This window comes from Pseudomonas sp. NFACC02 (genome assembly GCF_900110765.1).
GTDB lineage: Bacteria > Pseudomonadota > Gammaproteobacteria > Pseudomonadales > Pseudomonadaceae > Aquipseudomonas.
This window is the reverse complement of sequence record NZ_FOEO01000038.1, coordinates 1-52795: the sequence shown is the minus strand read 5'-3', so window position 1 is coordinate 52795 and position 52795 is coordinate 1. Positions and strand designations below refer to the sequence as shown.

Here is a 52795-nt window from a genome sequence, read left to right as displayed (position 1 = left end):
TTTCAAAGTTTCCTTTGCAACTTCAACCACTTGCGCTTCGTTCGACTTGGCGTCTCACGTCAGCGGGAGGCGAATTCTACAGCGTTACAACCTGCTGTCAACTGCCTTTTTCACCGCTGTCGATTCAGGCATCTGAACCGAAGCCCTTCCTCGCTGCTTACTTCGTCCAACTCGTTGATTATCAAGGAGTTTTCCGTTTCGTCTGCGCCGGAAGTGGGGCGAATTATAGAGAGATTCAGAGGAGCGTCAACCCCTATTTTGATGAAATTGTCATATCGGCCAGAAACAGCCTCAAAAGCAAAGGGGCGGGCCTCGCGGCCCGTCCCTTTCACACACGACTACAAGCTTGGGAAAGCAAACTGCGAAGCTTCATGGCTCGCGCGCTGAGGCCAGCGTTGCGTAATCGCCTTGCGGCGGGTGTAAAAGCGCACACCATCCGGGCCGTACGCATGGAGATCGCCGAACAAGGAGCGCTTCCAGCCACCAAAGCTGTGATAAGCCACAGGGACCGGCAGCGGAACGTTGACGCCGACCATGCCGACTTCGATCTCATCACAGAACAAGCGCGCTGCTTCGCCGTCACGGGTGAAGATACACGTGCCATTGCCGTACTCGTGATCGTTGATCAGTTGCATGGCTTGCTCAAGGCTGTTGACCCGGACGATGCACAGCACCGGGCCGAAGATTTCTTCTTTATAGATACGCATCTCGGGGGTGACCTGGTCGAACAGGCAGCCACCCAGGAAGAAGCCGTCTTCGTGTCCAGAAACGCTAAGGCCACGACCGTCCACCACCAGCTTCGCACCGGCACTGACGCCGTCTTCTATATAGCCGCTGACTTTGTCGCGATGCTGACCGGTGACCAATGGCCCCATATCCAGACCGCATGTCGTACCGGCACCAATTTTCAGCGCCTTGATCTGTGGTACGAGTTTGGCAACCAGTGCGTCTGCAACCTGATCGCCGACGCAAACCGCCACAGAAATCGCCATGCAGCGCTCACCGCACGAACCGTAGGCAGCTCCCATCAATGCACTCACGGCGTTGTCCAGATCCGCATCCGGCATCAGCACGGCATGGTTCTTCGCGCCGCCCAGCGCCTGAACGCGTTTGCCGCGCGCCGTCGCTTCTTTATAGATGTATTCGGCAATCGGGGTTGAACCCACGAAACTCAGCGCTTTGACTTCCGGCGCTTCGATCAGCGCATCGACCGCCGCTTTGTCGCCGTGGACCACGTTCAATACACCCTTGGGCAAGCCCGCTTCGTGCAGCAATTGAGCGATCAACAACGTAGAGCTCGGATCACGCTCGGAAGGTTTGAGGATGAAGCAGTTGCCACAAGCGATAGCCAGTGGGTACATCCACAGTGGAACCATGGCCGGGAAGTTGAACGGCGTGATGCCGGCGACAACGCCCAAAGGCTGAAAATCGGACCATGCATCAATGTTAGGACCGACATTGCGGCTGTACTCGCCTTTCAGAATTTCCGGGGCGGCACTGGCGTATTCCACGTTCTCGATCCCGCGCTTGAGCTCACCTGCAGCATCTTCCAGTGTCTTGCCATGTTCTTCACTGATTAGCTGAGCAATCCGCGCTTCGTTCTGCTCCAGCAGTTGCTTGAAACGGAACATCACCTGAGCGCGTTTGGCAGGCGGCGTATTGCGCCACACCGGGAAGGCGGCTTTGGCCGAGTCGATGGCCTGCTGCACGGTTTCACGACTGGCCAATGGAACCTTGTGAATCGCCTGACCGGTGGACGGGTTGAAGACATCGGCTGTACGACCGTTGTCGCTGACCAACTCGCCATGAATCAGGTGTTGAATGGTGCTCATGCGTTAACTCCGAAAAAGTGGCCCGCAGGCGCAGCCCAGGCTGCACCTGTTGATGAAAGAGAGGGAATCAGTCGATCTGATTGAGCGCTTCGCCCACCGCATCGAACATGCGATCCAGATCCTGTGGCTTGCTGTTGAAGGTTGGCCCGAACTGCAAGGTGTCACCGCCGAAGCGCACATAGAAGCCGGCCTTCCACAATTTCATTGCGGCTTCGAATGGACGCACGATAGCGTCACCATCTCTTGCAGCAATCTGAATCGCGCCCGCCAGCCCGTAATTGCGAATATCAATGACATTCTTGCTGCCTTTGAGACCGTGCAGCGAATTTTCGAAGTGCGGCGCGGTTTCCGCGACTTGTTGCACCAGGTTTTCGCGCTGGAGGATATCCAGTGCGGCAAGGCCGGCTGCGCACGCTACCGGATGCGCCGAGTAGGTGTAGCCGTGAGGGAATTCGACCGCGTACTCGGGCGTCGGCTGATTCATGAACGTCTGGTAGATCTCGCTGCTCGCAATCACCGCACCCATCGGGATCGCGCCGTTGGTGACTTGTTTGGCGATGCACATCAGGTCCGGGGTCACGCCGAAGCTGTCCGCGCCGAACATCGACCCTGTGCGGCCAAACCCGGTGATGACTTCGTCGAAGATCAGCAGAATGTTGTGCTGATCGCAGATTTCGCGCAGACGCTTGAGGTACCCCTGAGGCGGAACAATCACGCCCGCCGACCCCGCCATCGGCTCGACGATCACGGCTGCAATGTTCGAGGCGTCGTGCAGCTCGATCAACTTGAGCATTTCATCGGCCAAGGCAATGCCGCCCTGCTCGGGCATGCCGCGAGAGTAGGCATTGCTGGCAAGCAAAGTGTGAGGCAGGTGGTCGACGTCCATCAACTGGCCGAACATTTTACGGTTGCCGTTGACGCCCCCCAGACTGGTGCCCGCGATGTTGACGCCGTGATAACCACGGGCGCGGCCGATCATCTTGGTCTTGGTCGCCTGACCTTTGAGTCGCCAGTAAGCACGGACCATTTTGACAGCAGTGTCAGCGCATTCAGAGCCCGAGTCGGTATAGAAGACGTGATTCAGATTACCTGGCGTCAGATCGGTAATCTTTTCCGCCAACTGGAAAGACAGCGGATGACCGAACTGGAAACCCGGCGAGTAATCGAGCGTGCCCAGCTGCTTGGCGACGGCCTCCTGAATCTCCTTGCGGGTATGACCGGCACCGCACGTCCATAGACCGGACAAGCCGTCATAAATCTTGCGGCCTTTATCGTCTGTCAGGTAACTGCCTTGCGCTGCAACGATCAGTCGAGGATCGCGCTGGAAATTGCGGTTGGCGGTGTACGGCATCCAGTGCGCGTCAAGCTTGAGCTGACTGGCCAGAGACATATCGGACGATTCGGGCATGTTCATCGGAATTAACCTCACAAGGTGTGGGTGGCCGTCTTCGCACGTCTGGAACAGCGCAGGAAGCAGGACCGGGTTGCAGCTAACTTGCCATGAGCATAAAGTCTAAAAAATCCTGCTTTTACGATCTTTAGTTGGCCGATGACTAAACTATGAGCAATCGCCGCTCCGACCCGCTGGCGCAAGTCAGCGACTTTGACATCCGACTGCTGCGCATCTTTCGAAGCGTGGTCGAGTCAGGCGGGTTCTCCGCCGCTGAAAGCACACTGGGCATTGGCCGCTCGGCCATCAGCCAACAGATGAGCGATCTGGAGCAGCGTCTGGGCTTGCGCCTGTGTCAGCGTGGCCGAGCGGGGTTTTCTCTGACAGAAGAAGGCCGTGAGGTCTATCAGTCCTCGCTGCAGCTATTAAGTGCGCTGGAAAGTTTTCGCACAGAAGTGAACGGCCTTCACCGACACCTGCGTGGCGAGCTCAACATTGGCCTGACGGATAACCTGGTCACCCTCCCCCACATGCGAATCACCCACGCGCTGTCACAACTGAAGGAGCGTGGGCCGGAGGTGCACATCAACATCCGCATGATCGCGCCCAATGAAGTGGAGCAAGGCGTGCTCGATGGCAGCTTGCACGTTGGCGTTGTGCCGCAAGCCAGCGCGTTGTCTGGTCTGGAATACCAGCCGCTCTACAGTGAGCGGTCGCTGCTGTACTGCGCCGTGGGGCATCCGTTGTTTTACGTGGATGACGCGCAACTGGGTGATGACCGTCTCGCGGACCAGGAGGCGATCGCACCGACCTTCCGACTGCCGACGGACATTCAGGCGCATTATCAGGCGCTCAAATGCACCGCCAGCGCCTCGGATCGAGAAGGCATGGCATTTCTGATTCTTACCGGACGCTACATAGGCTATCTGCCTGACCATTACGCGAACTTCTGGGTACAGCAAGGCAGATTACGTGCCCTGAAGGCGCAAACCCGATTTTATGATCTGAGCCTGGTGACAGTGACCCGCAAGGGGCGTCGCCCCCATTTGGTGCTGGAGAGTTTTCTGGAAAGTCTGGCTGCCACACGATGAGGCCAAAATCGAAGGGCGCGATGGATTGCCGCCGGACCTCAACTGCACCTATAAATTTTTTAGCTCTTTTATTTCAGATAGATAGATAACAAACGCCGCCAAACTCTTGATCAACTGGACAGGTTTTTGCAGTGCAAGTCAGTGTCGGTAAACGCGACGACGACCTCACGCGTAACGCCGGCATGGCCAAACACAAAAACCGAGAGTCCAGCATGCAGCCTGAAGCGCCCGATAATAACGACCTGATTTACGGCCTCAACGACAGACCCAGCCCCGCACCCGCGACCCTGGCGGCCATTCAGCACGTGCTCGCGGCATTCGTCGGCATCATCACGCCTCCGTTGATTATCGGATCGGCGCTCGGGCTGGGCGCTTACCTGCCTTACCTGATCAGCATGGCCTTGATGGTTTCAGGTGTCGGCACGTTCATTCAGGCGCGCCGCCCGTTCGGCATCGGGGCGGGGATGATTTGTCTGCAAGGGACCAGCTTCGCGTTTCTCGGCGCGGTCCTGTCCGCTGGCTTCATGGTCAAGCAGCGTGGCGGCAGCCCCGAAGACGTCATGGCGATGGTGTTCGGCGTGTGTTTCTTCGGCGCCATCGTGCAGATTGTCCTCAGTCGTTTCATCGGCCAGTTACGCCGCATCATCACGCCCTTGGTTACCGGGATCGTGATCACGCTAATCGGCGTCAGCCTGATCAAGGTCGGCGTGACCGACCTGGGCGGCGGCTTCAACGCCCCCGACTTTGGCGAACCGCTCAATCTCGCGCTCGGCGGTTTCGTATTGCTGGTCATCATTCTGCTTAACCGTTCGAACGCGCCGTGGGTGCGCCTCTCGGCCATCATCATCGGGCTTGCGGTCGGCAGCATCGCGGCATGGTTCTGCGGAAAACTGACGCCTCAGGCCATCGGCGGCGTTGCGTTGATCAGCCTGCCGCTGCCTTTCCGGTTCGGCTTCAACTTTGACTGGGCGGCGTTCCTGCCCGTCGCGCTGATTTATCTGATCAGCAGCATCGAAACCGTCGGTGACCTGACGGCCAACTGCATGTTCTCACGTGAGCCGATCAAGGGGCCCACTTACATTGCTCGTCTCAAAGGCGGCGTATTGGGTGATGGCGTGAGTTGCATGATCGCCGCAACCTTCAGCGCTTTCCCCAACACCACATTCGCCCAGAACAACGGGGTGATCCAGCTCACGGGTGTTGCAAGTCGCTATGTCGGGCTCTACATCGGCGCAATCCTGTTCTTGCTCGGGCTTTTCCCGGTCATCGGCGCGGTTCTTCAACAGATTCCAAAACCGGTACTGGGCGGCGCAACCCTGGTGATGTTCGGCAGCGTGGCCGCCGCTGGCGTTCGGATCCTGGCGCACTCCACGCTGGATCGCCGGAGCATGCTGATCATCGCAACCTCGTTTGGCGTCGGCCTGGGAATCGCAGCGCAACCGGCCTTGCTGCACCACCTGCCTCAGTGGGTACAAAACGTGTTTGATTCGGCGATCACCAGTGGCGGCCTGACGGCGATTGCCATGTGCCTGTTGTTGCCAGAGAGCAAAGAGACCGTCTCCGTAAAAAAGGAGGAAATGGAGGCATTTGAGCATTAATTTCCACTGCCAACGCTTGTCGGATCGTCGCGGGTGCGTTATCTGTTCACCCCGTCGCACCCAATGATCCGTCTGGAACCGCACATGACCCTTGAAGTCCCTGCTCACAGCGTCAGCGCCACCAAACCGGCGAGCCGTATTCGTCAGAAGAATGAAGAAGCGATCATGAAGGCTGCCGAGGACGAGTTCGCCCGTCACGGATACAAAGGCACGAGCATGAACACGATCGCGCTGAATGCCGGGCTGCCCAAAGCCAACCTTCATTATTACTTCACCAACAAGCTCGGCCTGTACATCGCGGTCTTGAGCAACATCATTCAACTGTGGGACAGCACGTTCAACCATTTGAAGGTGGAAGACGATCCGGCACAGGCGTTGACCCACTACATCCGCGCAAAAATGGAGTTCTCCCGTCGGCAGCCCCAGGCGTCGCGCATTTTCGCCATGGAGATCATCAGCGGCGGTGAATGCTTGAATGAATACTTCAGTCAGGATTACCGGCAGTGGTTTCAGGGACGTGCCGCAGTCTTTCAGGCCTGGATTGATGCTGGCAAAATGGACCCGGTCGACCCGGTCCATCTCATCTTCCTGCTGTGGGGCAGTACCCAGCATTACGCCGACTTCGCCACGCAGATCTGTCAGGTCACTGGCCGCACACGCCTGACCAAGCAAGACATGGAGGAAGCGGGCGACAACCTGATCCGCATCATCCTCAAGGGTTGCGGGCTCACGCCACCGATCTGATCTTCGAACACGCTTAGCGTCTGGCTGGAACCGTCAATGCCTTCTACCCTCGTCGGCCCTTGCGAATTTCGCGAGGAGATACGCAAGAGCCGCTTCATTACCCTTGCGGCGCCCATCAACAGCCCGGCCGACGCTCACGCGTTCATTGAGCAGAACAGCGACCTCAACGCCACGCATAACTGCTGGGCCTGGAAATTGGGCGGGCAGTACCGCAGCACGGACGATGGCGAGCCAGGCGGCACGGCAGGCCGACCGATTCTCGCGGCCATCGAAGCACAGGATTTCGATCGGGTCGTGGTGCTGGTGATTCGCTGGTACGGCGGAATCCAGTTGGGCACCGGGGGATTGGCGCGGGCCTATGGTGGCGGGGCGAACAAATGCCTGCAACAGGCAGCACGCCTGCCCCTGATCAATCGTGTCCCCCTGACGTTCGACTGTACCTTCAGCGAACTGGCACTGGTGAAGTTGCGGCTTGCAGAACTCAATGGCGTGGTGGACAACGAAGACTTCACCGCCAGTGGCGTGGAGCTTTCGATCGCTCTGGGGCCTGAGCAAATCGAAACCTTCCAGCGTCAACTGGCCGACCTCAGTCGCGGACGCATCATGCTGCACCGAACGCCCGACGTCTGACTGCCCTCCAGGTGACCTTGGCGGTTGCCCACATCTACTGTGCACCCGCCTGTGGACAAGCTGAGCACACACCCTCGCAGGCCTTATTCTATAAGGGCTTGCGGCTTCTGATCAGTTTTTAGCCAAAGCCCTTGTCCACTGCATAAAATGGCCGGAAAACAGGAAGTTAGCAGGCCTTATTGCCAGTTGCTCCTACCCTGCGTGCGCTTATGCCAAGGAATTTCGCTTGCTCACATTAACTGTGGAGCAACCTGTGGATAACAGGTGCAACGCTTGCCGCAGCGCCGGGGATATCTTGCTCGCCCTCAACTGGTCATTTTTCATACAAATTAATTGAACCAAATTGACTCGTCAGTGAAACGAGGCGCCCAGTGATGGTGCTGATACGTGCCAAAGCGTTCATTTATCCACAGCGCAGCGCGAGCTCAGGGTAATAAGTTTACGGCAGCAATCGCCTGAAACCCGGTAACTACTGGGTCTAGCGTGGAGCGCGACGTTGACTCGACAGTAGCGCGGAGAAAAACCTGACCAGCTGGCCAAGAAATTGCTAAGTGCAGTAGCGATCCTTTGTCATCGAGCCCGACATGTCTCATTCAACGCCCCACCCGCGCCTGCAATTGCGCCACATCACCAAGCAATACCCAGGGTGTCTTGCCAACGATGCTATCGACCTGACTATTCAACCCGGCGAAATCCACGCACTGCTGGGCGAAAACGGCGCGGGCAAAAGCACCTTGATGAAAATCATCTACGGGGTGGTCCAGCCCGACGCCGGGCAGATTATCTGGCAAGGTCAGCCACTTTCCATGCGCAACCCCGCCCAAGCCCGGACACTCGGTATCGGAATGGTGTTCCAGCATTTTTCGCTGTTCGAAACGCTGAGTGTCGCGCAAAACATCGCCCTGGCGATGGGGGCTGGGGCCGGTACGCCGAGACAGCTGGAACCGAAGATTCGTGAGGTTTCGCAACGTTATGGCATGGCCGTCGAGCCTCAACGGCTGGTGCATGGCCTGTCTATCGGAGAGCGACAAAAAGTCGAAATCATCCGTTGCCTGATGCAAGACATTCGCCTGCTGATTCTCGATGAACCGACATCGGTGCTGACGCCGCAAGAAGCCGAGGATCTGTTTGTCACGCTGCGTAGACTGGCCGAGGAAGGTTGCAGCATTCTTTTCATCAGCCACAAGCTGGGTGAGGTACGCGCGTTGTGCCACAGCGCGACGGTGTTGCGCGGCGGCAAGGTGTCGGGGCATTGCATACCCGCCGAATGCAGCGATCTGGAACTGGCGCGCTTGATGGTCGGTGATGCGGAAGGCCTGGTCGCGCAATACCCGAAAGTCGCAGGCGACGCGCCTTTTCTGCACGTGGAAAAGCTGTCCTGGCATAACCCGGATCCGTTCGGCTGCTCGTTGACCGAGGTTGACCTGGAGGTACGCAGCGCAGAGATCGTCGGCATCGCGGGGGTCGCCGGCAATGGCCAGGATGAATTGCTCGCCCTGCTTAGCGGGGAGCAGCCATTGAATCGGGCCGAAGCGCGCCGCATCCGCTTTGGCGATCAAGGCGTCGCTCATCTGCGCCCGGACGCCCGACGTCAACGGGGTCTGGCCTTCGTGCCCGCAGAGCGCCTGGGGCACGGGGCCGTGCCGGAAATGAGCCTGTCGGATAACGCGTTGCTGACCGCTTTTCAGCAGGGTCTTGTCAGCAAGGGCCTCATTCAGCGCGGCAAGGTTGAGGCCTTAGCTCAGACCATCATCCAGCGCTTCGCGGTGAAGACGCCAGACGCGCGAACAGCGGCGCGCAGTCTGTCGGGTGGCAATCTGCAGAAATTCATTCTGGGACGCGAGATTCTGCAAAACCCGAAACTGCTGGTCGCCGCGCATCCGACCTGGGGCGTGGATGTGGGCGCAGCGGCCGCGATCCACCGCGCGCTGATTGCATTGCGCGACGCCGGCGCGGCGATAGTGGTGATCTCCGAAGACCTCGACGAGCTGTTTCAGATCAGTGATCGGGTGGGAGCGTTGTCAGGTGGCCGGCTGTCGAGGCTGGTGGCTACCGCGCAAACCACGCAGGTGCAGATCGGCGGATGGATGGCCGGGCAGTTCGACACCGATGACCGACCTCATAACGACTCCGCGTCGCACATTTAAAGGGGACTCCAATGTTGCTTTCACTGGAACCACGCGGCCAGGCTTCGCGTGCCATGCTGTGGTTTTCGCCCTTGCTGGCAGCCTTGCTGACGCTGCTCGCGGGGTCGTTGCTGTTCATCGCGCTCGGGCTCGACCCGTTGCTGACGCTTCACACCCTGCTGATTGCACCCGTCAGTGACCTCTACGGCGTGTCTGAATTGATGGTCAAGACCCTGCCGATTCTGCTTTGCGCGCTGGGGCTGGCCGTTGCGTATCAGGCGCGTATCTGGAACATCGGTGCAGAAGGCCAGTTATTGATTGGCGCCTTGGCGGGCAGCGCCGTGGCGATCAACGTGATCGATATCGACAGCCGCTGGGTGCTGGTGCCGATCCTGTTGACCGGTATCGTCGCCGGTGCCGCATGGGCCGGCCTCACCGCCTGGTTGCGCACACAGTTCAACGCCAACGAAATCCTCACCAGCATCATGCTCAATTACATAGCGCTGAACCTGCTGTTGTATTTCGTGCACGGCCCGCTGAAAGATCCGGCGGGCATGAATTTTCCCGAGTCGGCCATGTTCGGCGACGGCAGTCGTCTGCCGCTGCTGACAGAAGACGGCCGGGTACACGCCGGTGTGTATTTCGCCCTGCTCGCGCTGGTTGCGGTCTGGGTGTTGCTGCAACGCAGCTTCGTCGGCTTCCAGATCAAGGTCCTCGGCCTGGACAAGCGCGCCGCCGGCTTTGTCGGCTTCCGTGAGAAGCGGCTGGTCTGGCTGGCGTTGTTGATCAGTGGCGGACTTGCCGGGTTGGCGGGTGTCTGTGAGGTGACCGGGCCGATCGGTCAATTGGTGCCGCAGGTTTCGCCAGGGTACGGCTATGCCGCGATCACCGTGGCCTTTCTTGGGCGACTCAATCCCATCGGAATTCTGTTCTCGAGCCTGTTGATGGCGTTGCTGTATCTGGGCGGCGAAAGCGCTCAGATGACCCTTAATTTGCCGCAGGCCATCACGCAGTTGTTCCAGGGCATGATGCTGTTCTTCCTGCTGGCCTGCGATGTGCTGATTCTCTACCGCCCGCGCCTGAAGCTGCGCTGGGCCCGCCGCCAGATGGCCGCTGTGCCGGGAGCCGTGTGATGGATATCGATCTGCTGAGTAACATCTTTTTTGCCACGGTACGTTGCGGCACGCCGCTGTTGCTCGTGGCGCTGGGTGAGCTGGTTTGCGAAAAGAGCGGCGTCCTCAATCTGGGCCAGGAGGGCATGATGCTGTTCGGTGCGGTGATCGGTTTCATCATTGCGCTGAGCACGGGCAGTCTCTGGCTGGGGGTATTGCTGGCAATCCTGGCCGGCATGCTGCTGTCGTCCCTTTTTGCCTTGGTCGCTCTGGTATTCAACGCCAATCAGGTCGCGACCGGGCTGGCGCTGACGATCTTTGGCGTCGGGCTGTCCAGTTTCGTCGGCGCCACCTGGGTCGGCAAACCGCTGGCGGGATTCGAGCCTCTGGCGGTGCCTTACCTGAGCGATATTCCACTGATCGGGCGAATGCTTTTCGCGCAGGACATCCTGGTTTACCTGTCCTTCGCCCTGTTCGCGCTGGTGGCCTGGACGCTGCTGAAAAGCCGTGCGGGTCTGATTATTCAAGCGGTAGGCGAGAACCCTGACGCAGCGAGTGCGATGGGCCTTCCCGTGCTGCTCGTTCGTACCCTGGCGGTGCTGTTTGGCGGTGCCATGGCAGGGCTCGCCGGTGCTTATCTGTCGCTGGCGTATACGCCGATGTGGGCGGAAAACATGAGCGCCGGCCGTGGCTGGATTGCCCTGGCGCTGGTGGTGTTCTCCAGTTGGCGCGTGGCTCGGGTGCTTTTGGGCGCGTACCTGTTCGGCTTCGCCAGCATCCTGTACCTGGTCGCTCAAGGCATCGGCCTGGCGATCCCTTCGAACCTGCTGGCGATGCTGCCGTATGTCGCGACGATCGTGGTGCTGGTGTTACTGTCGCGCAACGCACTGCGCACCCGACTGTACGCACCGGTGTCCCTGGGACAGCCTTGGCAGTCGGGGCACTGATTCAGGTGAGAGGACGACCGTTGCGCCGGAAAACCAAATTCCTGGGGGCCGCTGCGGTCAACTCTGCTGATGCCGCCTCGTTTCGTTTTCCAAGGAGTTGAATTCATGCCTGCCAACAAAACTGCATTGATCATCGGCGCTTCCCGAGGTTTGGGGCTCGGCCTGGTCAAACGCCTGACCGAGCAAGGCTGGGAGGTCACCGCGACCGTTCGCGATCCCCATCATGCCGACGAGTTGAAAGCCGTACCCGGCGTACACATGCAGACGCTCGACATGGACGAACAATCGTCGCTGGAAGTGCTCACGCATAACCTCAAGGGTCAGGTGTACGACGTGCTGTTCGTCAACGCCGGCGTCATGGGGCCCAAACACGATAACCCGACCGACGCCACCGCCGGTGAGCTGGGTCAGTTATTCCTGACTAATGCGGTCGCCCCCATTCGCCTGGCCAAGCGCTTCGTCAATCAGATCCGCCCGAACACGGGCATCATTGCGTTCATGAGTTCGGTGCTGGGCAGCGTTACGATGCCCGATGCGCCAGAAATGGCGTTGTACAAGGCCAGCAAAGCGGCGTTGAACTCAATGACCAACACCTTCGTCACTCAAATGGGCGATAACAAGCCTACGGTGCTGTCGATGCATCCAGGTTGGGTCCGCACGGCCATGGGCGGCGAGGGTGCGGACATCGATGTGGACACCAGCGTGCGTGGGCTGGTCGAGCAGCTTGAGCGATTTGCCGGAAAGGGTGGTCATCACTTTGTGAATTACAAGGGTGAGACGATTCCTTGGTGATGAGTTGAATCGCAGGCGTCGCTTGCGGGGCGAATGCGCTGGGTCAGCGGTATCCACGTCGACCGACCTGCCGTATTCGCTGCCGTTGTAACCTCCGAGGTCTCCCACAGGTTTGTGCCGGTCAAATCATCGCATCCTGCCGCTAATCAAAGGTGAATGCCGATACTTGATCGCAAGGTCAACTCCCCACTACACTCCGCAGCCTCGCCTCGCGGCTCATTGAAGCCGCGGCGACCCTGGATCAGCAGACAGGGCAACACTGAGCTGGCGACCTGAACCCATTTTTCAGAGGAGCCGGCCAATGCCCGCGATCCGTATCTGGTTGAAAAATCCCCTTGCCGTGTTTACCGCCAACGATCTCGATGCCCGAGGCGGGCTGGTGGTGGAAAACGGTGTGATCGTCGAAATGCTCGCGGCCGGTCAGTCTCCCTCCCTGCCCTGCGACCAGACGTACGATGCCCGTGAACATGTGCTGCTACCGGGCCTGATCAATACCCATCACCATTTCTATCAAACCCTGACCCGCGCCTGGGCCCCCGTCGTCAATCAGCCGCTGTTTCCGTGGCTGAAGACGTTATACCCGGTGTGGGCGCGCCTCACGCCGGAAAAGCTGGCGCTGGCCAGCAAGGTCGCCCTCACCGAACTGCTGTTGTCAGGCTGCACCACCGCCGCCGATCACCACTATCTGTTCCCGGACGGGCTGGAAAACGCCATCGACATCCAGGTGCAGAGCGTCCGTGAGCTGGGCATGCGCGCGATGCTGACACGCGGCTCGATGAGCCTGGGCGAAGCCGATGGTGGTCTGCCGCCGCAACAGACCGTGCAGCAAGGACAGGTGATTCTGGATGACAGTCAACGCCTGATCGACACCTACCACGAGCGCGGCGACGGGGCGTACATCCAGATTGCCCTGGCGCCTTGCTCGCCATTTTCGGTGACCACGGAAATCATGTCCGAAAGTGCGGTGCTGGCCGAAAAGCTCGACGTTCGTCTGCATACGCATCTGGCCGAAACGCTGGATGAAGAGGACTTCTGCCTGCAACGCTTCGGCCTGCGTACCGTGGATTATCTGGACAGCGTGGGGTGGCTCGGCCCACGCACCTGGCTGGCCCACGGCATTCATTTCAACGAGCAGGAGATCGCACGGCTCGGTGCGGCCGGGACCGGCATCTGTCACTGCCCAAGCTCGAACATGCGCCTGGCGTCCGGCATCTGCCCGACAATGGACCTGATGGCGGCCGGTTCGCCGATCGGATTGGGTGTGGACGGCTCGGCTTCAAACGACGCGTCGAACATGATGCTGGAAACCAGGCAGGCGCTGTACCTGCAGCGGTTGCGTTACGGCGCGCAAAATATCACCCCGGAACTGGCATTGGGTTGGGCAAGCAAAGGTTCGGCGAAATTGCTGGGCCGCAGCGACATCGGTGAACTGGCAGTGGGGAAACAGGCTGACCTTGCGATGTTCAAACTGGACGAACTGCGTTTCTCGGGCAGTCATGATCCACTCTCGGCGCTGTTGTTGTGCGGAGCGGATCGGGCAGATCGCGTGATGATCGGCGGCCAATGGCGCGTGATTGACGGGCAGGTCGAAGGGTTGGACCTCAACGGATTGATCGCCGACCACCGACAGGCAGCGGCCAGGTTGATCAACGGTTGACGATGCAGACTGCCCATGGTCAGCAGTCAGCATAAAAGCCGTCACAATCCCAGCAGCGAAAGCATGATGAAGGTCGCGAACAGTACGAAGTGCGTCATGCCTTCGATGGCATTGGTTTCGCCATCATTCAGATTGATGGCGCAGACCAGCAGCGTGACGAAAATCATCACGGTCTGCACCGGCGTCATCGCCATCTGAAACGGTTGCCCGCTGTACAGCGCCATCGCCTCCATCACCGGCACCGTCAGAATCACCGTCGACAAAGACGCACCCAACGCGACGTTGACCACCGACTGCATCCGGTTTGCCAGCGCGGCTCGCAGGGCGGTGAGAATCTCAGGTGCAGCGGAAATCGCCGCGACCAGAATTGCGGTCATCACCGGTGGCGCGCCACTGCCTTCCAGGCCCAGGTCCACCGTCTTCGACATCACCTCCGCCAACGCACCGATGATCACCACGCCAAAGACCAGCGTGCCGATGGACCAGGTCAGGTTCACCGGCGCGCTCGACTGTTCAGGCTGATCCTTGCGGCGTTTCTTTTCGGGATAGCTGTAACTGAAGAAATAACTGTGCGGTCCGACCTGCATGCGCAAAAACAAGCCGTAGAGCAGGATCATCGCGCCGATGGTGAACGCCGAATACATCTTCCATTTCGACTCTGGAATGAACTCGGGGACCACCATGGACACAGCCATCGCCGTCAGGATCATCACGCTGTACGAACGCGCTGAATCGTCGTTGTACGGCTGCTCGCCGTGCTTGAGCCCACCCATCAACGCCGCCAGCCCGAGAATGCCGTTGATATCGAGCATGACCGCCGAGTAAATCGTGTCGCGGACCAGCGTCGGTGAGGGTTCGTTGCTCATCATGATCGCCAGGATGACCACCTCGACCAATACCGCAGACAGGGTCAGGATCATCGTGCCAAAGGGATCTCCGACTTTTTCCGCGAGCAATTCGGCATGATGCGCGACGCGCATGGAGGCGCAGATGATGAACCCCACCAGCGCGATACCTGCGATCAGGGCAACGGTGTGGCCGTGTCCCAGTAATTGATGCTCGAACGGGTACGCCAGGCAGGTCGCAATCACCGCCAATAGAAGAAACTTTTCTTGCTTGAGTATCGTGCCCATTGCTGCCTTTTCGCCTCTGCGACCCAGGCCGCACATCCATGAAGGTTTAACTGTTCAAGGGGTTCAGAGTGCTGATTGTAAGTAAAGGTTTCACGCACCGGTTCGCGGCGTGAATGAACGACCGCGCACCGTCGGTGAACACGTCGGCGCTCGGCAGCCATCAACAACGTCAGAAGAAGCCCGCCCCGCCACCAGACCTGTCTTATTGGTCAGCTTTTTGCATTGAGTCCAGCGCCCCGCCCAGACGGCCCGGCCCACAAGACCAAAGGAGCTCGACCTGCATGCTTTCCACCCTTCACTCACGCCGTTCGCTGAAAAAACTGTTGTGCGCCATGGCCGCTGTCGTAGGCCTCGGTTCCAGCGTGCTGGCGGTAGCGGCCGACCCGCTGAAAGTCGGCTTCGTTTATATCGGACCGATCGGTGACCACGGCTGGACTTATCAGCATGAGCAGGGCCGCCAGGCCATGGCCAAGGCACTGGGCGATAAGGTCACCACCAGTTTTGTCGAAAACGTACCGGAAGGCGCTGACGCGGAGCGTGTCATCCGCAACATGGCCAAGAGCGGCTACGACCTGGTGTTCACGACTTCCTTCGGCTACATGAACCCGACGCTGAAAGTCGCCAAGCAGTTTCCCAAAGTGACCTTCGAACACGCGACCGGCTACAAGCAGGACAAAAACATGGGCACTTATCTGGCCCGTACCTACGAAGGCCGTTATGTCGGCGGTTTCCTCGCGGCAAAAATGACCAAAACCAAAAAAATCGGTTATGTCGCTTCGTTCCCGATCCCGGAGGTCTTGCGCGATATCAACGCAATTCAACTGGCGCTGAACAAATACAACCCAGGCACCGAAATCAAAGTGGTGTGGGTCAACTCCTGGTTCGATCCGGGCAAGGAAGCGGACGCGGCCAACGCCTTGATCGATCAGGGTGTCGACGTGATCTTCCAGCACACCGACAGCCCGGCCCCGATTCAGGCGGCCGAGCGTCGCGGCGTGTACGCCGTGGGTTATGCCTCGGACATGGCGCACTTCGGTCCCAAGGCCGTGTTGACCTCGATCGTCAACAACTGGGGCCCGCATTACATCCAGGCCACCCAATCGGTCATCGACGGCACGTGGAAATCGCAGGATTACTGGGGTGGCTTGAAAGAGGGCACGGTTGAACTGCCGATCAGCGATCTGGTGCCTGCGGACGTGAAAAGCGAAGCCCAGCAGATCATCGCCGACATCAAGAGCGGCGCGTTCCACCCCTTCACCGGCCCGATCAAGGACCAGACCGGCGCCGTGAAAATCCCGGAAGGCAGTGTCGCGACCAACGCCGAACTCGCGTCGATGAACTATTACGTGGAAGGCGTGAAGGCGGAGTTGCCGAAGTAAGGCAATCCCTGGTTTCAAAATCCGTAGGAGCGCGCTTGCCCGCGATTGCTTTCTGTCAGTCGACACATCTGAACCTGACACACCGCATCGCGGGCAAGCGCGCTCCTACAGTGAGCACTAGCCGCTAAACGGAGTACGCATGAACCCGCTTCCCGTCATCGACATTTCCCCTCTTTACGCTGACGACGATCAGGCCTGGCACGAGGTTGCCCGGCAGATCGACGCAGCGTGCCGTGAATGGGGTTTCTTCTACATCAAGGGCCACCCGATCAGCGCCGAGCGGATAGATCAGGTGATTGGCAGTGCTCAGCGCTTTTTCGCTCTGCCCATGAGCGAGAAGCTGAAAATCGACATCACCCAAAGCCAGCATCATCGCGGCTATGGGGCAATTGCCACCGAGCAACTGGACCCCGACCTGCCCAGCGATCTGAAGGAAACGTTCGACATGGGCCTGCACTTGCCTGCCGATCACCCGGATGTGCTGGCGGGCAAGCCGCTGCGCGGGCCTAACCGTCATCCGGATCTGCCGGGTTGGCAGTCACTGATGGAGCGCCATTACCAAGACATGCAGGCACTGGCCCTGACGCTGCTAAGGGCCATGACGCCAGCGCTGGGCATCGAGCGCGACTTCTTCGATCAACGTTTCGAGCAACCCGTCAGCGTGCTGCGGATGATCCACTACCCACCCCGCCACACGGCTACCAGTGAACAGCAACAAGGCGCCGGCGCCCATACCGACTACGGCTGTATCACCTTGCTTTATCAGGACGTCGCCGGCGGTCTTCAGGTGCGGGATGTTCGCGGTCAGTGGGTTGATGCACCGCCCATCGACGGCACCTTCGTGGTCAACCTGGGGGACATGATGGCGCGCTGGAGCAACGATCAATACGTATCAACGCCGCACCGGGTCATCAGCCCGCTGGGGGTTGATCGCTATTCGATGCCGTTCTTTGCCGAACCACACCCCGATACCCGGGTGGAATGCCTCCCCGGTTGCACCGATGAGCAACATCCACCGCTTTATCCGCCGACCACGTGCGCGGAGTTTCTCCTGTCACGTTTTGCTGATACCTATGCCTACAGGAGGGAGCAGGACGCGAAGGTTTGAACCGTCCGGTCAGGTTTTCACCCAGCGGTCGCACCCAACTCTGTAGAATGCCCGCCATTGCACCTGATGAGAAAAGCACATGTACGACTGGTTGAATGCCCTGCCCAAGGCTGAATTACACCTGCATCTGGAGGGCTCTCTGGAGCCTGAACTGCTGTTCGCCCTGGCCGAACGCAACAAGATTGCCCTGCCCTGGAACGACGTTGACACCCTGCGCAAGGCGTACGCGTTCAACAACCTGCAAGAGTTTCTTGACCTGTACTACCAAGGCGCGGACGTTCTGCGCACCGAGCAGGATTTCTACGACCTGACCTGGGCCTACCTGCAACGCTGCAAGGCCCAGAACGTCATTCACACCGAACCGTTCTTCGATCCACAGACCCACATCGATCGCGGCATCGCGTTTGAGATCGTGCTGAATGGCATCGCCAGTGCGCTGAAAGACGGTAAAGAGCAACTGGGCGTGGACAGCGGCCTGATCCTCAGCTTCCTGCGCCATCTCAGCGAAGAAGACGCGGAAAAAACCCTCGACATGGCCCTGCCCTATCGCGATGCCTTCGTTGCGGTCGGCCTGGACAGTTCTGAGATGGGGCATCCGCCGAGCAAGTTTCAGCGGGTTTTCGATCGGGCGCGAGCGGAAGGTTTCCTGACGGTGGCGCACGCAGGCGAAGAAGGCCCGCCCGAGTACATCTGGGAAGCACTGGATCTGCTGAAGATCCAGCGCATCGATCACGGCGTCCGTGCGATCGAGGACGAACGCTTGATGCAGCGGATCATCGACGAGCAAATTCCGCTCACGGTCTGCCCATTGTCAAACACCAAGCTCTGCGTGTTCGATCACATGGGCCAGCACAACATCCTCGACATGCTTGAGCGGGGAGTGAAGGTCACGGTGAACTCCGATGATCCTGCTTATTTCGGGGGATACGTCACCGAAAACTTCCTGGCACTGCATGAGCATCTGGGCATGACCCAGGATCAGGCGAAACGCCTGGCCCAGAACAGTCTGGATGCGCGGTTGATCAAGCCCTGATCCAAAAGGCATCCAGAATGCCTTCCGGGGACATGCGGTTTGCCTGCGGTGCGGATATCAGAATCCCCACCGCGGCAGGCCATGTGACTGTGCGTATCGCCAGCAATGCCTCAAGCCGCTGCCGCAATCTTGTTGATCTCCCGCTGCCCGTTGGAAGACACCTGCAGGGTGCAAGCTTCCTCCGTCGCCCGCAACCAGCCCAATTGCATGAACAACTGCAGCAATCCGGCACCCAGGGCACCCCCAAGGTGCGGGTTCACCTCGCTGCATTCGGCGCAGGCACACACAGTTTCCCGCTGCCTGTGCGCCAGGGCAGGTACGAAAATTCCGCGTTCGGCAAAACGTGAAATCCCGACGTTCGTCACCTCCAGACGTTGATCGGACTGTTCGATCCAGCCTGCGCCCAGCATGCGCTGGTACAACTCCGTCCCCAGTTCTCCGCCGAGATGATCGGCACACACGCTCGCGCGGCGCAATGGCAACGGAGGCAACGGCTGCGCCACGCTACGGCTGACGACCTCGGCGCTGATCATCGAGGCACTGGCCAACGCCTGTACGGCCATGCCCACTTCCGGCGCGGCCAGTCTGAAAAACCGTTTGCGTCCGCGCACTTCTTGCCGGAGCAGCCCACCGGAGGCCAGCCGCGCCAGGTGTGCACCCGCCGAAGAAGTAGACAAGCCTGCCAGCAGCGCCAGCTCGTCAGCCGCTCGGGAGGTCCCGTCCATCAATGCCCACATCATCGCACTGCGCTTGGGATCCGCGAGCAGCGCGGCAATCTGACTGATGCAAGGTGCGTGTTCCATGTCTTCACTCCCTGTTGAAACATTCGTCTACTACGATGACCGGCTTTCCATACACGGTATGCACTCATGATCGTCGCATGGCACACCCGATGGTTTTGATCTGCATCACCTCGTGGAAACTCTGAACGGCATGACTCGCCCAGTCGTACAGATTGGCTCAAACAATCAAGACACTTTCGATGTCGCGCCAATAACGGGATCCACGGTGGCTGCACAGTATAAGCGCTGCATCTACAGAGAGAATTGGGTTCGCAAAGTCGGGGGATGAACCTTGTCATCTGCACAGGTAAAGCATCGGCCAAAGGGTCGCACCTTCACGCTTCGTCAGCGCACTTCGCAATACAGCCAGAAACCGCTTGCCACGGGGCTGAGAGTCTTATGACGGCAACGCATGGGGATTAATACCGCGGCAAATGCCTACAGCGAATACTCCAAAAACTCTCAAGAAAAAAATCCGTCGATCAAACAGGCATGCCGGATTTATCCACTGAAAAAACTGTCCTGATGATGCCTGGCGAAATCCCGTGTAAGAAGATTCTATTTTTTAAGTAGTAAACACCTGCGGAAAATCCGTTTCATTCGTCAATCACCGGAAGGCGGTGTATTCAACTCGGCGTTTATCTGCGGGCGGGTAAAAGGACTCGGCAACGTCGCCACGTTGCCGAAGGGACGTTACAGTCGTATATCGACCTGCTGGGCAAGGGCATCGCGTTTCAGCTGGGCGCGTCGGGTGACCATCGCCAGACTCACGGCCAGGACGCCACACAAGGTGATGACGGTCGCCATCGGCACGGCCGTGCCGTCATGGAGCACCCCCACCAACGCCGCAGCGCCTGCAGCCACACTGAATTGAAGGCATCCCAGCAACGCCGACGCACTGCCGGCACGTTTGCCCTGCCCGGCCATTGCGCAAGCCGATGCATTGGGAATGATGCATCCCAGACTGGCGATGTAGACGAACAGCGGAATCAGCAGTGGCCAGAGCTTTTCGGTGTGCAGTGAGGCTATTCCGAGCAAGACCACCGCAGCAGTGAGGTAGAGCCAGACCATGCGCGACAACAACCACGCAGGACCGAAACGGCCGACCAGTCGGGCGTTGACCTGTGCGACCAGGATGAACCCGGCAGCGTTTGTACCGAACAGCCAGCCGTAATGCTCCGCCGGAACGCCGTACAGCTTGATGAACACGAAAGGCGAACCTGCAATGTAGGAAAACATGCCGGCCATGGCGATGCCGCCGGTTAACGCATGACCCAGAAAAATCCGGTCCCCGAACAGGCGCCAGTAGGAACCCAGAGCGCCGGACAACGGCAGTCGGGGGTGACCGGCGGGCATGCTTTCCGGCAGGCCCCACGCCACAGCGGCTGCGGTCATGGCGCTGAACAGCGTCAAGGTCATAAAGATGGTCTGCCAGCCGTACACATTGACCAGCAAGCCACCGAGCATCGGTGCCAGAATCGGGGCCAGCCCCATGACCAGCATCAGTTGCGAAAACACTTTTGCCGACTCGACAGGGGAACATTTGTCACTGACGATGGCACGCGACAGCACCATCCCGGCGCACCCGCCCAACGCCTGAACGAATCGGGCCGCAATCAGCCACTCCAGACTCGGCGCAAAGGCGCAGGCCAGCGATGCCAGTGTGAACAGGGCAACACCGAACAACAGCGGCAGGCGTCGGCCGAAGCGGTCGGCAATCGGTCCGTAGACCAGTTGTCCGATGCTCAAACCGAGAAAGTAGGAAGCCAGCGTCAGCTGAACGTGTCGCTCATCCGTTCCGAATGCCAACGCAATGGCCGGAAAACCCGGCAAATAGAAATCAATGGCCAATGGGCCAAAAGCGCTGAGTGCGCCGAGGATCAGGATCGTTCGCAGGTTCATTCATCTTCCTAAGCAGTTTCACGCCGTTGCACAGTTTAACAACTCAGAATCTTCTCAGGCCGTCGACTGGAAAATGACTAAAAGTTTTTTCAGTGTTCCCAACCGTCAGGCGGAAATCCGGAACTAATCTCGTTATACCGGGCATCGGTTAATGGATTTCTCACAGCGCTTTTACAAATAACTCACAGATCCGCTTCTAGACTTTTTACATAAGTTGAGGAAAACGGAAATGAATACGCGTTGGGTTGTGCTGTGGTGCTGCTTGGTGGTCGCCGGATGTCAGTCTACCCACGACCAGTTATTGGCCGAAGGTTACCCACCGGCGTTCGCGGACGGTTTTCAGGATGGCTGCGGGAGTGGTCGACAGTCCGTGGATATCATGAAAGGGCAATACAAAAAGGACGTGCAGCGGTATTTGCGCGACACGGTTTATGCGCAGGGCTGGAGTGATGGATTTCGCCAGTGTCAGGCTCAACTGGAAAACCGCGCGCTTCAGGATCAGGGGCGAGACAGTATCTGGAACGACCGGGACCGAGCCTGGGAGCAACAGAAAACCCAGGACGCCGCCAAGGCTTATCGCTCTCACTGACGCTTATGTCGTTACGGGACATTTGGCGAAACTTATCGAATGCGATCATGGCCCAACTTTCATGAACGTGAATAAGGGAGCACCTCATGAGTCGGGCCTTCGTCAATGAAGACAACGCTGCCGCTCAGGCAAGCCAGCCGATCGAGCGACAGGTCAGCGCGCAGCCAAATTATGTCACCGCCAGCGGCCTCGCTCAGTTGCAGGCCCATGTCATGTCCTTGCAGACGCAACACAGCGAGGAATCCTCGCGTGGCGACAACGCGGACAAGCAACGCCTGGCCGATCTCGAAAGGGATCTGCGCTACTTCAATCAGCGCCTGCAGAGTGCTCAAGTGGTCGCGCCTGCGGTGTCGACTGAAAAGGTGCAGATCGGCAGTTGGGTGACCTTTGCCGATGAGCAGGACAACCGGCAACGTGTTCAGTTGGTGGGAGAAGATCAGGCCGATGCGACAAGCCAGTTGATCAACTGGGCTTCCCCGCTGGGGAAGGCGTTGCTGGGTGCCGAGGTCGGTGATGAGGTCAGCTGGAGACGGCCCGTCGGCGATCAGATCATTGAAGTCCTGGAGATCGAGGCGGAGGTCTAAGATAGACCGCGGTTCTTTTTGATAATGGAAGGACCTATCAAGCGACCTGCCTCACAAAAAAAAAAGGAGCCCGAGGGCTCCGCTTTCATGGTGCTCGCCTGACTCAGGCCAGCTTCTTGTGGCGCACGCGGTGCGGTTGGGCAGCGGCTTCGCCCAGACGCTTTTTGCGGTCGGCTTCGTACTCGGTGTAGTTGCCTTCGAAGAACACGGCTTGCGAGTCGTCTTCGTACGCCAGGATGTGGGTCGCCACGCGGTCCAGGAACCACCGGTCGTGGGAGATCACAATGGCGGCGCCCGGGAAGTCCAGCAGGGCTTCTTCCAGGGAGCGCAAGGTTTCGACGTCGAGGTCGTTGGACGGTTCGTCGAGCAGCAGAACGTTGCCGCCCTCTTTCAGGGTCAGCGCCAGGTGCAGACGACCGCGCTCACCACCGGAGAGGTCTTTGACGAACTTTTGCTGATCACCGCCCTTGAAGTTGAACCGGCCAACATAGGTGCGCGACGGAATTTCGTAGTTACCGATCTTGATCTGATCGGAGCCATCGGAAATCTGTGCGAAGACCGTCTTGCTGCCGTCCAGGTCATCACGGCTCTGATCGACGCAGGCCAGTTGCACGGTTTCACCGATCTCGATGGAGCCTGAATCCGGTTGCTCCTTGCCCATCAGCATGCGGAACAAGGTCGACTTACCAGCGCCGTTACCGCCGATCACGCCGACGATGGCGCCCTTCGGCATCGAGAACGACAGGTTATCGATCAACACGCGATCGCCGTAACCCTTGGTGACGTTCTTGAATTCGATGACCTTGTCGCCCAGACGCGGGCCGGCCGGAATGTAGATCTCATTGGTTTCGCTGCGCTTCTGGAATTCCTGCGACTGCATTTCCTCGAAGCGTTGCAAACGGGCCTTGGATTTCGACTGACGGGCCTTGGCGCCTTTGCGCACCCACTCCAGCTCTTCCTTCATGGCCTTTTCGTGAGCCGATTGCTGCTTGGATTCCTGGGCCAGACGTTCGGACTTGGCTTCGAGCCAGCCCGAATAATTGCCCTCGTAAGGAATACCGGCCCCACGGTCGAGTTCCAGAATCCAGCCAGCGACGTTGTCCAGGAAGTAACGGTCGTGGGTGATCGCGACCACGGTGCCCGGGAAGTCGTGCAGGAAATGCTCGAGCCAGGCCACCGAATCGGCATCCAGGTGGTTGGTCGGTTCGTCGAGCAGCAGCATGTCCGGTGCAGACAGCAACAGGCGGCACAGGGCAACACGACGCTTCTCACCACCGGAAAGGTGTTCGACCTTGGCGTCCCACGCCGGCAGACGCAGGGCGTCGGCAGCGACTTCCAGCTGACGCTCGAGGTTGTGGCCGTCGCTGGCCTGCAGGATGGCTTCCAGCTTGGCCTGCTCGGCGGCCAGCTTGTCGAAGTCGGCATCCGGTTCAGCATAGGCAGCGTAGACCTCGTCCAGACGCGCCTGGGCGTCCTTGATCACGCTGACCGCCTCCTCGACCACTTCGCGAACGGTCTTGGTCGGGTCCAGTTGCGGTTCCTGCGGCAAGTAGCCGATGTTCAGCTCAGGCATCGGACGTGCTTCGCCGTCAAATTCGGTGTCGACACCGGCCATGATTTTCAGCAGCGTGGATTTACCCGAACCGTTGAGACCGAGTACACCGATCTTGGCGCCCGGGAAGAACGACAGGGAGATGTTTTTCAGGATTTCCCGCTTCGGCGGAACAACTTTGCTCAGCCGATGCATGGTGAAGACGTATTGAGCCATGGAATGAAAACCTGGTTATGACTGTGAATAAAGGCGCGAGCGTCTGGACGAAACCCGGTGCTCTGTCGCAAAAACAGCTTTTTATTTACCCTCGCAACTTGCCGTCTGGCACATCCGGGCCTTGAATTGATGAAGGTGTGACCAGAATAGCGGCGGCAAGACTTCCGAGCACCGGTATTAAAGCTGGAGCAATGTTTGCAGGCATTGCGTAACGCTTGCAGAAATCGGGCATCCCGCGCGTCGCGCAAAGCTACCCGAATGCAGTCGACAGGGCAAACCGTGCAGCCCAATGGGACTGGCACTTAGCCACAAGTCAAGGCATGCTAGCCGCCTTTTGGGCGTCGAGCTTATAGTGCATCTCGCACACGCTGATTCAGTCCAGCAGTCAGGATCACAGTTTGTCCACACCAACATCCATTCCGCCCTTGCGTTCCTCGAAAAGCGCGACGGCCATGCCTTTTCGAGGCTCGCTGAAAGGCGCACTCGCGATGCTGGTGCTGCTTATGCTGGTGCTTTTGTTATGGCAACTGGTTGAGCAGTTTCAACAGACGCAGGAGCGCCAGTATCAGCGCAGCGTCGATTACAGCATCCAGTTGGCCGACCGTCTGAGCCTGAACATGGCGCTGAACGCTCAGGTGGCGCTTAACCTTCTGGATGACGCGAGAAGTTCCCCCCAGCCCATCGAACAGCATACGGCGACACTGGATCGCCTGCGTCAGGCGATTCCTGCTCTGCGCAGCGTGGCCTGGCTCGACAATGACTCCAAGGTTATCGGTGACAGCGCCGAGGGGAGTCAGGACGACGGCTTTTTGACTGAGCAGCACAAGCGCATTCAAGGCCGGACCTACTATTACGCTGACGCCGAAGACGGTTCGCTGATTTACCTGTTCGTCCGTCAGCCGGGCAGCGCAAGCGAAGGCTATTGGGCAATCCGCCTGGATACCTCAGCCTTGAAGACCCTGACCCGACAAAGCGATCAGGACTACCAGCCCGGCTGGCAACTGGAAAACCGGGCGACCCGACATCTTGTCTACCGAGGCGAAGCCGCTGGCGGCGAATCGGACGAGAGCGACCTGCAAACGGTGCTGCTTGAACCATTGGCCAACAGCGACTGGCAACTGCGCGGGCTTTTTGATGCGCGCAAAGCTCGTCAGGCCTTGATCGCGCCGTTATTGGCAAAATGCCTGATCGCCCTGCTCTGCTCCATCGTGCCTCTGCTGGCGTTGCGCAGCCTGAGACGCCGCCAACAGCAGTTACATGAAAGCCGTCGCCGCTACCAGGACATCTTCGAAGGCACCGGCGTCGCGCTCTGTGTGCTGGATCTTTCAGGCCTGCCCGACTACCTGAAGCACCTGCAACTCAACAGCAGCGAAACGTTGAGACAGCGCCTGGCCGATCATCCCGACCAGCTTAAAGGCCTGCTGCACCAATTGCGCATCACCGAGGTCAATCAGGTCGCTTCCAGTCTGCTGCGCGCCGAGTCCGCCGAACGGGTCTGGCAACAATTGATCGAGGGGTGTCCCCGGTCGAATACCGGCATTGGCATACAGTTGATCAGCGCCGTACTCGACGGCCTGCCGCAACTTGAGCTGGAAATCCTGCTGCCCGATACCGAGGGCAATGATCAACACCTGTGGCTCGTGGTACGCCTGCCCGAACAGCCGGAAGACTTCAACGCGGTCATTCTGAACATCAACGACATCACCAACCGCAAGCAAACCGAGCTGGCATTGGTGGAGCGCGAAAGCTTCTGGTCGGACGTGGTGCGAACTGTCCCCGACCACCTGTACGTGCAGGACATCACCACGCGCCGCATGATCTACAGCAACCACCATTTAGGGCAGACCCTGGGTTATTCCCGGGAAGACCTGCAACAAATGGGCGAGTACTTCTGGGAAATACTGTTGCACCCGGAGGACACCGAATGCTACGAACGCTTGCGCCTGACCCGTCAAGGCGACAGCGGTCTGACGCAATGCCAACTGCGCTTTCGCGACTGTCGAGGCCGGTGGCGCCGCTTCGATATCCGCGAGCAAGCGCTGACCCCGGACAACAACGGTCAGGTCAGGCGCATCATCGGCGTCGCCAAGGACATCACCGACCAGGTCGAAGCCAGTCAATCGCTGCGCGACAGCGAGCAGCGCTACCGGATGCTGGCGGAAAGCATCAGCGACGTCATCTTCTCCACCGATCAGAAATTGCGACCCAACTACGTCAGCCCGTCGGTCAATGCGGTGTTGGGGTACACCTCCGAGTGGATTCTGCAAAACGGCTGGAATTCGATCATTGCCAATCCGCAACAACTGTCGGCGCTCTATGCCTTGTTGCACCGGGTTCGCAAAGGTCTGGGCAAGCCTGACGCGCTGGCGGCGTTGCGCAGTGAAGTGACGACGCAACTGTTTCTGTTCGACTGCCTGCGCGCAGACGGGCGCAAAATTCCCGTTGAACTGCGTCTGGTTCTGGTGTGGGACGAAGCCGGGACGTTCGAAGGCATTCTCGGGGTCGGCCGTGACATCAGTCAGCAGCGCCGTGCGGAAAAAGACCTGCGCATGGCCGCGACCGTATTCGAACACTCGACCTCTGCGATTCTGATCACAGACCCGGCCGGTTATATCGTGCAGGCCAACGACGCGTTCAGTCGCGTCAGCGGCTATGCCGTCGCACAGGTGCTCGACCAGTTGCCGATGATGTTGACCGTCGAGGACCAACAGGGTGCCCAACTGGGCTACATCCTCAAACAATTGCATCAGCGTGGCAGTTGGGAGGGCGAGTTGTGGCTCAAGCGACGCGACGGCGAACATTACCCGGCGTGGGTGGGCATCACTGCCGTGTTCGACGACGAAGGCGACCTGGCGAGTTACGTGTGTTTCTTCAGCGACATCAGTGAGCGCAAGGCCAGCGAACAACGTATTCACCGGCTGGCCTACTACGACGCCCTGACCCACCTGCCCAACCGCACGCTGTTCCAGGATCGTCTGCACACCGCGCTGCAGCAAGCCGAGCGCCAGCATGCCTGGGTGGTTCTGATGTTCCTCGATCTGGACCGTTTCAAGCCGATCAACGACTCGCTGGGCCACGCGGCGGGTGACCGCATGCTCAAGGAAATGGGCGCACGGCTTCTGGATTGTGTGGCCGAAGACGACACCGTGGCACGCATGGGGGGGGACGAATTCACCCTGCTCCTGCAGCCCGGCGCCACGCAACAGGCTGCGCTGACCCGCGCGATTCATGTGGCCGAGCAAATCCTGGCCAGCCTGGTAAAACCGTTCGTGCTGGAAGGCCGCGAGTTCTTCGTGACCGCGAGCATCGGCATTGCGCTGAGCCCGCAGGACGGCAGCGAGCTGAGTCAACTGATGAAGAACGCTGACACGGCGATGTACCACGCCAAGGAGCGTGGCAAGAACAACTTCCAGTTCTATCAGGCGGACATGAACGCCAGTGCCCTGGAGCGTCTGGAGCTGGAGAGCGACCTGCGCCACGCGCTGGAGCAGGAAGAATTCACGTTGTATTACCAACCGCAGTTCAGCGGCGACGGCAAGCGCCTGACCGGCACCGAAGCGCTGCTGCGCTGGCGTCATCCCCGTCGTGGCCTGGTGCCGCCAGGGGATTTCATTCCGGTACTCGAAGAGCTCGGGCTGGTGGTCGAAGTCGGTGAATGGGTGCTCAAGCAAGCCTGTCAGCAGCTGCGCGAATGGCACAAGGCGAAAGTTCGCGTGCCGAAAGTCTCGGTCAACATTTCTGCGCGACAGTTCTCCGACGGTCAGTTGGGCATGCGCATCGCCAATATTCTGCAGGAAACCGGCCTGCCGCCGGCGTGCCTGGAACTGGAGCTGACCGAAAGTATCCTGATGCGCGAAGTCAGCGAAGCGATGCAGATTCTGGACGGCCTCAAGCGTCTGGGGCTGAGCATCGCGGTCGACGACTTCGGCACCGGGTATTCCTCGCTGAACTACCTCAAGCAATTCCCGATCGACGTACTGAAGATCGACCGCACCTTTGTCGACGGCTTGCCGTCCGGCGAACAGGACGCGCAGATCGCCCGCGCGATCATCGCCATGGCCCACAGCCTGAACCTGGCCGTGATCGCGGAGGGCGTGGAAACACACGAACAACTCGAATTCCTGCGCGAACACGGCTGCGACGAAGTGCAGGGTTACCTGTTCGGTCGACCGATGCCGGCCTCGCGGTTCGAAGCGCAGTTCAGTAACGATGCGCTGTTCATGATTGACTAACAGCCGCGACAAGCTTCAAGCCCCAAGCCCCAGGCAGACGCCGTCATGCGCTCGGCTTGAAGCGTGTGGCTTGCAGCTGCATTCCGCTCATCTGGCACATGACCCGCTTTCATATGCCAGATAAAACACGATGGGGTAGAATGCCCCCCTTTTCTACCGCCTGATCCCCGAGGACCCGCCATGTTCAGCCGTCATTTGACTATCGCCAAGTACGACTCCGACCTGTATGCCGCTATGGAGCAAGAAGCCAAGCGCCAGGAAGAGCACATCGAGCTGATCGCCTCGGAAAACTACACCAGCCCCGCTGTCATGGAAGCCCAGGGTTCGGTACTGACCAACAAGTACGCCGAGGGTTACCCGGGCAAGCGTTACTACGGCGGCTGCGAATACGTCGACATCGTCGAGCAACTGGCCATCGACCGCGCCAAAGAGCTGTTCGGCGCCGATTACGCCAACGTCCAGCCGCACGCCGGCTCCCAGGCCAACAGCGCTGTCTATCTAGCGCTGCTGAATGCGGGCGACACCATCCTGGGCATGAGCCTGGCGCACGGCGGTCACCTGACCCACGGTGCCAGCGTTTCCTCCTCCGGCAAGCTGTACAACGCTGTTCAATACGGTATCGACGGCAACGGTCTGATCGACTACGACGAAGTCGAGCGTCTGGCGGTAGAACACAAGCCAAAAATGATCGTGGCCGGCTTCTCTGCTTACTCGCAGATCCTGGACTTCGCCCGCTTCCGTGCCATCGCTGACAAAGTCGGTGCGTACCTGTTCGTCGACATGGCCCACGTGGCCGGCCTGGTCGCCGCTGGCGTGTACCCGAACCCGGTTCCATTCGCTGATGTCGTCACCACCACCACGCACAAAACCCTGCGCGGTCCACGTGGCGGCCTGATCCTGGCGCGTGCCAATGCCGAGATCGAGAAGAAGCTGAACTCCGCGGTATTCCCGGGCGGCCAGGGCGGACCTCTGGAACATGTCATCGCTGCTAAGGCGATCTGCTTCAAGGAAGCCCTGCAACCTGAGTTCAAGACCTACCAGCAGCAGGTGGTGAAGAACGCCAAGGCCATGGCCTCGGTGTTCATCGAGCGCGGTTTTGACGTGGTGTCCGGCGGTACCGAGAACCACCTGTTCCTGCTGTCCCTGATCAAACAGGACATCTCCGGTAAAGACGCCGACGCCGCGCTGGGCAAGGCGTTCATCACCGTGAACAAGAACTCCGTGCCGAACGACCCACGCTCCCCGTTCGTGACCTCCGGCCTGCGCTTCGGCACCCCGGCGGTGACCACTCGCGGCTTCAAGGAAGCAGAGTGCAAGGAACTGGCTGGCTGGATCTGCGACATCCTGGCTGACCTGAACAACGAAGCGGTGATTGATGCCGTTCGTGAGAAAGTCAAAGCCATCTGCGCCAGGCTGCCGGTTTACGGCGCGTGATCTGACGCAGACGCGGTTGCAGGACAAAGCCCGGCTTTCGAGCCGGGCTTTTTCGTTTTAACGCCACTTTGTAGGAGCGCGCTTGCCCGCGATTCGGTGTGTCAGCCCCCGGTGTAGTGACTGACAAACCCTATCGCGGGCAAGCGCGCTCCTACAGTTGTTCCGCGGCGTATAGCAGATTCAATCCGCCGCCACCTTCGCAAACCCTGCCCGAATCTTTTCCTCCGGCAAGTCATCGGCAATGAACACGATCACGCTTTCGCGCATCTCGCCGTCTGCCCACTCCACATCGAAATCGAAGCCGTATAACTTCAGCACGCCTTGAAACACCAGCTTGCGATCTTCGCCCGCGATATTCAGCACGCCTTTATAGCGCAGCAGCTGTTTACCGTGGTCTTCGAGCAGTTCGTTCATGAACTCGCTGAGCTTGTCGATATCCAGCGCTTTTTCGCTGCGCAGGACGAGGCTGCTGATGCGGTCGATGGAGCGGCCCGCAGGCGCTGCCGGACGCAAGGTCATGCCGCCGATGTCGGCGTTCAGGTTGAAGCCGCGCACATCGAGGAGTTCGGCCAGATCGATCTTGCCATGCTCGACAACGCGAATCGGCGCACGCCGGTTGATGCGTGTCAGACGCTGACTCAGGGCCTCCAGGGTCGCTTCGTCCACCAGATCGGTCTTGCTCACCAGCAGGCGGTCGGCAAAACCGATTTGTGCCTGGGCGATGGTTTGTTCCAGATGGGTGTCGGCGTGAGCCGCGTCGACCAGCGTGATGATGCCGTCGAGGATGTAGCGCTCGCGCAGTTCCTCATCGATGAAGAACGTCTGAGCCACCGGCGCGGGATCGGCAAGGCCCGTGCACTCGATCACCAGGCGGTCGAAAGCGATTTCACCGCTGTCCAGACGCTCCAGCAGCAGGAACAGCGCCTTGGTCAAGTCGGTATGGATGGTGCAGCACACACAGCCATTGGACAGGGTCATCACCTGAACGGGCTCATCGCCCAGCAATTGCGTGTCGACGCCGGCGTCACTGAATTCGTTTTCGATCACGGCGATTTTCAGGCCGTGCTCTTCCTTGAGCAGATGACGCAGCAACGTGGTCTTGCCCGCGCCGAGAAAACCACTCAGGACGGTGACGGGGATGGGGGTGAACACAACAAAATCTCCAGTGCAAAAATGACTGTAGGAGTGAGCCTGCTCGCGATTACGTCGTGTCAGGTACCTCGTCGTATCTGACAGATCGCAATCGCGAGCAAACTCACTCCTACAGGATGTATCGACGAACTACTCAATCAACAGCACTTGGGCCCACCCTTGCCGCCGTAACGGGCGTCCTGGCGTTCCCGAAAGAACGCCTCGTACGTCATCACCGGTTTGTCCGGGTGTTTGTTCTGCATATGTTCGACGTAGTTGTCGTAGTCCGGCATGCCCACCATCAGGCGCGCTGCCTGGCCCAGATACTTACCCAAACGACTCAGGTCATTGAACATACGCAGCTCCTCGCCTCACAGCGCACTCAGTTGGTTTTCGGGAAGGCCTGGAAGGGCGCTTCCTTGTCGGTACGCTCTTTTTTGGTCCAGGCCGCGCGGCCCACCTGGATTGCATAGAACAGGATGCTCAGCACCACGAACAGGAACAGGGTGGTCAGCGCCGCGTTGGTGTACGCGTTGAAGATCACGTGCTGCATCTGGTCCATGGTCTTGGCCGGAGCCAGCACCTGACCGGCGTCTGCTGCCGCGCTGTATTTCTTCGCCAGCGCCAGGAAGCCAACGGCCGGGCTTGGATCAAACAGTTTGATAAAGCCCGCGGTCACGGTGCAGATCAACAGCCAGGAGGCTGGCAGGATGGTGACCCACACGTACTGCTGACGCTTCATCTTGATCAGGACCACGGTCGCCAGCATCAGCGCGATACCGGCCAGCATCTGGTTGGAGATACCGAACAGTGGCCACAAGGTGTTGATGCCGCCCAACGGATCGATCACGCCCTGATACAGCAGATAGCCCCACAACGCCACGCAGCCGCCGGTACCAATCGCGTTGGCGGTCCAGGACTCGGTGCGTTTGAGCGCGGGCACGAAGCTGCCCAGCAAGTCTTGCAGCATGAAGCGACCGGCACGGGTACCGGCGTCAACAGCCGTCAGGATGAACAGCGCCTCGAACAGGATCGCGAAGTGGTACCAGAACGCCATGGTGTTCTGGCCAGGGAAGGCCTGGTGCAGGATCTGCGCGATACCGACGGCCAGGGTTGGCGCCCCGCCAGCACGAGCCAGTACGGTGTTTTCACCGATATCCTTTGCCGTTGCGATCAGTTGGTCCGGGGTAATCACGAAGCCCCAACTGCTGACCATCTGCGCCACCGCGTTAACGTCGCTGCCGACAATCGCCGCCGGACTGTTCATGGCGAAGTAAACACCGGGCTCGATAACGGAGGCCGCAACCATCGCCATGATGGCCACGAAGGACTCCATCAGCATGCCGCCGTAACCGATGTAACGGGCGTTGACTTCGTTATCCAGCAGTTTCGGCGTGGTGCCTGAAGAAATCAGCGCATGGAAACCCGACACGGCACCGCAGGCAATGGTGATGAACAGGAACGGGAACAGCGTGCCCTTCCAGACCGGACCAGTGCCGTCGGTGAACTGGGTCAGGGCCGGCATTTTCAGCTCGGGCGCCAGAATCAGAATGCCGATCGCCAGTGCGACGATGGTGCCGATTTTCAGGAAGGTGGACAGGTAATCGCGTGGCGCCAGCACCAGCCAGACCGGCAGCATGGCCGCTACAAAGCCGTAACCGACCAGCATCCAGGTGATTTGCACACCCGTGAAGGTAAACAGCGGCGCCCACTCAGGGCTCGCGGCCACTTGGCCACCGACCCAGATCGACAGCAGCAACAGCACCACGCCCACCACGGAGATTTCGCCAATGCGGCCCGGGCGGATGTAGCGCATGTAAATGCCCATGAACATCGCGATCGGAATCGTCGCCATGACCGTGAACATGCCCCAAGGGCTTTCGGCGAGGGCCTTGACCACGATCAGCGCCAGCACCGCGAGGATGATGATCATGATCAGGAAGCAACCGAACAAGGCGATGGTGCCGGGAATGCGGCCCATTTCCTCGCGAACCATGTCGCCCAGCGAACGGCCGTTACGGCGGGTGGACAGGAACAGGATCATGAAGTCCTGAACCGCACCGGCCAGCACGACACCGGCGATCAGCCAGAGTGTGCCGGGCAAGTAACCCATTTGCGCAGCCAGGACCGGCCCGACCAGCGGACCTGCACCGGCGATAGCGGCAAAGTGATGGCCGAAAAGAATGTGTTTGTTGGTCGGCACGTAGTCCAGACCGTCGTTGTTCAGCACCGCAGGCGTGGCCCGCGTCGGGTCAAGTTGCATGACGCGGGTGGCGATGAACAGGCTGTAGTAGCGATACGCAACCAGATAGATAGCGACCGCGGCGACCACGATCCAGAGTGCGTTGATTGCCTCTCCCCGACGCAATGCAACCACTCCCAGGGCCCATGCCCCAAGAATCGCGACAATCAGCCAGGGCACATGGCGCAGGACACTGTTATTGTTTTTCATTTTTTATTTCCAGCTGAGTGGACTTGTGTGAGCAGCCCCCAGAGTTTAGCGCTGCTGAAGCGAAAGGCCACCCCCCAATGGTCTAGCGCGGGTTTTGGCCTATAGTCAAAGCAGCCAAGGAGAAGTCGCCCCATGACAGATTCCCACGAAGACCGCCGACGCTTTAAACGCATCTCGTTCGATGCCAAGACCGAATTGACGCAAGGCCCCAAGACCTGGCCCGTTCACCTGATCGATTTGTCGCTCAAAGGCCTGCTGATCGAACGCCCCTCGCCATGGTTGGGCAATCCCGACGAGCCGTTCATCGTCGACATTCATCTGAACGTCGACATCGACGTCCAGATGGAAGTGCGACTGACCCATGACGATCACAACCATCTGGGGTTTGTCTGTGAACACATCGGACTGGATTCGGTGACCCACCTGCGTCGGCTGATCGAACTGAACCTGGCGGATCACGACGAGATGGAGCGGGAGTTGGCGGCGTTGATTGAGGTATGAGCGTCGCCTGCCCCATTCGCTGCCCTCGTAACCTCGGACGTCTCCCACAGGATCCGGGTCGAGTCACGAACCTGTGTCCAGACCGCAGACCGGTGGGAGCCGGATTGCTGGCGAATGCAGCGGGTCAGCAACATCTATGGCAACTGACACACCGCCTTCGTCCGAATTGCGGCCCATACCCTCGTAACCTCGGACGTCTCCTACAGGATCCAGGTCGACTCACGAACCTGTGTCCAGACCGCAGACCTGTGGGAGCCGGCTTGCTGGCGAATGCGGTGGAGCAGTGATGAGGATGGCGACTGGCACCCTGCGCTCCCCAGAAAGCCAGCGCTCATAATGAAGCCTCTGCCTGCCAGGTCATGTCACTCCTCAAACAACGCATCCAGCGCCTGATCGAGCCGTGTTACGGCAATCACGGTCAGGCCCGGCGGAGATTCTTTCGGCGCGTTGCCTTTGGGCACGATGGCGCGTTTGAAGCCGTGCTTGGCGGCTTCCTTCAAGCGTTCCTGCCCGCTGGGGACCGGGCGTACTTCGCCTGACAGGCCAACCTCCCCAAACACCAGCAGATCCCCCGGCAATGCACGATTGCGCAGGCTGGACATGACCGCTGCCATCAACGCCAGGTCGGACGCGGTTTCCAGCACTTTTACGCCACCGACCACGTTCAGGAACACGTCCTGATCGTGGGTCGGGATGCCGCCATGGCGGTGCAACACCGCCAGCAACATGGCAAGACGATTCTGATCGAGACCCAGCGTGACGCGGCGCGGATTGGACAGGTGACTGTCATCCACCAATGCCTGGACCTCCACCAGCATCGGGCGGGTGCCCTCCCAGGTCGCCATGACCACGCTTCCCGCGACAGCTTCCTGCGCGCGGGTCAGAAAGATCGCCGAGGGATTGGAGACTTCTTTCAGGCCCTTGTCGGTCATGCCGAAGACGCCCAGTTCGTTGACGGCACCGAAGCGGTTTTTCACCGCGCGCAACAAGCGCAGGCGCCCGTCCGACTCGCCCTCGAAATACAGCACGGTGTCGACCATGTGTTCGAGGACGCGCGGGCCGGCCAGTGCGCCTTCCTTGGTCACGTGACCGACCAGGAAGATCGCAGTGCCGCTCTGCTTCGCATACCGCACCAGCAACGCAGCGCTTTCGCGAACCTGCGAGACGCCGCCCGGCGCCGACTGAAGTTGTTCAGTAAAGATGGTCTGAATCGAGTCGATCACCATGACTTTTGGCTGCTCGACCCGCGCAGTGGCGATGATGCTCTCGATGCAGGTTTCAGTCATGACCCGCAGTTTGTCTTGAGGCAGCCCAAGGCGTCGGGCGCGCATGGCGACTTGCTGCTGCGATTCCTCACCCGTGACGTACAGCGCGGGCATGCGCTCGGCAATGGCGCACAGGGTCTGCAACAGGATCGTCGATTTGCCGATACCGGGATCACCGCCGATCAACACCACCGAACCGTCCACCAGACCACCGCCGAGCACGCGGTCCAGCTCCGCCGAGTTGGTGGAGAAGCGCGGGATTTCCTCGACGCTGACTTCGGCCAGGGTCTTGATCTGCGCCTGCTGGCCAGTCCAGCCCGCACGACCAGTCGGGGCCGCTGCGCCGCCGCTTTCAATGACCGTCTCGACCAGGGTATTCCAGGCGCCGCATTCGCCGCATTGCCCGGCCCATTTGGGAAAGGTCGCGCCGCACTCGGTGCAGCCATACATGCGTTTGGCCTTGGCCATGAAACCCCCGCCAGAAAAAAGGGGCAATCATACCCCAAGGCTCAAACACCTGCGTGTGAAGGGACGGCGATCCACCTTTTCGGGTGATTCAATAAAACTTACCCGACCCGAGCCGGTCGATTGCAGGGATTACGCGCGATGCGTGTAGCTGACATACACTGCATTCACCACCCTCATCTGTAACAAAGGAATACCCCATGAGCGTACTAAGCGAGTTCAAAGCCTTTGCCGTAAAAGGAAACGTCGTCGACATGGCCGTCGGTATCATCATCGGCGCGGCATTCGGCAAGATCGTTTCGTCGTTCGTCGGCGATGTAATCATGCCCCCTCTGGGATTGCTGATCGGCGGCGTGGACTTCAGTGATCTGGCGATCACCCTTCGAGGCGCGGAAGGCACGGCACCTGCCGTGGTACTGGCTTACGGCAAATTCATCCAGACGGTGATCGACTTCATCATCGTTGCGTTCGCCATCTTCATGGGCGTGAAGGCCATCAACCGCCTGAAGCGCGAAGAAGCCAAAGCCCCCACCGTGCCACCAGTGCCGACACCCCAGGAAACCCTGCTGACCGAGATCCGTGACCTGCTCAAAGAGCAGAACAGCAAGCCGGCTGCGCCGATGCCTGTGAACCCTGATCGGTTGGTTTAAGCAAAAGGCTTCTGCCACAGCACGTGTGCTCGGTGAGAAACCTTGTGGGAGTGAATTGATTCACGATGCGGTCCATCAGACGCAATTTTCCAGCGAATGTAACGGCCTCTCGCGAATGAATTCGCTCCCACAGTTACTCTGTCCGTCTGCTGACACGTGCTTTACCAATAATTCTCCACCGCTATCTGCCCCGGCTTGCGGGTCAGGGCCAGGCGCATGTCGCGGGTTTTGAGCAGTGCGCGGGTGTCGTCGATCATCTGTGGATTGCCGCAGATCATGACCCGGGAATACTCAGGCGTCAGCGCCACGCCAGCCGCCTTCTCCAGCTCGCCATTTTCAATCAGCGTGGTAATCCGTCCATGCAACGCGCCCGGATGTTCTTCGCGTGTCACGGTGGCGATGAACTGAAATTTGTGCGCATATTCGGCCAGGTACTCGCGCTGGGTCAGTTCCGCAATCAGTTCCTGATACGCCAGCTCCTTCGCCTCGCGAACGCTGTAGACCAGGATGATGCGTTCGAATTTCTCCCATACTTCGAAGTCCTGAAGAATCGATAGGAACGGCGCCACGCCCGTGCCTGTGGACAACATCCACAGATCCCTGCCATCGGAAAACCGGTCGAGCGTCAGATAGCCCACCGCCTGTTTTTCAACCAGCAGCGTATCGCCCTTGCGCAGCCGGCTCAGTTCGCTGGTGAATTCGCCTCCCGGCACCACGATCGAAAAAAAGTCCAGGAACTCATCGAACGGCGAGGACACGACCGAATAAGCGCGCCACACCGTGGTCCCGTCAGCCTTGGTCACGCCCAGCCGTGCGAATTGGCCCGCGATGAAGCGGAAACCTGGATCGCGGGTCATACGAAAAGTGAACAGGCTTGGCGTCAACGGCGTTACGTCCAGCAGTGTTTGTCGGGTGAATTTTTCTACACTGGCAGTCATTGGGCGCTCCTGGCTCCAGTCACTCAATCAAGAGCCCCAGTTTCCCGCAAACAGGCCACGATAAACACCGCGGGTTTGTAGTGGTATACCCTACCGGACTGGACGTTATTGAACGTACTTTTAGAGTATTTCGCGATCACCGTTATCGCGATCAGCAACGACAGCCTCTACGCAACGCGATAACGCGCTGATTGAACAGCGCTTTCGCAAAACGCAGAACGCCCTCCTGGATTGTCCGCTCGTCAGCAGCAACTGGCCGACACCCATCCGCATGAAGGTTTTTTCCTAGACTTCAATCAAAACGGTAGCCAGAAAGATCAGGCATGGAGGCTTGCGATGGAACATCAAACACTGGCGTCATCTCAACTGACAGAGACCGCCCCGCTGCCCCACAAGGGGCTGACACTTCGGGAGGCAGAAATACTGAAGTGGTCCGCAGAAGGAAAAACAGCCGCTGAAGTGGCGATGATTCTCGACCTGAAGCTGCGAACGGTGAACTTTCATATCGGCAGCGCCATTCGCAAAATGGGGGTGACGAACAAGACCTCGGCGGTGGTGCAGGCAGCGCTGCACGGGGTGTTTTGATTACGCGGGGCATGGACCAATTCATGGACGACGGCGAAAAACCTCAGGTGCGAAAGGTCGAAAAACACGTAAAATCGCTGGTTTGCTGAGTCCGGTAGCAACGGCGTTTATATGACACCCGCCGAGCGCCTGACCGCGTCGCCTACGAATGGACATTCCCTTTACATGCCCCTGCTTACCACGCCTTTTGCCGAGCTCGACCTGATTCGCCAGCCCGAGCAGTCGGATGAACCCTTGCAGGCATTCGACGCCGCCGACGAGTACCTGCTCAATCACGTTGCTGAACATGGCGTGACGTTGCAAACCCGCATGCTGATTCTTAACGACAGCTTCGGTGCCCTTGCCGCCAGCCTTGCACCGCACGCGGCCGTCTTCAGCAGCACGGACTCCTTTCTCGGCGCTCAGGCGCTGGAAAAGAATCTGGTGCGCAACGGTCAGGCATACGATGCCGTGCCGGTGATCCCTGCCAGTGAGCCATTGAACGGTCCGTTCGACTGGGTGCTGATTCGCGTCCCGAAGACGCTCGCGCTGCTTGAGGAGCAACTGATTCGCCTGCAAGGGCAGTTGGCACCGAACGCCAAGGTGGTTGCCGCCGGGATGATCAAACACTTGCCCCGTTCGGCGGGTGAATTGATGGAAGAGTACGTTGGCCAGGTGCAGGCTTCGCTGGCGGTGAAGAAGGCGCGTTTGCTGTTTTGCACGCCGCAGGCAAAAGCGCTTCAGCCTTCGCCTTACCCTACCCGCTACAGGCTGGACGAGCCGAAGATCGAGCTGATCAATCACGCCAACGTGTTCTGCCGTGACGGCCTGGACATCGGCACGCGCGCGTTCTTGCCGCATCTGCCGAAAAACCTGGGCACCGCGCGCGTCGCGGACCTGGGGTGCGGTAATGGCGTGTTGGCAATTGCCAGCGCCCTGGCCAACCCGGATGCGCAGTACACACTGGTAGACGAGTCGTTCATGGCGGTGCAGTCCGCTCAGGAAAACTGGAAGTTGGCGTTAGGTGACCGTGAGGCAGTGATCCATGCGGGTGACGGTCTTGCGGGTCAGGAACCGGATTCACTGGATGTGGTGCTGTGCAATCCGCCGTTTCACCAGCAACAAGTGGTCGGCGATTTTCTGGCCTGGCGCATGTTCCAGCAGGCACGGTCTGCACTGATAACGGGTGGAGCGCTGTACATCGTCGGCAACCGTCACCTGGGCTACCACAGCAAGCTGGCGAGGTTGTTCAGAGGGGTTGAGCAAGTGGCGGCAACGCCGAAGTTCGTGATTCTCAAAGCCCGCAAATGATGGGTCTGTAGGCGTTTGCCCGCGATGCATTATTCCAGCCGACTCAGTGGTGACTGGCATATCGCAATCGCGGGCAAGCGCGCTCCTACAGGTATCCTGCTCGTCAGGCCGATAAGGCACCGACCCAAAAAACCCGCCGAAGCGGGTTTTTATTGCGCAAAAAACACTCAGTGCGACTTCATACCTGCCGCTGTCATGAACATCCGCAACAGGCTGGCCACGATGAACAGCGCAAACACACTCCCGCACCAGATGACCACCAGCCAGCCGATACGCTGCCAAAGCGGCTTCTTCTGCGCGGGGTCTTCGTCGTGAAAAGATTCTTTACCGGACATCGATGAGCCCTCTTCGAGGATACGGCCCCGGGGAAAACCCGGCGCCGAACGCCAACTAGTGGTAACCGTCTTCGTGAGTGACCTTGCCACGGAACACGTAGTAGCTCCAGAAGGTGTAACCCAGGATGAACGGGATGATGAACAGGGTCCCGACCAGAATGAAGCCCTGGCTTTGCGGTGGCGAGGCAGCGTCCCAAATCGAAATGGATGGCGGCACGATGTTCGGCCACAGGCTGATACCCAAGCCGCTGTAGCCCAGGAAGATCAGCACCAGCGTCAGCAGGAACGGCGTGTAGTTCGCGTTACGCTCGACCGCCTTGAACAGTCCGTACATGGTCAACAGGACCAGTGCCGGCACGGGCATGAACCAGAACAGATTCGGCACGCTGAACCAGCGGTCGGCGATGTCCTGATGCGCCAGCGGGGTCCACAGGCTGACAATGCCCATCACCACCAGCGTCGCGATTGCCAGGGGCCGCGCCAGGTCGTGCATCGCCTTCTGCAGACCGCCTTCCGTCTTCATGATCAGCCAGGTGCAGCCGAGCAACGCGTAGGCCACGATCAACGCCAGTCCGCAGAACAGCGAGAACGGTGTCAGCCAGTCCAGCCCACCGCCCGCGTACGCACGGTTGACCACCGGAATGCCATCGATGAAGGCGCCCAGCGCCACGCCCTGGAAGAACGTCGCCACCAGCGAGCCGCCGATGAATGCCTTGTCCCAGAGGTGCCGCTTGGCGTCGGTCGCCTTGAAACGAAACTCGAAGGCCACGCCGCGGAAAATCAGTCCGATGAGCATGAAGATCAGCGGCAGGTACAACGCTTCGAGCACGACCGAGTAGGCCAGCGGGAACGCACCGAACAGCGCCGCGCCACCCAGCACCAGCCAGGTCTCGTTGCCGTCCCAGACCGGTGCGACGGTGTTCATCATCACATCGCGGTCGGACTTGCCTTTGATGAACGGGAAGAGAATGCCGATCCCGAGGTCGAAACCGTCCATGATGACGTACATCATGATGCCGAAGATGATGATCACGGCCCAGATCAGTGGAAGATCAATACCCATGGCTCAGTTCACCTCACGCAGGCTGTCTTTGTGCCCTTCTTCAGTGCCTTCGTCGGCAGCGGAGAGAGGACGTGCAGGGGTGCGTTTCTGGCCAGGACCACCGTGCGGCGTGTCATCGCCTTCGTGGGTTTTCGGTCCTTTGCGCACCAGGCGCATCATGTAGCCGAAGCCTGCGCCGAACAGCATGAAATACACCACGACGAACAGCACCAACGTAATCGTCATCTGCTCCACGCTGTGGTTCGACGATGCATTGGCCGTACGCATCAGCCCATAGACCACCCAAGGCTGACGCCCGATTTCAGTGGTGAACCAGCCCGCGAGCAAAGCGATCAGGCCAGCCGGGCCCATGCACATGACCAGCGTCAGGAATGCCCGGTTGCTGTAAAGCCCTCCGCGCCAGCGCAGCCACGCACTCCACAAGCCGACGACGATCATCAACATGCCCAACGCGACCATGATCCGGAACGACCAGAAGACGATCAGCGAATTCGGGCGGTCCTCGGGCGGGAACGACTTGAGTGCCGGGATCTGCTTGTCCAGGCTGTGGGTCAGAATGAGGCTGCCCAGGTACGGGATTTCAACGGCGTACTTGGTCCGCTCCTCTTTCATGTCCGGGATACCGAACAGAATCAGCGGGGTCGGTTCGTCACCCACGTTCTCCCAGTGCCCTTCGATAGCGGCGATCTTGGCCGGCTGGTGCTCCAGCGTATTCAAACCATGGGCGTCGCCGACCACCGCTTGAATCGGTGCAACGATCAGCGCCATCCACATGGCCATCGAGAGCATGCGGCGAATGGCCGGATTATCCCGCCCGCGCAGCAGATGCCAGGCAGCCGAAGCGCCGACGAAGAAGGCCGTCGCGACGAACGCGGCAATGGCCATGTGTGCCAGGCGGTACGGGAAGGACGGGTTGAAGATAACGGCGAACCAGTCGACCGGAATGACCCGACCGTCGACGATCTCAAAACCTTGCGGCGTCTGCATCCAGCTGTTGGACGCCAGAATCCAGAAGGTCGAAATCAGTGTCCCGACCGCCACCATGACCGTGGCGAAAAAATGCAGGCCGCGCCCGACACGGTTCCAGCCAAACAGCATCACACCCAGAAACCCGGCTTCAAGGAAAAACGCCGTGAGCACTTCATAGGTCAGCAGCGGCCCGGTGACTGCACCGGCGAAGTCTGAGAACCGGCTCCAGTTGGTACCGAACTCATACGCCATGACCAGACCCGAAACCACACCCATGCCGAAGTTCACGGCGAAGATTTTCGACCAGAAGTGGTACAGGTCGCGGTAGGTGTTGTCATGGGTCTTGAGCCACAAGCCTTCGAGCACAGCGAGAAAACTCGCCAGACCAATGGTGATGGCAGGGAACAGGATGTGGAATGAAACGGTGAACGCAAACTGGATTCGGGCGAGATCGAGTGCCTCTAAACCGAACATAGGTCTTCCTCTATCAGGTGAAACCGGCTCCGGACCTTGGGGCCCTCAGCGTCTGACCCCACGGTGTATTGAGTACGACGTAATGCGTTTGTTCTTTTTAGTTCGTGCTCAGGCCACAGGCCAGAAGACGACGCGGGAGTTCTGTCAAGCCGCCTGGTCAATCCGCACGCCACGCGAATTTGATTCAGGTCAACCAACGATCAAAGAGTAGTCCCATTTTGGCAGGTGAACTGCGTGGTCTTTTGTCGCGTGGCGAGTTGCCTCACCCCTTGATACAGAGCAGTTTCGATAAAGACGGATCAGATGGCTGCGGCGCTCGCCAGATGCTATTGCCAAGCACAACGGCGGCAATGCTCTGTTACAAAAAGGCGATCTGATGCAAAGTGGCAACCTGTGAAACCTTCCTCTTCCCTCCTGGCTGTCGATTCAATGCCGACTCAAACCCCTGCTGCGCTGCGTCACCATCGACCGTTCGTCGCCTTCTGGTTTGCCCGTGTGTTCACGGCCAGTGGCTTTCAGATGCTCACTGTGGCCATCGGCTGGAATCTCTACCAGTTGACCGGCAATGTGCTGGATCTTGGGCTCGTGGGTCTGGTGGAGTTCGCGCCGCGCGTGCTGTTCATGCTGCACACCGGGCATGTCGCGGATCGGTACGACCGGCGCAAGGTCGCTGCGATCTGCCAAACGTTGCAGGCCTTGATTGCGCTGGCGCTGGCGATTGGCAGCGTGACGGACAGCGTGACGCGGGAGATGATTTTCATCCTGGCGTTCCTGCTCGGCGCCTCCCGCTCTTTCGAGATGCCGACGACGCAGGCGCTGCTGCCGAGCATCGTGCCGACCGCATTGTTTCCTCGCGCCGTGGCGGCAGCACAGTCGGCACAGCAATCGGCGACCATCGTTGCGCCCGCCGTGGGTGGTTTTCTGTATGCCTTCGGCAGCATCTGGGTCTATGGCCCGACAGTGTTGCTTTACGTCATCGCGTGTTGCCTGATGCTCAATCTGCCCGCACGTCAGACCCCGCTGAACAAAGGCAAGGCGACACTGGACTCGCTGCTGGCGGGCATCCGTTTCATCCGCAGCCGGCCCGACATTCTGGGCGCCATTTCACTGGACCTGTTCGCCGTCCTCCTCGGGGGCGCCACGGCGCTGCTGCCCGTGTTCGCCAAGGACATTTTGCTGACAGGACCGTGGGGCCTTGGCCTGCTGCGTTCGGCGCCTGCCGTGGGCGCATTGGGCATGTCGTTGTTTCTGGCGCGTTATGCGGTCGAGCGCAATGTCGGTCGCACCATGTTCACCGCCGTCGGTATTTTCGGCGTGGCCACTATTGCCTTTGGCCTGTCGACCTCATTCTGGTTTTCGCTGGCCACTCTGGTCGTGCTGGGCGCGGCGGACATGATCAGCATGGTGATCCGTGGTTCGTTCGTGCAACTGGAGACGCCGGACGACATGCGCGGTCGGGTCAGTGCGGTGAATGGGCTGTTCATTGGCGCGTCGAACCAGTTGGGTGAGTTCGAATCCGGGCTGACCGCGCACTGGCTGGGCACCGTCCCCGCCGTGGTGCTTGGTGGTGTGGGTACGCTGGCGATCACCGGGCTGTGGATAAAACTGTTCCCCGGGCTGGCCAAGCGGGACCGGATGAGCGAGATCGTGGCAGAGGCCGAGAAAGCCACGGTTTAACCAACGCCGGTCACAATGAACGGCGGATAAACCCCAGCAAGGCCGACACCAGGCGCCGGTAAACGTCATCCACCTCCGGCACCTGACCTTTGCCTCTCAGGCTGCCATGCACCAGACCCAGGCCGGGATCGAACTCGGTCGCCACGCCCGCTTCGCGTAAGGCGCGCTCATAACAGACGCCGTCATCGCGCAGCGGATCGAACTGGGCCACCGCAATGAACGCAGGTGCCAACCCCCGGAAATCAGTCGCGTTCAATGGCATGGCGTACGGTGAACGCTCGCTTTCATTCATATACAGCTGACGATAAAACCCAAGGTCCGCCGAGCTGAGCAACGGCGCATCCGCACACTCGGTGCGTGATGGGAGATCATCGTCGCCACCCAGCCCCGGATACACCAATGCCTGTCCGGCGGGCTGCCGCTCCCCCGCATCGCGCAGCGCCAGGCACACAGCCGCTGCCAGATTACCGCCCGCGCTGTCACCGGCAATCGCGATTCGACGGGGATCGATGTCCATCCGCGGCGCCTGAACCTGTAACGCATGCCAGACGGCCAGGCAGTCACCGAATCCCGCCGGAAACGGATGCTCAGGCGCCAGTCGGTAGTCCACGGCAATCACAACGGCATTGAGATCGACCGCGAGCGCGGCAGTAAGAAAATCGTGGGAATCCAGATCACCGACCACCCAGCCGCCACCATGCAGGTACACCACGCAAGGAGCCGGGTATTCGACCGAGAGGTGCCGAGGTCGATAGCTGCGAACCAGGACACCCGCGAGCAAGAAATCCCTGACCTCGAGATCCGGCGAGCGGGCGGGCGTGAAGGCTTCGCACATGTGCGAGTAGGCGCGGCGCTGGTCAGTGATGTCCAGCGACGCGACGCTGAAACTCAGGGTCTCTTCAACAAAGCAGACCATGGCTGGCGACAGTGGATAGTGAGTGGGCATGTGTGGCTCCTGCCCGTCGGAACCGCCGGGATCGAGAGAGTGGCCTGGCCGGTGACGGGCGGGAGCATTGTGGGACCGAACAAGCCCGCGATTCGGTAGTCCGGTCGCCATGGACGAAGCGACTGCACTGACGACTCGCGAATGAGTTCGCTCCCACAAGGTAAGCACGCGGCCCACTCGGGACCGAACGAATCACACCTGCGGCTTATTTATTGACCGCGACCTGCACCGCCGTCTCTGCGTCCTTGCCATCGAACGTGGTGACGCCATTCAGCCAGCGTTTCATGTCTTCAGGATGGTCCTTGAGCCACTGTTTGGCGACGTCGTTCGGCGCCTTGCGGTCCATGATCGGCACCATCATCTGACTTTCCTGAGCGGCCGTGAACTTCAGGTTGCTCAGCAGCTTGTTCACGTTCGGGCAACGCGTTGCGTAATCCGGAGCAGTGACCACCGACACGGTGGCCGCGCCTTCGTGCGGACCGAACACGTCTTCGCTGCCGGTCAGGTAGGCGATCTTCATGTTGATGTTCATCGGGTGGGGGGTCCAGCCCACGAACACCACCCACTCGTTACGCTTGACCGCACGCTGCACGGCGGCGAGCATGCCCGCTTCGCCCGATTCCACCAACTGGAAGCCACCCAGGCCGAACTGATTCTTCTCGATCATCCCCTTGATGTTGGCATTGGCCCCGGTGCCTGGCTCGATCCCGTAGATTTTGCCGCCCAGCTTGTCCTTGAATTTGGCGATATCGGCGAAGGTCTTCAGCCCGCCATCGGCAACGTATTGAGGCACGGCCAGCGTCGCCTGAGCATCACTCATGCTCGGTGTGTCGAAAACCTTGACCTGATTGGCAGCCACGAACGGTGCGATGTTCTTGTCCATCGCCGGCTTCCAGTACCCCAGAAACACATCGAGTCGGTCATCGCGCAAGCCGCCGAAGATAATCTGCTGCGCCGCACTGGTCTGCTTGACGTCGTAACCCATGTTTTGCAGCAGCACTTCAGCCACCGCACTGGTCGCGATCACGTCGGTCCAATTGACCACGCCCATCCGCACGCTCTGGCATTTGGCCGGCTCAGCGGCCATCAAGGCGGTACTGCTCAGCATCAACACACCGCAACTGATCTGACGAATAAATCTCTTCATGCGTGCTCCTCGGGTCGGCTCGTTATTTTATTCAGCTCTTTTCGGCAGTTTTTCTAAGGCTTCAAGACCCACGACAGTTCGAATGCTGTCGCGTGGGAGCAAATTACGCAGCCGCCTTGCTGACGAAGCGCACCAGCGCGACCTGTGGTTGCACTGGGGCGACATTGGAAGATTTGCAGAGTTGACAAAAAGGCGGTGTCGTCGATGCCCACTGTAGCGCCCCGACGAATATTCAGTGGGAGTGGGCTTGCTCGCGAAGAGGCCGGTACACCCGTCGCCTATTCAGCGCCCGGACATCCGCTTTCGTGAGCAAGCTCACTCCCACAGGATCAGGGGTTTGCCACGCGATATTGGCAAACCTCGAACCCAGGCATCAAAGCACCTTATCGAGCGTAATCGGGAAATCCCTCACTCGCTTCCCGGTCGCGTGATAAATCGCATTGGCAATCGCCGACGCCACACCGACGATGCCGATTTCACCCACGCCCTTGGAACCCAGTTCGTTGACGATGTCGTCGTTTTCCTCAACGAACAGCACGTCAATGTCGCCAATGTCCGCGTTCACCGGGATGTGGTATTCGGCCAGGCTGTGGTTCATGAAGCGGCCCAGGTGCTGATCGGTCTGAGTCTCTTCCTGCATGGCCTGGCTGATGCCCCACACCACGCCGCCGAGGATCTGGCTGCGTGCCGTTTTGGGATTGACCACGCGACCAGCAGCCACGGCACTTACCACACGGTTGACGCGAATGGTGCCCAGGTCTTCATCGACCAGCACTTCGACGAATACCGCCGAGTGAGTCGCCGTCGAATACCCTTCGCGTTTCTCGTCTGGCTCGGCGTCGACCTGTACTTCCAGTGTCTCGTGTGACGACTGACGGACAATGTCTGCGTAGGAAAACCGTTGTCCGCGTACGTTCAGTTGCCCGTCGCCGAACTCGACTTCGTGCATGTCCACGACCGCGAATTCCGGGTGCGCCATGCGCACGGCATCCAGCAGTTTGGCGCGCAACGCACGGCACGCTTGCTGCACGGCAGTACCGACGGAGGAGACAGTAAACGAGCCGCCCTGGAGTGGAGCCGTCGGCAACGAAGAGTCACCCAGTACGAAGGTAACGTCCTGCGGCAGCATGCCCGCCGCTTCAGCCGCAATCTGCGTCATGACCGTGTACGTGCCGGTCCCGATGTCGGTGGTCGCACTGCTGACAGTCAGCTTGCCGCTGCTGTCGACGCTGGCCTTGGCGCTGGCTTTCATCTGCATGGCTTCCCACACGCCACCGGCCATGCCCCAACCGATCAGTTGCCGACCTTCGCGCATGCTGCGTGGCTCGGGATTACGCTCGCTCCAGCCGAAACGCTCGGCCCCTTGCTCATAACAAGCCAGCAATTCTTTACTGGAGTAAGGCTTGCCTTCGTTACCGTTGCGCTCTGCAAAATTGATCGCGCGCAATTGCACCGGGTCGACACCGGCCGCACACGCCAACTCATCCAGCGCACACTCCAGCCCGACCATGCCTGACGTCGCGCCCGGCGCCCGCATGTCCAGCGGCGTGTAGACGTCCAGCGGCGCCAGCTTGTAGGTCAGCTGGACGTTATCGCAGGCGTAAAGCATGCCGCTCCACTCGACGACGTGCTCGGTGAAGTCCTCGAAGCGCGACGTCTGGCCGATCACGTCGTGCCCGACCGCCACCAAGCGACCCTCGGCAGTGGCACCCAATCGCAGATGCTGCAACGTGTGGGGGCGATAGCCGAACGTGAACATCTGCTGGCGCGTGAGGGTAACGCGGACCGACCGCTTGAGATGCAGCGCCGCCATGACGGCCAACGGCAGTTGGTACTGCGGGCGCAAGCCGGAGCCAAATGCGCCGCCGACAAACGCTGCAAGGATGCGAATCCTGTCCTTCTCCAGGCCGAACACCTTGTGCAGGTAGTCCTGGCAGTTCTGTGTACCTTGCGTCTTGTCATGGATCTCAAGACTGCCGTCATCCTGATACATCACGGTCGAGGCGTGCGGCTCCATCGGGTTGTGGTGCTCATTAGGTGTGCTGTAGCGAGCATCCACCGTCACCGCCGCCTGGGAAAAAGCAGTCGGGAAATCGCCGCGTGGTTTGGGCGTTTCAGCCGGTGCGGTGTGTGCCTCGTCCTGCACTGCGCTCAAGTCGGTCTGATGAGCGTCGGTTTCGTACTCGATGCGCACCAGCGATCCGGCATGTCGCGCGATCTCAAGGGTGTCGGCCACCACCAGCGCCAACGGCTGACCACTGTATAGCACACGGTCGTTGTACAACGGCCGGAACGGGGAGCCTTCTGCCGAGTCCGCGTCTTCGTAGTCCTCGTCATAACTGGCGACATGCGGCCGATTGGTGTGATCGATGACCGCGACGACGCCGGGAACCTGGAGCGCTTGCGAAGCATCGATGTGCAGCACACGACCGCGAGCAATGTTGCTGGAGACCACGCTGCCGTGCAGCAGACCGGTCTTGGGGTATTCACCGGCGTAGCGTGCCTGCCCGGTGACTTTCAGGTGACCGTCGACGCGATCCAGCGGTTGTCCGACAGGCGACACTTGGCCGGGTGGATTGATTTTCGCATTCATCAGGCTTTACCTCCGGTTGCCGCGTCGCTGAGCGCACGGACGATAGCGCGCTGCGCCAGCTTGATCTTGAAGGCGTTGTGCTCGAGCGGCCTGGCGTCACGCAGCATGGCTTCGGCAGCCGCCACGAAATTTTCCCGGGACACGGGTTGCCCTTTAAGGGTCTGCTCGACCGCCTTGTCGCGCCAAGGCTTGTGCGCCACGCCGCCCAGGGCCAAGCGCACGTCTCGAATGATGTCGCCGTCCAGCTCGAGAGCGGCCGCCACTGACACCAACGCAAAGGCGTAGGATGCACGATCGCGGATCTTCAGGTAGTGGCTGTGCTCAACGAACCCTTGGGGCGGCAGTTCAATGGCGGTAATCAATTCATCATCGGCCAATTGATTGTCGCGCTGAGGGGCGTCTTCCGGGAGCCGGTGAAAGTCAGCGAATTCAATGGTGCGCTTGCCGCCGCGACCTTCCACATGCACCACCGCGTCCAGCGCGGCCAGCGCCACGCACATGTCCGATGGATGAGTGGCGACGCAGTTGTCGCTGGCGCCAAGGATCGCGTGAATCCGGTTGAGGCCGTCCTTGGCCGGGCATCCGCTCCCCGGCTCGCGCTTGTTGCAGGGCACCGCCGCGTCATAAAAGTAGTAACAACGGGTGCGTTGGAGCAGATTCCCGCCCGTGCTGGCCATGTTACGCAACTGAGGCGAGGCGCCCGCCAGGATGGCTTGGGACAGCAATGGATAACGCGCTTCGACCAAGGGATGCCACGCCAGGTCGGCGTTGCTCACCAACGCGCCAATCATGAGGCCGCCGTTGGCCGTTTCCCGGACGTCCTTCAGGGGCAGGCCGGTGATATCGATCAAGTGCTCAGGCCGGGCGACGTTTTCTTTCATCAGGTCCAGCAGGTTGGTGCCGCCCGCAATAAAACGGCTGGCCGCTCCGGCCAGGCTGATCGCCTGACTGACGTCGACGGGCTTGCTGTAATGGAAAGGATTCATGCGTCGATCCCTCCCTCACTGACCACCGATGCCTGGGCGGCGGACTGCGGCAACGCTTCTTCGACCGCCGCGAGAATATTGGTGTAGGCGCCGCAACGGCAGAGGTTGCCGCTCATCAGCTCTTTGATCTGGTCAGGGGTTTGCGCCCGACCTTCGTTGGCCAGCCCTACCGCCGAACAAATCTGACCCGGCGTGCAGTACCCGCACTGAAATGCGTCGTGCTTGATGAACGCCTGCTGCATCGGGTGCAAGGTGTCGCCATCCGCCAGACCTTCGATGGTCGTCAACTCGGCGCCATCGCACATGATCGCCAGCGTCAGGCACGCATTGACCCGTTTGCCATCGCGCAGCACCGTGCAGGCGCCACACTGTCCGTGGTCACACCCTTTTTTGGTGCCCACCAGGTCCAGTTGCTCACGCAACACATCCAGCAGCGTGGCCCACGGTTGCACGTTCAATTGTCTCGGCTGGCCATTTAGCGTCAGAGCAATGGAATGCTCTGCGAAGGCCAGGTCAGTTGTCTCGCTCATGGCAAACCTCACGTTAGGTACACGTCTGCGCAGTCAATCTGCGTCTCCAGAGGTACGACTTGCAGATTTTCCTAAACGTTCAGGGTTTGTGATGAGCGTGTCGGGCTCGCGGCCCCCAGCGCACCGACTATTTCCCTGCCGATCAACGTCAGCAGCCTTTCACGGGGGACGCTGGTATGATGCGCGGCTTTTTGCGACTGGCAGAATTTGTGCAAGCTGTTTCGGCAAGCTGTGCTTTGCTGTTTTAGTCGATTTCATCAATGGCGCATTGCGCCACGGGGAGCCACACATGCTGGAGCGGCTGTTTCAACTCAAGGCACATAACACCAATGTGCGCACGGAAATCCTGGCCGGCGTCACGACGTTCCTGGCCATGGCCTACATCCTGTTCGTCAACCCGAGCATCCTCGGCGCGACCGGCATGGACAAAGGCGCCATCTTCGTCGCGACCTGTCTGGCAGCCGCCATCGGCTCCACGGTCATGGGCCTGATCGCCAACTACCCGATCGCGCTGGCGCCGGGCATGGGGTTGAACGCGTTCTTCACGTACACCGTGGTGCTGCACATGGGACACACCTGGCAAGTGGCGCTGGGTGCGGTGTTCATTTCTGCCGTGATGTTCTTCCTGCTGTCGATCTTTCGCATCCGCGAGTGGATCATCAACAGTATTCCGCTGCCGCTGCGCTCGGCGATCGCGGCCGGTATCGGTCTGTTCCTGGCGCTGATCGCCCTGCACAACGCCGACATCGTGGTCAGCAATCCCGCCACCATGGTCGGTCTGGGCGACCTGGCCAAGCCGGCTCCCGTGCTGGCAGCGCTGGGTTTCGCGTTGATCGTGGCGCTCGAAGCCTTGAAAGTGCGGGGCGCAGTGCTGATCGGGATTCTGGCTGTGACCATCGTCTCGATCCTGATGGGCTTCTCGCCGTTCGGCGGTGTGGTGTCGATGCCGCCGTCGCTGGCGCCGACCTTCCTGCAACTGGACATCGCCGGAGCCTTGAACATCGGTCTGGTCAGCGTGATCTTCTCGTTTCTCTTCGTTGATCTGTTCGATAACTCAGGGACGCTGATCGGCGTCGCCAAGCGCGCGGGCCTGATGGGCAAAGACGGCCACATGCCGAAAATGGGCCGTGCGCTGGTGGCCGACAGCACCGCCGCCATGGCCGGTTCGCTGCTGGGCACCTCGACCACCACCAGTTACATCGAATCGGCCGCTGGCGTCAGTGCCGGCGGCCGTACCGGCCTGACCGCTATCGTGGTCGCGGTGCTGTTCCTGCTGGCGCTGTTTTTCGCGCCCCTGGCCGGCAGTGTTCCGGCCTTCGCCACCGCCCCGGCCTTGCTGTTCGTGGCCGTGCTGATGACGTCCGGTCTGGCGGAAATCAACTGGGACGACATCACCGAAGCCGCGCCGGTCGTGCTCACTGCACTGGCGATGCCATTCACCTACTCCATCGCCAACGGCATCGCGTTTGGCTTCATTTCATGGACTGTGATCAAGCTGTTGTCGGGCCGCGGCCGTGAGCTGAATTCGGCGCTCGTCGTGCTGTCGATCCTGTTCGTCATCAAGCTGGGCTTCTATCCATGAGCAGTACGTTCGACCCTGCGAGCTATGGCCGTCAGCTCGATGAAAAAGCTGATCGTCTTCGCGAATTGCTGAAACCGTTCGACGCGCCGGAACCTCAGGTCTTCGACTCTCCGCGCGAGCACTATCGCCTGCGCGCCGAATTTCGCCTGTGGCGCGACGACGGCAAACGTCACTATGCGATGTTCACACCGGGCGACAAATACACGCCGATCCTGATCAACGACTTCCCGATTGCAAGCGAGCAGATCAACGCACTGATGCCGATGCTGCGTGGCCGTTGGGAAGCCAGCAAGACGCTCAACCACAAGCTTTTTCAGGTCGACTTCCTGACCACGCTGGCCGGCGACGGCATGATCACGCTGTGCTACCACCGCCCGCTCGATGACGCCTGGAAGCTGGAAGCCGAGCAACTGGCTGCGGACTTGAAGGTCAGCGTGATCGGCCGTTCCAAGGGGCAACGGCTGGTCATCGGCCGCGATTACGTGACCGAGGAACTGGAGGTCGCCGGGCGCACGTTCAGCTACCGCCAGCCGGAGGGAGCCTTCACTCAGCCCAATGGCAAGGTGAATCAGAAGATGCTCAATTGGGCATACGAAGCACTGGGCGACCGTGAGGATGACCTGCTGGAGCTTTACTGCGGCAACGGCAACTTCACCCTGCCCTTGGCGACCCGTGTGCGCAAAGTGCTGGCAACCGAGATCAGCAAGACCTCGGTCAACGCCGCCTTGAGTAACCTGGCGGACAATGCTGTGGACAACGTGTCGTTGGTGCGTCTGTCGGCGGAAGAGCTGACCGAAGCGCTGAACGATGTGCGCCCGTTCCGCCGTCTGGCCGGTGTGGACTTGAAGAGCTACGAGTTCGGCAGCGTCTTCGTCGACCCGCCACGTGCGGGGATGGACCCGGACACCTGCGAGCTCACCCGTCGTTTCGAACGTATCCTGTACATCTCCTGCAACCCGGAAACCCTGGCGGCCAACATCGCCCAGCTACATGACACCCACCGGGTCGAGCGCTGCGCGCTGTTCGATCAGTTTCCGTACACCCACCACATGGAGTCAGGTGTGTTGCTGGTTCGGCGTTGATGGCTGGAATAAAACAATTGCAGGACTGATTGCTCCCACGCTCCGCGTGGGAGCACCGCTCCGGACGCTCCGCGTCCATCACCGTGTGACGCGGAGCGTCACGAAATGCATGCCCACGCAGAGCGTGGGAACGATCAACAGGTCTGGGCCTGACACAGGTTCGTGAGTCGACGCGGATCCTGTGGGAGCCGCTGGAGGTTACGACAGTGGCGAATGCGGTGGGTCATTCAACATATCAGTGTCTGACCCGGCGCCTTCGCCAGCAAGCCGG

General features: G+C 59.8%; 42 protein-coding genes. 23 read left to right on the top strand and 19 right to left on the bottom strand.

Annotated elements, in window-relative coordinates; all coding sequences use genetic code 11:
* Window positions 1-338 precede the first annotated feature (338 nt).
* The gene (locus tag BMY73_RS22515) at window positions 339-1832 is read right to left on the bottom strand and encodes a CoA-acylating methylmalonate-semialdehyde dehydrogenase (protein WP_092409875.1); all 1494 of its coding nucleotides are present in this window, start codon (window positions 1830-1832) and stop codon (window positions 339-341) included.
* Window positions 1833-1899: 67 nt separating this feature from the next.
* Window positions 1900-3246, bottom strand: coding sequence for an omega-aminotransferase AptA (locus BMY73_RS22510; RefSeq protein WP_092409873.1), 1347 nt, complete (start codon window positions 3244-3246; stop codon window positions 1900-1902).
* Window positions 3247-3392: 146 nt separating this feature from the next.
* Between BMY73_RS22510 and BMY73_RS22505 the strand changes: the two genes are divergently transcribed.
* The 9 genes from BMY73_RS22505 (at window position 3393) to BMY73_RS22465 (ending at window position 13919) form a co-directional block, all read left to right on the top strand.
* A complete protein-coding gene (locus BMY73_RS22505) occupies window positions 3393-4313 on the top strand; it encodes a LysR family transcriptional regulator (protein WP_092409871.1) in 921 nt (306 codons plus the stop codon).
* 212 nt (window positions 4314-4525) lie between these two features.
* The gene (locus BMY73_RS22500) at window positions 4526-5911 is read left to right on the top strand and encodes a uracil-xanthine permease family protein (protein ID WP_092409877.1); all 1386 of its coding nucleotides are present in this window, start codon (window positions 4526-4528) and stop codon (window positions 5909-5911) included.
* Between the two features lie 84 nt (window positions 5912-5995).
* Window positions 5996-6655 carry a TetR/AcrR family transcriptional regulator gene (locus tag BMY73_RS22495; RefSeq protein ID WP_062390089.1) on the top strand — a complete coding sequence of 220 codons (660 nt, stop codon included), beginning with the start codon at window positions 5996-5998 and terminating at the stop codon, window positions 6653-6655.
* Window positions 6656-6691: 36 nt separating this feature from the next.
* Window positions 6692-7285: an IMPACT family protein gene (locus BMY73_RS22490; RefSeq protein ID WP_092409869.1), complete on the top strand. Its 594-nt coding sequence runs from the start codon at window positions 6692-6694 to the stop codon at window positions 7283-7285.
* 584 nt (window positions 7286-7869) lie between these two features.
* A complete protein-coding gene (locus BMY73_RS22485) occupies window positions 7870-9432 on the top strand; it encodes an ABC transporter ATP-binding protein (RefSeq protein ID WP_092409867.1) in 1563 nt (520 codons plus the stop codon).
* Window positions 9433-9443: 11 nt separating this feature from the next.
* Window positions 9444-10544, top strand: coding sequence for an ABC transporter permease (locus tag BMY73_RS22480; RefSeq protein ID WP_092409865.1), 1101 nt, complete (start codon window positions 9444-9446; stop codon window positions 10542-10544).
* Complete coding sequence (locus BMY73_RS22475; RefSeq protein WP_092409863.1) at window positions 10544-11470, top strand: ABC transporter permease; 927 nt, start codon at window positions 10544-10546, stop codon at window positions 11468-11470. The genes BMY73_RS22480 and BMY73_RS22475 overlap by 1 nt, the downstream gene beginning before the upstream one ends.
* A gap of 105 nt (window positions 11471-11575) precedes the next feature.
* Complete coding sequence (locus BMY73_RS22470; protein ID WP_092409861.1) at window positions 11576-12262, top strand: SDR family oxidoreductase; 687 nt, start codon at window positions 11576-11578, stop codon at window positions 12260-12262.
* Between the two features lie 301 nt (window positions 12263-12563).
* Window positions 12564-13919, top strand: coding sequence for an 8-oxoguanine deaminase (locus BMY73_RS22465; protein ID WP_092409859.1), 1356 nt, complete (start codon window positions 12564-12566; stop codon window positions 13917-13919).
* Between the two features lie 41 nt (window positions 13920-13960).
* On the opposite strand, the gene BMY73_RS22460 is transcribed toward BMY73_RS22465, so the two are convergent.
* On the bottom strand, window positions 13961-15052 hold the full coding sequence (locus BMY73_RS22460; RefSeq protein ID WP_092409857.1) for a calcium:cation antiporter: 1092 nt from the start codon (window positions 15050-15052) through the stop codon (window positions 13961-13963).
* Between the two features lie 281 nt (window positions 15053-15333).
* Here BMY73_RS22460 and BMY73_RS22455 point away from each other — a divergent pair, with 281 nt between their 5' ends.
* From BMY73_RS22455 to BMY73_RS22445, 3 genes are all read left to right on the top strand, one after another.
* Window positions 15334-16431: a BMP family ABC transporter substrate-binding protein gene (locus tag BMY73_RS22455; protein ID WP_092409855.1), complete on the top strand. Its 1098-nt coding sequence runs from the start codon at window positions 15334-15336 to the stop codon at window positions 16429-16431.
* Between the two features lie 139 nt (window positions 16432-16570).
* Window positions 16571-17539: a 2-oxoglutarate and iron-dependent oxygenase domain-containing protein gene (locus tag BMY73_RS22450; RefSeq protein WP_092409853.1), complete on the top strand. Its 969-nt coding sequence runs from the start codon at window positions 16571-16573 to the stop codon at window positions 17537-17539.
* 79 nt (window positions 17540-17618) lie between these two features.
* Window positions 17619-18572, top strand: a complete 954-nt coding sequence (locus BMY73_RS22445; RefSeq protein WP_092409851.1) for an adenosine deaminase — start codon at window positions 17619-17621, stop codon at window positions 18570-18572.
* Between the two features lie 110 nt (window positions 18573-18682).
* Here the strand turns inward: BMY73_RS22445 and BMY73_RS22440 are convergent, their stop codons facing one another.
* The gene (locus tag BMY73_RS22440) at window positions 18683-19375 is read right to left on the bottom strand and encodes an ArsR/SmtB family transcription factor (protein ID WP_062390053.1); all 693 of its coding nucleotides are present in this window, start codon (window positions 19373-19375) and stop codon (window positions 18683-18685) included.
* 672 nt (window positions 19376-20047) lie between these two features.
* A complete protein-coding gene (locus tag BMY73_RS22435) occupies window positions 20048-21256 on the bottom strand; it encodes a multidrug effflux MFS transporter (protein WP_062390050.1) in 1209 nt (402 codons plus the stop codon).
* 229 nt (window positions 21257-21485) lie between these two features.
* On the opposite strand from BMY73_RS22435, the gene BMY73_RS22430 reads away from it, so the two are divergent.
* Window positions 21486-21845, top strand: coding sequence for a hypothetical protein (locus BMY73_RS22430; protein WP_062390046.1), 360 nt, complete (start codon window positions 21486-21488; stop codon window positions 21843-21845).
* 86 nt (window positions 21846-21931) lie between these two features.
* Window positions 21932-22429, top strand: coding sequence for a GreA/GreB family elongation factor (locus tag BMY73_RS22425; protein WP_092409849.1), 498 nt, complete (start codon window positions 21932-21934; stop codon window positions 22427-22429).
* A gap of 103 nt (window positions 22430-22532) precedes the next feature.
* On the opposite strand, the gene ettA is transcribed toward BMY73_RS22425, so the two are convergent.
* Entirely contained in the window at window positions 22533-24197 is a 1665-nt protein-coding gene (gene ettA / locus BMY73_RS22420; RefSeq protein WP_092409847.1) for an energy-dependent translational throttle protein EttA, read from the bottom strand.
* Window positions 24198-24595: 398 nt separating this feature from the next.
* On the opposite strand from ettA, the gene BMY73_RS22415 reads away from it, so the two are divergent.
* On the top strand, window positions 24596-28429 hold the full coding sequence (locus BMY73_RS22415; RefSeq protein WP_371914996.1) for a sensor domain-containing protein: 3834 nt from the start codon (window positions 24596-24598) through the stop codon (window positions 28427-28429).
* 180 nt (window positions 28430-28609) lie between these two features.
* On the top strand, window positions 28610-29863 hold the full coding sequence (gene glyA, locus BMY73_RS22410) for a serine hydroxymethyltransferase (RefSeq protein ID WP_092409843.1): 1254 nt from the start codon (window positions 28610-28612) through the stop codon (window positions 29861-29863).
* 180 nt (window positions 29864-30043) lie between these two features.
* Here glyA and yjiA read toward each other — a convergent pair whose 3' ends face one another.
* The 3 genes from yjiA to BMY73_RS22395 form a co-directional block, all read right to left on the bottom strand.
* The gene (gene yjiA / locus BMY73_RS22405; RefSeq protein ID WP_092409841.1) at window positions 30044-31015 is read right to left on the bottom strand and encodes a GTPase; all 972 of its coding nucleotides are present in this window, start codon (window positions 31013-31015) and stop codon (window positions 30044-30046) included.
* A 137-nt stretch (window positions 31016-31152) separates the two neighbouring features.
* On the bottom strand, window positions 31153-31350 hold the full coding sequence (locus BMY73_RS22400) for a YbdD/YjiX family protein (protein ID WP_062390028.1): 198 nt from the start codon (window positions 31348-31350) through the stop codon (window positions 31153-31155).
* A gap of 26 nt (window positions 31351-31376) precedes the next feature.
* On the bottom strand, window positions 31377-33446 hold the full coding sequence (locus BMY73_RS22395; RefSeq protein ID WP_092409839.1) for a carbon starvation CstA family protein: 2070 nt from the start codon (window positions 33444-33446) through the stop codon (window positions 31377-31379).
* Window positions 33447-33578: 132 nt separating this feature from the next.
* On the opposite strand from BMY73_RS22395, the gene BMY73_RS22390 reads away from it, so the two are divergent.
* The gene (locus tag BMY73_RS22390; protein ID WP_062390021.1) at window positions 33579-33947 is read left to right on the top strand and encodes a PilZ domain-containing protein; all 369 of its coding nucleotides are present in this window, start codon (window positions 33579-33581) and stop codon (window positions 33945-33947) included.
* A 362-nt stretch (window positions 33948-34309) separates the two neighbouring features.
* Here the strand turns inward: BMY73_RS22390 and radA are convergent, their stop codons facing one another.
* Window positions 34310-35680, bottom strand: coding sequence for a DNA repair protein RadA (gene radA / locus BMY73_RS22385; RefSeq protein WP_092409837.1), 1371 nt, complete (start codon window positions 35678-35680; stop codon window positions 34310-34312).
* A 197-nt stretch (window positions 35681-35877) separates the two neighbouring features.
* Here radA and mscL point away from each other — a divergent pair, with 197 nt between their 5' ends.
* Window positions 35878-36327, top strand: coding sequence for a large-conductance mechanosensitive channel protein MscL (mscL, locus tag BMY73_RS22380; RefSeq protein WP_062390015.1), 450 nt, complete (start codon window positions 35878-35880; stop codon window positions 36325-36327).
* Between the two features lie 161 nt (window positions 36328-36488).
* On the opposite strand, the gene BMY73_RS22375 is transcribed toward mscL, so the two are convergent.
* The gene (locus tag BMY73_RS22375) at window positions 36489-37265 is read right to left on the bottom strand and encodes a ferredoxin--NADP reductase (RefSeq protein WP_092409835.1); all 777 of its coding nucleotides are present in this window, start codon (window positions 37263-37265) and stop codon (window positions 36489-36491) included.
* A gap of 336 nt (window positions 37266-37601) precedes the next feature.
* Here BMY73_RS22375 and BMY73_RS22370 point away from each other — a divergent pair, with 336 nt between their 5' ends.
* Together BMY73_RS22370 and BMY73_RS22365 are read left to right on the top strand one after the other, a co-directional pair.
* Window positions 37602-37850, top strand: a complete 249-nt coding sequence (locus BMY73_RS22370; RefSeq protein ID WP_092409833.1) for a helix-turn-helix domain-containing protein — start codon at window positions 37602-37604, stop codon at window positions 37848-37850.
* A gap of 165 nt (window positions 37851-38015) precedes the next feature.
* The gene (locus tag BMY73_RS22365) at window positions 38016-39140 is read left to right on the top strand and encodes a methyltransferase (RefSeq protein ID WP_092409831.1); all 1125 of its coding nucleotides are present in this window, start codon (window positions 38016-38018) and stop codon (window positions 39138-39140) included.
* 167 nt (window positions 39141-39307) lie between these two features.
* Here the strand turns inward: BMY73_RS22365 and BMY73_RS22360 are convergent, their stop codons facing one another.
* The 3 genes from BMY73_RS22360 to BMY73_RS22350 are packed head-to-tail and all read right to left on the bottom strand — an operon-like array spanning window position 39308 to window position 41981.
* Window positions 39308-39475 carry a DUF2474 domain-containing protein gene (locus BMY73_RS22360; protein WP_092409829.1) on the bottom strand — a complete coding sequence of 56 codons (168 nt, stop codon included), beginning with the start codon at window positions 39473-39475 and terminating at the stop codon, window positions 39308-39310.
* Between the two features lie 55 nt (window positions 39476-39530).
* Window positions 39531-40538 (bottom strand): cytochrome d ubiquinol oxidase subunit II, encoded by a 1008-nt coding sequence (gene cydB / locus BMY73_RS22355; protein ID WP_092409827.1) that lies wholly within the window; start codon window positions 40536-40538, stop codon window positions 39531-39533.
* Between the two features lie 3 nt (window positions 40539-40541).
* Complete coding sequence (locus BMY73_RS22350) at window positions 40542-41981, bottom strand: cytochrome ubiquinol oxidase subunit I (protein ID WP_062389999.1); 1440 nt, start codon at window positions 41979-41981, stop codon at window positions 40542-40544.
* A 429-nt stretch (window positions 41982-42410) separates the two neighbouring features.
* Here BMY73_RS22350 and BMY73_RS22345 point away from each other — a divergent pair, with 429 nt between their 5' ends.
* Window positions 42411-43658 carry an MFS transporter gene (locus BMY73_RS22345; RefSeq protein WP_092409825.1) on the top strand — a complete coding sequence of 416 codons (1248 nt, stop codon included), beginning with the start codon at window positions 42411-42413 and terminating at the stop codon, window positions 43656-43658.
* 10 nt (window positions 43659-43668) lie between these two features.
* On the opposite strand, the gene BMY73_RS22340 is transcribed toward BMY73_RS22345, so the two are convergent.
* The 5 genes from BMY73_RS22340 to BMY73_RS22320 all read right to left on the bottom strand — a co-directional run bounded on the left by BMY73_RS22340 (window position 43669) and on the right by BMY73_RS22320 (window position 49860).
* Window positions 43669-44604: an alpha/beta hydrolase gene (locus tag BMY73_RS22340; protein WP_062389996.1), complete on the bottom strand. Its 936-nt coding sequence runs from the start codon at window positions 44602-44604 to the stop codon at window positions 43669-43671.
* 205 nt (window positions 44605-44809) lie between these two features.
* A complete protein-coding gene (choX, locus tag BMY73_RS22335) occupies window positions 44810-45751 on the bottom strand; it encodes a choline ABC transporter substrate-binding protein (RefSeq protein ID WP_062389993.1) in 942 nt (313 codons plus the stop codon).
* Window positions 45752-46124: 373 nt separating this feature from the next.
* On the bottom strand, window positions 46125-48344 hold the full coding sequence (locus tag BMY73_RS22330) for a xanthine dehydrogenase family protein molybdopterin-binding subunit (RefSeq protein WP_092409823.1): 2220 nt from the start codon (window positions 48342-48344) through the stop codon (window positions 46125-46127).
* On the bottom strand, window positions 48344-49330 hold the full coding sequence (locus BMY73_RS22325) for an FAD binding domain-containing protein (protein WP_092409821.1): 987 nt from the start codon (window positions 49328-49330) through the stop codon (window positions 48344-48346). Before BMY73_RS22325 ends, BMY73_RS22330 begins: the two co-directional genes overlap by 1 nt.
* Window positions 49327-49860 carry a (2Fe-2S)-binding protein gene (locus BMY73_RS22320; protein WP_062389987.1) on the bottom strand — a complete coding sequence of 178 codons (534 nt, stop codon included), beginning with the start codon at window positions 49858-49860 and terminating at the stop codon, window positions 49327-49329. Before BMY73_RS22320 ends, BMY73_RS22325 begins: the two co-directional genes overlap by 4 nt.
* 289 nt (window positions 49861-50149) lie before the next feature.
* Between BMY73_RS22320 and BMY73_RS22315 the strand changes: the two genes are divergently transcribed.
* Window positions 50150-51442, top strand: coding sequence for an NCS2 family permease (locus tag BMY73_RS22315; protein ID WP_092409819.1), 1293 nt, complete (start codon window positions 50150-50152; stop codon window positions 51440-51442).
* Entirely contained in the window at window positions 51439-52524 is a 1086-nt protein-coding gene (gene trmA / locus BMY73_RS22310) for a tRNA (uridine(54)-C5)-methyltransferase TrmA (RefSeq protein WP_092409817.1), read from the top strand. Before BMY73_RS22315 ends, trmA begins: the two co-directional genes overlap by 4 nt.
* The last annotated feature ends 271 nt before the right edge of the window (window positions 52525-52795 follow it).

Coding starts and splice junctions, on each gene's coding strand:
- BMY73_RS22465 (WP_092409859.1), top strand. CDS start 12,564: ATGCCCGCGATCCGTATCTGGTTGAAAAATCCCCTTGCCGTGTTTACC.
- BMY73_RS22490 (WP_092409869.1), top strand. CDS start 6,692: ATGCCTTCTACCCTCGTCGGCCCTTGCGAATTTCGCGAGGAGATACGC.
- BMY73_RS22510 (WP_092409873.1), bottom strand. CDS start 3,246: ATGAACATGCCCGAATCGTCCGATATGTCTCTGGCCAGTCAGCTCAAG.
- BMY73_RS22515 (WP_092409875.1), bottom strand. CDS start 1,832: ATGAGCACCATTCAACACCTGATTCATGGCGAGTTGGTCAGCGACAAC.
- choX (WP_062389993.1), bottom strand. CDS start 45,751: ATGAAGAGATTTATTCGTCAGATCAGTTGCGGTGTGTTGATGCTGAGC.
- BMY73_RS22375 (WP_092409835.1), bottom strand. CDS start 37,265: ATGACTGCCAGTGTAGAAAAATTCACCCGACAAACACTGCTGGACGTA.
- BMY73_RS22470 (WP_092409861.1), top strand. CDS start 11,576: ATGCCTGCCAACAAAACTGCATTGATCATCGGCGCTTCCCGAGGTTTG.
- BMY73_RS22455 (WP_092409855.1), top strand. CDS start 15,334: ATGCTTTCCACCCTTCACTCACGCCGTTCGCTGAAAAAACTGTTGTGC.
- BMY73_RS22435 (WP_062390050.1), bottom strand. CDS start 21,256: ATGAACCTGCGAACGATCCTGATCCTCGGCGCACTCAGCGCTTTTGGC.
- BMY73_RS22495 (WP_062390089.1), top strand. CDS start 5,996: ATGACCCTTGAAGTCCCTGCTCACAGCGTCAGCGCCACCAAACCGGCG.
- glyA (WP_092409843.1), top strand. CDS start 28,610: ATGTTCAGCCGTCATTTGACTATCGCCAAGTACGACTCCGACCTGTAT.
- BMY73_RS22400 (WP_062390028.1), bottom strand. CDS start 31,350: ATGTTCAATGACCTGAGTCGTTTGGGTAAGTATCTGGGCCAGGCAGCG.
- BMY73_RS22450 (WP_092409853.1), top strand. CDS start 16,571: ATGAACCCGCTTCCCGTCATCGACATTTCCCCTCTTTACGCTGACGAC.
- cydB (WP_092409827.1), bottom strand. CDS start 40,538: ATGGGTATTGATCTTCCACTGATCTGGGCCGTGATCATCATCTTCGGC.
- BMY73_RS22475 (WP_092409863.1), top strand. CDS start 10,544: ATGGATATCGATCTGCTGAGTAACATCTTTTTTGCCACGGTACGTTGC.
- BMY73_RS22425 (WP_092409849.1), top strand. CDS start 21,932: ATGAGTCGGGCCTTCGTCAATGAAGACAACGCTGCCGCTCAGGCAAGC.
- BMY73_RS22315 (WP_092409819.1), top strand. CDS start 50,150: ATGCTGGAGCGGCTGTTTCAACTCAAGGCACATAACACCAATGTGCGC.
- BMY73_RS22430 (WP_062390046.1), top strand. CDS start 21,486: ATGAATACGCGTTGGGTTGTGCTGTGGTGCTGCTTGGTGGTCGCCGGA.
- BMY73_RS22360 (WP_092409829.1), bottom strand. CDS start 39,475: ATGTCCGGTAAAGAATCTTTTCACGACGAAGACCCCGCGCAGAAGAAG.
- BMY73_RS22365 (WP_092409831.1), top strand. CDS start 38,016: ATGCCCCTGCTTACCACGCCTTTTGCCGAGCTCGACCTGATTCGCCAG.
- BMY73_RS22330 (WP_092409823.1), bottom strand. CDS start 48,344: ATGAATGCGAAAATCAATCCACCCGGCCAAGTGTCGCCTGTCGGACAA.
- BMY73_RS22445 (WP_092409851.1), top strand. CDS start 17,619: ATGTACGACTGGTTGAATGCCCTGCCCAAGGCTGAATTACACCTGCAT.
- mscL (WP_062390015.1), top strand. CDS start 35,878: ATGAGCGTACTAAGCGAGTTCAAAGCCTTTGCCGTAAAAGGAAACGTC.
- BMY73_RS22390 (WP_062390021.1), top strand. CDS start 33,579: ATGACAGATTCCCACGAAGACCGCCGACGCTTTAAACGCATCTCGTTC.
- radA (WP_092409837.1), bottom strand. CDS start 35,680: ATGGCCAAGGCCAAACGCATGTATGGCTGCACCGAGTGCGGCGCGACC.
- trmA (WP_092409817.1), top strand. CDS start 51,439: ATGAGCAGTACGTTCGACCCTGCGAGCTATGGCCGTCAGCTCGATGAA.
- BMY73_RS22350 (WP_062389999.1), bottom strand. CDS start 41,981: ATGTTCGGTTTAGAGGCACTCGATCTCGCCCGAATCCAGTTTGCGTTC.
- BMY73_RS22460 (WP_092409857.1), bottom strand. CDS start 15,052: ATGGGCACGATACTCAAGCAAGAAAAGTTTCTTCTATTGGCGGTGATT.
- ettA (WP_092409847.1), bottom strand. CDS start 24,197: ATGGCTCAATACGTCTTCACCATGCATCGGCTGAGCAAAGTTGTTCCG.
- BMY73_RS22485 (WP_092409867.1), top strand. CDS start 7,870: ATGTCTCATTCAACGCCCCACCCGCGCCTGCAATTGCGCCACATCACC.
- BMY73_RS22440 (WP_062390053.1), bottom strand. CDS start 19,375: ATGGAACACGCACCTTGCATCAGTCAGATTGCCGCGCTGCTCGCGGAT.
- BMY73_RS22340 (WP_062389996.1), bottom strand. CDS start 44,604: ATGCCCACTCACTATCCACTGTCGCCAGCCATGGTCTGCTTTGTTGAA.
- BMY73_RS22500 (WP_092409877.1), top strand. CDS start 4,526: ATGCAGCCTGAAGCGCCCGATAATAACGACCTGATTTACGGCCTCAAC.
- BMY73_RS22480 (WP_092409865.1), top strand. CDS start 9,444: ATGTTGCTTTCACTGGAACCACGCGGCCAGGCTTCGCGTGCCATGCTG.
- BMY73_RS22370 (WP_092409833.1), top strand. CDS start 37,602: ATGGAACATCAAACACTGGCGTCATCTCAACTGACAGAGACCGCCCCG.
- BMY73_RS22325 (WP_092409821.1), bottom strand. CDS start 49,330: ATGAATCCTTTCCATTACAGCAAGCCCGTCGACGTCAGTCAGGCGATC.
- BMY73_RS22395 (WP_092409839.1), bottom strand. CDS start 33,446: ATGAAAAACAATAACAGTGTCCTGCGCCATGTGCCCTGGCTGATTGTC.
- BMY73_RS22505 (WP_092409871.1), top strand. CDS start 3,393: ATGAGCAATCGCCGCTCCGACCCGCTGGCGCAAGTCAGCGACTTTGAC.
- BMY73_RS22320 (WP_062389987.1), bottom strand. CDS start 49,860: ATGAGCGAGACAACTGACCTGGCCTTCGCAGAGCATTCCATTGCTCTG.
- BMY73_RS22345 (WP_092409825.1), top strand. CDS start 42,411: ATGCCGACTCAAACCCCTGCTGCGCTGCGTCACCATCGACCGTTCGTC.